Here is a 51,209-nt window from a genome sequence, read left to right on the forward strand (position 1 = left end):
GGGTGGGGGGCCACCCGACGACGTCCGGCGGACCGTGGTGTCGCCGAAGTCCGAGATGGCCGCGCGACGGACGCCGCGCAGGTAGCGGGCCGCGTCCGCGGCAGGAGCGATCCCGACGAACAAAGGCGCCTGGCCGCCGAGCGGCGCCACCGTGATCCGGATGGTGCCGAGGATCGAGCGGGGGTACACCCAGTGCACCCCGCGGCCGCCGAAGTTCACGCCCTCGACGGTCAGCGCGAAGGTCGCCGTCTCGTACCGGTGCGGGTCGGTGGTGAGGTATCCGGCAGCGTCGCGCTGGGTGCGATCGGCCCACAGGGCGATGCCCCCGGCGCCGAGCAGCCCGACCGCGAAGAGGACGAGCACCGCGCCCCCGATCACCGCCGCGACCCGGCCGGCCCCCCGGGCGCGGCGGGCTCGAGGTGGAGGCTCCTGGAGGCCCGCGGGAGGGGTCGGGGCAAGCTGCGGAGGGGGCTGCTGGCCGGACGGCGGAGGAGGTGGTGGCGGTGCGGGTGGAGGAGGAGGAGGCGGCTCGCTCATCGGCGCGGCGGAGTATACGCCCGGACCCCAGCCCGACCGAATGGTCCGGTGCCGAACGACCTCTCCTGGTGGCGTGACCGAATCCACAGGAACCTCCAAGGTTCGGCCGCTAGCATCTGTTCGCTTGCCGGGCCGAGCGCTCACAGTGAGAGGGGCCGAGATGGAGGAAGAAACCGCCACCACCGAACGCGATCCCACCGAGGCCCCCACCCGGGTCCTGGTGGTGGACGACGAGCCCAGCATCACCGAGCTCGTGGCCACGGTCCTGCGCTACGAGGGGTTCCAGGTCGGCGTCGCCGCGAACGGCTGGGAGGCGCTCCGCCTGGCCTCGGAGTTCCGGCCCGAGCTGATCGTGCTCGACGTGATGCTTCCCGACCACGACGGGTTCGAGGTCCACCGGCGGCTCCGCGAGCGTGGCGAGGAGATCCCCGTCATCTTCCTGACCGCGCGGGACGCCACGGAGGACAAGGTCCGCGGGCTGACCGTGGGCGGCGACGACTACGTCACCAAGCCGTTCAGCCTGGAGGAGCTGGTCGCGCGGATCCGGGCGGTGCTCCGGCGGGCCGGCGCCGGGCAGGCGGGCTCGGACGCCGCCCGCCTCCGCTTCGCCGACCTGGAGATGGACGAGGACTCCCACGAGGTGTGGCGCGGCTCCGAGCCCATCGAGCTCCGCCCCACCGAGTTCAAGCTGCTGCGGTACCTGATGCTGAACCCTCGCCGGGTGCTGTCGAAGCAGCAGATCCTCGACCACGTGTGGCACTACGACTTCGGGGGCGACTCCAACGTGGTGGAGACCTACATCAGCTATCTCCGCAAGAAGGTCGACGCCGCGGAGCCGCACCTCATCCACACGGTTCGGGGTGCCGGCTACGTGCTGCGGCTGCCGCGCCAGTGAGGCGATGAGGCCATGAGGTTCTCGCTCCGCACCCGAGTCCTGGCCGCCACCCTGGTGCTGGTGGTCCTCGGCCTGGGCGTGGCCGGCGTGGCCACGTACGGGTTCCTGCGCTCGTTCCTGGTCCACCGGCTGGACCAGCAGCTCATAGCGGTCGAAGACCCCGTCGAGCACACGCTGGGGCAAGGGTTCGGCGGCCCGGGTCCGGGCGGTCCCGGAAACGGGATCCTTTCGAAGACATACGCCGCCTTCCTGGACAGCTCGGGGAAGGTGGTGATCTCGAAGACGTATTGCTTTCCCTACGGCTGCACGGGAAACCAGCCGAGCCCCGCCCTCCCAACCGGACTCCCGGGTTCCAGCAACGCGGGCTCAAGCCCGGCCAGCCGCACGTTCACGGCATCGGCAGCAGGGACGTCCGGCCCCGATTTCCGCGTGCTGGCCTATGCGGCTGCCATCGTTGGATCGGATGTCCGTGGAACGCTGGTGATCGCTTTCCCTCTGACCGAGATCAACGGCACGCTACATCGGCTGGTGCTCGTGGAGCTCGCCGTCGCCGCGGGGGTGCTGGTGGCGGTGGGCGGCCTCGGCTGGTGGGCCGTCCGCGTGGGCCTCCGACCCCTCGACCGCATGGCCGAGACCGCCGGCGCCATCGCCGCGGGCGACCTGTCGCAACGAGTGGAGCCGGACGACAGCCAGACCGAGGTGGGCCGCCTGGGATCGGCTCTGAACACCATGCTGGGGCGCATCGAGGAGTCCTTCGACCGGCAGCGGGCCTCGGAGGAGCGGCTCCGGCAGTTCGTCGCGGACGCCTCGCACGAGCTCCGCACTCCCATCACCTCGATCCGCGGGTACGCGGAGCTGTTCCGCCGCGGCGCGGCGCAGCGCCCGGACGACCTGGAGCGAGCCATGCGGCGAATCGAGGACGAGGGTGCCCGCATGGGCGTGCTGGTGGAGGACCTCCTGTTGCTGGCGCGTCTCGACCAGGGCCGTCCCCTCGAGCGCAAGCCGGTCGATCTGTCCGCGCTGGCCGCAGACGCCGTGGCGGACTTCCGCGTGGCGGACCCCGGACGGCCGGTGGAGCTGGTGACCTCGGGCCCGGCGGTGGTGGCCGGAGACGACGTGCGCCTGTGCCAAGTGATCGCGAACATCCTCGACAACGCGCGCCAGCACACGCCCGCGGACACGCCGGTGACGGTTCGGGTGGGCGAGGCCGACGGCACGGCAACCATCGAGGTGGCCGACCAGGGGCCCGGGCTCCCACCGGAGGAGGAGGCCCGGGTCTTCGAGCGCTTCTACCGGGGCGACCCGTCGCGCTCCAGGGGCAGCGGCGGGACCGGACTGGGGCTCTCCATCGCCGCAGCCATCGTCGAGGCGCACGGCGGCCGCATCGCCGTGTCCACGCAGCCCGGCCACGGCGCCACGTTCACCGTCTCGCTCCCGGTCATCTCCCCGACCGTGGAAGCACCGACGGCCGCCGAGGCCCCAGCCATCCCGGCTCCGCCGCCCGAGGACGAGAGCCGTCATCCGGCCGCCGACGTCGGCAGCTGAACGGGCCACCGCCGGCTACCCGACGATCGGCTCGAGGAGGCGGATCAGCTCGGAGAGCCTGGCCGCCGCGTCACCGGCCAGCCGCGGAGTCTTCGCGGTCCCGGGCCACAGCTCGTACAGGTGCGTCCAGCCGGGGCCGAACGGCTCCAGGCGCATCTCGCCGCCCAGTGCGCGCTGCAACCGCGAGAGCCTGGACTCCAGCAGCTCCACGACGGGCCGATCCTCGTCGGGTGGTCCCTCCAAGTGGTAGGCGACCTCCAGCCCGCCGCCTCGGAACCACAGCTCGTAGTGCCGCCGAGGGCGCCCGAAGTGCACCTTGAACACCCGTCCCATCCGGGCCGTCCGGTACTCGCGGAGCTCGTCCGGGAGCAGGGCCGGCAGCTCTTCCGCGACAGCCTGGAAGAACTCGCGAAACGTCCGGAACGCCGCTTCCGCCACGGGCATACGATCGCATGGTCGAACCCCCAGACGACGAGGAGGTCTTCGAGCCATGGCGGTCAAGGAGCTCGGCCACATCGTCCTGTACGTGCGGAACGCGGACCGGTCCGTGCACTTCTACCGCGACGTGCTGGGCTGGAATCAGGTCATGCCGGCCCCGGGCGATCCGATCGAGGGCTTCGTCATGTTCTCCAGCGGACGAACCCACCACGAGCTGCTGCTCATCGAGGTCGACGAGGACGCCGCGCCCATCCCGGCCGGGCGGCGGGTGGGCATGTACCACTTCGGGCTGAAGGTCGGCGACACCGACGACGAGCTGCGCGAGGTGCTGGCGACCCTCCAGGAGAATGGGGTCCGGCTGATGGGCGCCGGCGACCACGGGTTCACCCACAGCCTGTACCTGGCCGACCCGGACGGGAACGAGATCGAGCTGTACATCGACGTCCCCGGCGTCAGCTGGACCGACCCGGAGATCCTGGCCCGCCCGACCCAGCCCCTTCGCATCTGAGCGCTCTCACCCGCGGTGCGAGCACGGGCCTGCGGGCTTGGCTCGCTTCCGGCCTGGGTATGGAGGAACCCGACCGAAAGGAGATGCCCGTGAGCACGGAGAGCGACGCCATCGACCCCAACGCCATCTCGGCCGAGCAGTTCGCCCAGATGGTGGCCGGTGCCGGCGACGAGGACATCGAGCGGGTGATCCATCAGGTGGGCACCACGCCCACCCTGGACCGGATCTTCAAGGGCTTCGAGGAGCGATTCGTGCCGGACCGGGCGGGCGGCGTGGACGCGGACATCCAGTGGGTGGTCCGGGACGCCGGCGAGGAGCACCCTTACGTCGTCGGCGTCCACGACGGGACGTGCACCGCCCGGAGCGGGAAGGCCGACGCGCCCAAGGTCACGTTCACCCTCGACCTGGTGCCGTTCGTCCGGTTGGTGACCGGGCAGGCCGACGGGATGAAGCTGTTCATGACCGGGAAGCTGAAGCTGATTGGCGACATGATGTTCGCGACGCGGGTGAACGGCTTCTTCGAGCCGCCGAAGGCCTAACCGTTCGGCCCCCGCTACTCGACCGGCTCGACGGCGTCGCCGACCCGGACCCAGCCGGGGACCTCGACGTCGCCGTACACCCCGAGCATCAGGCCGCCCTCCCGCTTGCGGTGCTGGGCCAGCACCTCCAGGGTCCGGAAGTCGCGCCGGCCGCTGTCCGGATCGAGCGTGGTGACCACGCATCGCGGGATGGACTCCCCCACCCGGACCACCGCCTCACCCAGGCTGACCCGCCGGCCCGACCAGCGGTCCTCCTCGTAGGGTCCACAGCCTTCCACTTCCACGAGCATGCGGAACCGCCGAGGGTCGAGCGCCTCGCGGCCGCCTCGGCGGGCCACGTCCTCCACCGACGCCTCCGAGACGATCGACACGCGGTGGGACCCTCCGGCGCACTCCGGCGGCTCGACCCGGGCCAGCCGGAGCTCGCGGCCGGCGTGGGCGGAAGCCGCCGCCGCGAACGGCCCCAGCACCGGCCTGGCCGTCACCCTCCGATCGAACAGCTCGATCTCCATGCGAGCGCCCAGCTCGCACGCATCGCCCTCGCACTCCGTGCCATCCCGGATACCGCAGGGCGAGCCGCTCGGCCGCCTCGTCGTAGCGGGCCCGGATGCCGAGCAGGGGCGCCTTGGCCGCGTCCATGATCCGCCGCGCGTCCGGGTCCACGAACAGGAACCGACGGTCCGCCTGGACCCCGCGCTCGCCCACGAACACGGCGTCGGGGTGATGCAGGCCGGTCGACTTGACCGGCGTGACGTTGAACCGGGCGACGGACGGCATGGCGGCATGGTACCGGGCGGCCACGCGGGCGACCCGCTCTGAGCGAATGGGTTCCACCGTCACAGGTTTCTCTCAGGTTCCGGGGGCAGTATTTCGGCAGAACCTGGGAAAGTGAGGAGTCGGAGATGCCGAACATCGAGGATGACGCCATGAATCCCCCTGACCGCGAGGACCGGCCGGCCAACCCGGAGTTTCCCCCGTTCGGGCACAGCGGCGGGTTCGAGGCCATGCCCCCGCCGCCTCCGCCCATTCCGGTCCCCCGGGCCCGACGCCGAGGCACGACGGTGGTTGCGGCGGTCGTCGCGGCGCTGGTGTTCCTGGGCGCCGGGGTCGGCCTGGGGTGGGGACTGTTCCGGCCCACCACGGCCACGGCCCCGACCACCACCAGCGGAGCCGCCGGGCCGCCGCTTCAGCTCAGCCCATCCACCGGATCGTCGAGCGGGACCCTCAACCTGAAGGGGATCGTCGCCCAGGTGGAGCCGGGCATCGTCGACATCAACACCTACCTCGACACCAGCACGCTGGGGAGCGGCTCGTTCGGCGCACCCGGCCCCAGCGCGCAGCCTCTGGGGGCGGGCACCGGCATGGTGCTCACCTCCTCCGGTGAGATCCTCACCAACAACCACGTGGTCGAGGGCGCCACCAACATCGAGGTGACCATTCCCGGCCAGTCGGGCCACTACTACGCGAAGGTGGTTGGCGTCGACCCGACGGACGACGTGGCCCTGCTCCAGCTCCAGGGGGCCTCGAACCTGTCCACCGTGACGCTCGCCAACTCCTCGAACCTGGACGTCGGGGACCGGGTCGTGGCCATCGGCAACGCCCTCGGACAGGGCGGTACGCCCACCGTGACGCAGGGCTCCGTCACCGCGCTCGGACGCACCATCACGGTCGGCGGCGGTCCGGCCGGGCCGGAGCACCTCCAGGGGCTCATCCAGACCAACGCACCCATCAGCCCGGGCGACTCGGGCGGCGCGCTGGCGGACTCGGCCGGCCAGGTGGTCGGCATCATCACGGCGGCACAGCGATCGGCTGCTGGGAACCAGCCGACCGCACACGTCGGCTACGCCATCGCGATGAACTCGGCGGCGAGCATCGTGGACCAGATCCGCTCCGGCCACGCCAGCGAGACGATCATCATCGGCCAGCCCGGTTTCATGGGCGTCGAGGTCCGGAACCTCGACGCGGCGACCGCCTCCCGGCTCGGCCTGGGGGTGACCAAGGGCGCGCTGGTCATCAGCGTGTTCCCGGGAACCCCGGCCGCCCGCGCGGGCCTCTCAGCGGGATCGGTGATCACGGCCGTCGACGGGAAGACCGTGACGTCGGCCGACGGGCTGGGGCCCATCATCCACACGTACAGCCCGGGCGACCAGATCAAGGTGACGTGGGTCGACTCGTCCGGGACGCACACGGGCACGCTCCAGCTCATCAGCGGCCCCGCGGTCTGACCTCCCCGAAACCGTCAGGAGGCCGGGTCGGCTGCGGCCACCTTGCGGACGAGGTCACGGAGCTGGCGCCGCTCGGCCTCGGTCAGCGCGGCGAACGACGGGGGCGGCTCCTGGAGGAGCTGCTGGGCGCGGTCCCTGGCCTCCACGCCCTTGTCCGTGAGCACCAGCATCTTGATCCGGCGGTCGGTGGGATGGGGCCGGCGTTCCACCAGGCCCCGCTCCTCCAGCGCGTCGGCCAAAGAGGTGACGTAGGAGGCGTCGTAGCCCCACTGGTCCGCCAGCTCCCGCATGGGGATGCCCTCACCCGGCTCCAGCTTGAACAGCGTCTTGAGCGCTCCCGGCGACAGCCCCACGGCACCGCACGCCTTCTGCATGCAGCCGTGGACCTGTCCCGAGAACAGCAGGTCCAGCATGGACCGCCATGCTTCCTGACCTGCCCGTTCGCTCATGTCCTGAGGGTACCTCATCCCTGGATCACCGTCCATCTTTTACTTGTCTGAACTAAGCGGTTGACACTACTCAAAGGTTGAGTATAGCCTACCGCTCATGAGTTTCCGGGACATGACCCAAACCCCACGGGAGGTCCACCCCGTCGTGGCTCTCATGGTCATCGCCGGTGCCCAGCTGATGGTGGTGCTGGACGTCACCATCGTGAACGTCGCGCTTCCCCACATCCAGGCCGGCCTCGGGTTCTCGCGCACGGGGCTGGCCTGGGTGATCGACGCCTACACCCTGGCCTTCGGGGGCCTGCTCCTCCTGGGCGGGCGGGCCGGGGACATCCTGGGACGGCGCCGGATGTTCGTGATCGGCGTGCTGCTGTTCGCCGGCGCCAGCCTCCTGGGCGGGTTCGCCACCAGCAGCGCGTGGCTGATCGCGTCCCGGGCCGCGCAGGGCGTGGGCGCGGCCATCGCCTCCCCCACCGCGCTCGCCCTCGTCGCCACCACCTTCCGGGAGGGCCCCGAGCGGAACCGGGCCTTCGGCATCTACGCGGCCGTGGCCGGCGCGGGCGGGGGCATCGGGCTGATCCTGGGCGGGGTGCTCACCGACCTGCTGTCGTGGCGGTGGGTGCTGTTCGTGAACGTGCCGATCGGCGCGTTCCTCGCGCTGGCCGCGCCGCTGGTCCTCCCGAAGGGCGAGCGCAACCCCGGGCGGTTCGACCTCCCCGGCGCCGTCACGGTCACGGGTGGGGTCGGGAGCCTCGTGTACGGCTTCATCCACGCGGCGTCCAGCGGGTGGGGCGACACCGGGACCCTGGTCTCGTTCGCGATCGCCGCGGCGCTGCTGACGGCCTTCCTGACCATTGAGTCGCGGAGCCGGCAGCCCCTCATGCCGCTGCACCTGTTCGCGGACCGGGCCCGCTGGGGGAGCTACGCGGTGATGCTGACGGCCGGCGCCGCGATGTTCGGCGTGCTGTTCTACCTGACGCAGTTCCTCCAGGGGCCGCTCGGGTACAGCCCGCTCCGGACCGGCCTCGCGTTCCTGCCCCTGAACTTGATCATCATCACGTCGGCCCAGATCTCGAGCCGCCTGGTGCCGAGGACTGGCCCGCGGCCGCTGATCCTAGTGGGGACGTCCCTGATGGTGCTGGGCCTGCTGTGGCTGTCCCGGCTGGGAGCGGGATCGAGCTACCTGACGCTCGTCCTGCCCGCCATGGCAACGATCGGCGTCGGTGTGGGCCAGATCTTCGTGCCGGTGACGCTGACCGCGGTGTCGGGAGTGGCCCGCCGTGACTCCGGCGTCGCCTCGGCCATGCTGAACGTGTCGCAGCAGGTCGGAGGGACCCTCGGCCTCTCCGCGCTGGTCACGGTGTCGGCCACGGCCACGGCGAGCCAGCTGGCGCGCATCGTCTCCACCGGAGCGGTGCCGACCGCTGCCGCGCGGACCCAGGCGCTCGTGCACGGTTGGGCGACGGGGTTCGGGCTGGCCGTCGCATTCGCCGTCGCGGCCCTGGTCGCGGCGGTGGTGGTCCTCAGGCCACGGCCACGGGAACGACCGGAACGACCCACCTCGATCGAGGACGTCGAGGTCATGCCCGCGGAAGAGGCGGTCCTCTCGTCATAACCCGCCGTTCGACGGCAGGAGAGGAGGAATGCGTGGAGGCCTACGTGCTCATCCAGGCCAACGCCAACGGGGAGCCCCTCGCCCAGAAGCTCGAGGCGCTTCCGGACGTCCTGTCGGCGCAGGAGGTCAGCGGCGCCTATGACGCCATCGCCCTGACGCGCTCGAGCTCGGAGCAGGACCTCCTGGACCGAGTCCTCCGGGAGATCCGGAGCGTCCCGGGAGTGACCCGGGCCCTTCCCGCGCCGCTGCGCAACGGCTCGAGTCCCCATTCCGCACCGAGCGACGGGCGCAGCGAGCCGGCTGACGCGGCAGCGTAGGGGGGCTAGCCCTGGTTGCCGGGCCGGAGGCAACTCCGGGGGAGGCCGCTCGCGCCTTCCGTCGTGCCCCGCACGCGACCGATCCGCTCGGGGCGGCGGACGGGTGGGGCACCAAGAGCACCAGCTACGCAGCACCATTGGTGACGCCAGAGGCCGGCCAAAGATCACCTGATGGCCCGATGAATACGAGCGTCAGCCGTTCCGATACCCATAGGGATGCTCGGAACACGCCCTCTCCCCGGATCCCCGACGCAGGCCCGACGCAACGGGCCGGCGAGAAGGGTCGCCCGGCTGGCCTCGGTCGTCGCGGTGATCGCGACGTTCCTGCTTCCTCTCGCCGCGGCGCCGGGCGCCCACGCGGCGTTCCTGGGCAAGCGGGGGGTGGTGTTCGTCTCGGGAACCACCACCCGCTCGGGTGAGACCGACATCCTGGCGTTCACCTTCAAGAAGGGCCGGGCCATCCTGGTCCAGGACTACACGCCCCACAACCACAAAGTGAACCTGTCCCCCACCGTGACCGCGGAGGGCGGGCCCCACATCCTGTTCGTGGAGAAGTCCGGCGCGCAGGGACCGGGGGACATCTACGTCATGGACCGGTACCCACCGGGCGGTGGGCTCCCCCATCCGGTCCAGCTGACCCGGGACAGCGACGACGAGGAGCAGCCGGCGGGATCGCCGTCCGGGGGCAAGATCGCGTACGTCCGGTACCTCGGCAAGACCCCGCAGATCTGGATGATGAGCCTGTCGGGACGCAACCAGGAGGTGCTGACCTGCTGCAACGTGAAGGGGAGCCACGGCCGGGGTTTCCCGGTCGAGGGGACCCAGCCGGCATGGTCGCCGAACAGCGAGTGGATCGCCTACGTGAACACGGCGTCGCCGCCCCAGATCGCCGTGGCGTCGGTGACGGGGAAGGCCCCGCTCGACTCGACGGCGGCCACCTTCCAGGTGACGACGGCCGGCGGGACCTCGCCGAACTGGGCGCCGCTTGGGGACCAGTTTGCCTACATCACCCCCAGCGGCCAGCTCGCGGTGAGGGCGTTCGACCCGTCCGGCGCGCCGCAGCCGCCCAGGATCGTGGACACCCCGCCGAAGGGCCAGGTGGACGCCAACCCGGCCTGGTCCCCCGACTCGATCACGTCCACCGGGAAGAGCACGGGGCTGATCCTGTTCAATCGGGGGTCCACGCTGTGGTCGATCGTCCCCAACGACTCGTCGCCCCGCGCGCAGAAGCTCGCCCTCAAGGGCTTCGCCGGAGGTTCGAACCCCGACTGGCGCCCGGTGTGCTCGAACCCCAAGCCCAAGGACGGCAAGGGCGTGGTCATCGAGGGGACCAACGGTCCCGACCTGCTGTGCGGCGGGAAGGGCGACGACACGATCCACGGCAACGGGGGCGACGACCGGATCTTCGCCGGCGAGGGCTCCGACACCGTCTACGGGGGCGACGGCAACGACTTCATCCTGGGCGGGCAGGGCGGCGGCAGCAACTACATCGACGGCGGGCCCGGGAACGACCACATCGAGGGCGGGCTGGGCCACGACACGCTCGTGGACGAGGGCGCCGACAGCGGCAACGACGTGATCGAGGCCCAGGACGGGAACGACACCGTCCAGGCCAGCGACGGCGTCATCGGCAACGACCGGATCGACGGCGGGTACGGCGACAACACCTGCTACGTCGACAACGTCGCCGGCGGCGGCCCTCCCGCCTACGACTTCGTGTGGAACTGCGAGACCGTCGTGGTCGTGCACCAGGCGGAGGTGCCGGGCCGGTAGGCGCGGCGGCGCCGATCGGTCCCTAGCGCACGTTGCGGCGGCAGGTCCGGATCAACACCACCCACGCTCCCGCGAGGAACACCACCGTGAACACCGCCAGGTACACCCAATACGTCCCGGTGGCGTGGGTCCCCGCTCCCCCGTAGCTGTGGAGCAGGGGCGGCCCCAGCGCGGAGTGGCCGTGCGCCAGGATGTTCCGCACGCCCAGGTCGTGGCCGATGGCCTCCCACGCCCATCGCACCGGTATGACCGCGCTGATGGCCGCGCCGACCCCCGCCATCAGATGCACGGGGAGGATCGCGCCGGAGAACAGGACCGCCGGGAAGCACAGCAGGGGGAGCGCCAGCGTGGCCTGCGAGGGATTGCCCACGGCCGCGGAGGTGAGGAGCCCGAGGGTGAGCGCGGCGGCGGCGTCGAGCGCCAGCGTCACGCCGAGCGACAGGTATGTCCCGAGCGACGCTGCGGGCAGACGGTCCAGGGCCCGAAGCACGGCCAGCATGAGGACGTCCACCACCAGCAGGAACGGGAGCAGCACGGCCACCTTCGACAACAGGTACGCGCCGAGGCGCAGGCCGACCAGGTGCTCCCGTCGCAGGATGGGCCGCTCCACGCAGATCTGGAGCAGCCCGTAGGTCAGCCCGAAGAAGAACGCGCCGAACGCGATCCAGAACAGGATCATGGCGACGGCGCTGGGGCTGGGGTGGGCGAAGTCGAACGCGCCCGGCCGGAACAGGATCGCGAACATGGCGACCACCATGGCCGGCGACCCCAGCAGGATCGCGAGCGTCAGCCGGTTCCGCACCAGGGTCTCGAACGTCCGTCGCGTCAGCACCGTCCATTGCCGCAGGCCCCCGACCGGCGCAGCGGCGGCCGGGGCGGGGCTGCCGTGGCCCGGCTCTGGCGTTGGGGGCAGGGGCGGTTGCTCGCGCCCGCGGAAGCGCTCGGCCCATTCGTCCGGGGTCGCCGACGTGGCCAGCCGCTCGTAGATCTCCTCGACTTCGGTGACCCCGAAGTGCCCGAGGGCCTCGGGCAGCGAGCCGATGAAGGCCAGGCGGCCCCCGGCGGCCAGGAACACGATCCGGTCGCACCCGTGGAGGTCCTGGACGGCGTGCGTGGTAAATACCACGGTGGCCCCGTCACCGGCCAGTCCCCGGAGCACCCGCACCAGCTCGGCGTCGGTGGCCGGGTCCAGCCCGGAGGTCGGCTCGTCCAGGAAGAACACGCGGGGCCGGGTCAGCAGCTCCACGGCGATGCTGGCCCGCTTGCGCTGCCCGCCGCTGAGCGCGCCCACCCGCACGCCGGCCCTATCGGACAGGTTGAGTGCCCGAAGGGCCTCCGCCACCCGCTGCTCGACCTCGGACGGTGACGCGGTGGCGGGGAGCCGGAGCATCGCCGCGTACCGGAGCGTCCGCTCCAGGGGAAGCTCGGCGTGGATGATGTCGTCCTGCGGGACGTAGCCGAGGACTGTCCGGAACAGATCCAGGTTCCGGTACACGTCGACGCCGTCGAACAGCACCCGCCCAGCGTCCGCCGGCCGCACCGCCGCCAGGGCCTCCAGCAGGGTGGTCTTCCCGGCGCCGCTCCCTCCCACGATCGCGACCAGCTCGCCGGGGAGGATGGTCAGGGAGACGTCCTGGAGCACCGATACGCCGCCCCGGACCGTCTTCCCCAGCCCGGCGGCATCGATGCGGACCCCGCGGGCGCGCGTCGCCGGAACCCGGGGCTGCGCAGGCCCGACGGTGGTCGTTTCCGGGCCTGTCCGGCCCTGGAGACCTGGGTCGATCGTGCGGTCCATTCGCCGCGACACGTTACGAGTTTCCCGCCGCCCTGCCCAGGTCGTGTCCTCAGGAGACCCATTCCACTTCGGCCCTGCCCGGTGTAGAACCTGCCGGATGGCCCAGGACGCACGCATCGGCACCACACTGGCCGGCTACCGCATCGATTCGCTCATCGGCCGGGGCGGGATGGGGACGGTGTACCTGGCCGAGCACCTGGGACTGGGACGCAAGGTCGCCCTGAAGGTCCTGTCGCCGGACCTGGCCGACGATCCCAGGTTCCGGGACCGGTTCGTCCGGGAGTCCCGCCTGGCCGCCTCCATCGAGGACCCGAACATCGTCCCCATCTACGAGGCCGGGGAGTCGAACGGCGTCCTGTTCATCGCCATGCGGTACGTCTCGGGCACCGACCTGAAGGCGCTGATCGCGACCCACGGCGCCCTTCCCGTGGAGAGAACGGCGTCCATCGTGTCGCAGGTGGCCTCGGCGCTCGACGCCGCGCACGAGCAGGGCCTCGTCCATCGCGACGTCAAGCCCGCCAACGTCCTGATCGTGGCGGGCGGCGAGAGCCGCCCGGACAAGGTGTACCTGTCGGATTTCGGCCTGACCAAGCGAGCCTCGTCGGACTCCGGGCTCACCGCGACCGGACAGTTCGTGGGGACCCTGGACTACGCCGCACCCGAGCAGTTCGAGGGAGGCGCCCTCACCCCGCAGACCGACGTGTACTCCCTGGGCTGCGTGGTCTACGAGTGCCTGACGGGTGAAGTCCCCTTCCCCCGGGATCGGGAAGCGGCGGTCCTGCACGCCCACCTCATGGAGGCACCTCCCCGGATCACCGAGAAACGACCTGAGCTACCCGAAGGGATCGACGCGGTGGTGGCCACGGCCATGGCCAAGCGTCCAGGTGACCGGTACGCCACGGCAGGTGATCTCGCCGCGGCCGTGGGAGCCGCGCTCCGCCGGCGCGCCGCAGCGTCGCCGGAGACCCGGCGCGGGCTCGACCGGCGGGTCCTCGTCGCAGCCGCGGCCGCGGTCCTCGTCGCCGTGGCGGTCATCGTCGCGCTGCTCCTCCGAGGAGGCGGCGCGCCGGCGCGTGGGACCGCCGGCGGTGGGCCCACCCCGGCGACCACCCTTCCCTCGACGCCGCCGACCCTGACGTCGAGCCCCATCTCCGCCGACCCGAACTCGGTGCTCAGGCTCGACCCCGACAACGGCGCCCCCGTCGCCGACATCCCGGTCGGCGCGGACCCGCACGGCGTGGCGTTCTCGGGGCGCTACCTGTGGGTGGTCAACCGCTCGGACCACACCATCTCCCGCATCGATCCCGACACCAACCAGGTCGTATCGACGGGAGGAGGGATGACGGGCCCGTGCAACATCGCCCCCGATCCCGGTGGAGGGGTGTGGGTCACGAACTGCCTGGCCAGCCCGTACGAGGTGGACCGCATCAGCCCGGAGAGCGGGCAGGTCGACGAGCGCGTCAAGGTCCCCGACGTCCCCGCGGGTGTGGCCTTCGGTGCCGGTGACGTCTGGGCGGCACTGCTGCCGCCCTCCCACAGCCCCGGAACGGTGGTCCGAATCGATCCGGCCACGGGGAAGATCGTTCACACCTTCCAGGTGGGCGCCGGGGCCGAATACGTGGACTTCGGTGAGAGCGCCCTGTGGGTCGGAAACGCCGAGGATGGAACGGTCTCCAAGATCGATGCCGTGAGCGGTCAGGTCGCGACCATCCCCGTGGGCACCGACCCGTTCCAGGTGGAGGTGGGGAACGGGTTCGTGTGGGTGAACATCCGGTCCGACCACGCCATCTACAAGATCGATCCGCTCCGGGACAGGGTGGTGGACATCATCGACGGGGTGCGGGGGATCATGACCACTGAAGGGGGAAACCTGTGGGTGGCCGACCCCGAGGCGCCAACGCTGTGGCGGATCGACACCGACACCGATCAGGTGACCGCGCAGTTCGATCTCCCCTATTCGGGGTTCCTGGCCACCGCAGACGGCTCCATCTGGCTCTCGGCGCCCATCACCTTCGACGACCAGTGCTGCCCCTGAGCGGCGGGAGGCTCCGGGCCGCGGCTCCTCGCTGGTCCGGTGGTCAGAGGGCCGGCCGGGGGCTCGCTTAGGATGGCAGCGTACGGCGGCAACGACGGTGCGGGGAGGAGACGGTGACCGAGGGCGAGGGGATGGAGGGCGGCAGGGTCCGCCTGGGCCTGCCCGACGACGCGAACGGGGTCCTGCCCAGCCAGATGCTGGAGCGGGCCGTCGAGCTCGGCTTCATCGACGCCGGCGACTACCGCATCCCGAGCTCGAGCATCCAGCCCGCCAGCATCGACCTGCGGCTGGGGGAGATCGCCTACCGGATCCGGTGCAGCTTCCTGCCGGACCGCCGGCCGGTCGAGGTCAAGCTCAAGGAGTTCGTGGTGGACGAGCTGGATCTCCGCCGGGACGGAGCGGTCCTGGAGACCAACCGCCCCTACCTGATCCCGCTGATCGAGGAGCTCGCGCTCCCCGAGGACATCCGGGGCAAGGCGAACCCGAAGAGCTCCACCGGCCGGCTCGACGTCTTCACCCGCATCATCACCGACCAGAGCTTCCGGTTCGACGAGATCCGGCCGGGCTATCGCGGGAAGCTGTACCTCGAGGTCGTGCCCCTGTCGTTCACGGTGCGCGTGCGGCAGGGACTGGCGCTGAACCAGCTGCGCCTGTCCGCCGGCCGGGCCCGGTTGACGGACGACGAGATCCTCGCGGCCCACCGGGAACAGCCCCTCCTGTACCGGGACGGACGCGGCGTCCCCGAGGAGGACCTGGCCACGGCGGACGGGCTGTTCCTGGGCCTCGACCTGCGGGGGGACGCCTCGGGCCGGGTGGGGTACCGGGCCAAAGACTTCGCCCCAGCTCTGGAGATGTCACGGATCGGCGCGTACGACTGGGAGGACTACTGGGACCCGGTCCGCCGCGAGGAGGGCGACCGGATCGTGCTGGCCCCCGAGCACTTCTACCTGCTGCTCTCCGAGGAGGCCGTGCAGATCCCGCCGGGGTACGCGGCGGAGATGGCCGCATACGACCCCACCAGTGGGGAGCTCCGGACGCACTACGCCGGGTTCTTCGACCCGGGGTTCGGGTTCGACGCGGCCGGCCGGTTCCACGGGTCGCGGGCGGCGCTCGAGGTCCGGGCCCACGACGTCCCGTTCATGATCGAGCACGGCCAGCGGGTCTGTAAGTTGACGTTCGAGCGGATGGTGGAGCCGCCGAAGGTCCTGTACGGGGAGTCCATCGGGTCCGCCTACCAGGGACAGACGGACACGCTCGGCAAGCACTTCCGGCGGCCCTCGAAGCAGGTGGAGGATTCACCGCGCAAGCGGCCGGATTCGACCGAACGGTTGCCGTTCGACGACCCGCTCGTGCCCGGCGGATAGGACCGGCTATCTAGCCGCCCTGGGCGGCCGACCGAAGGTCGACCCGCCAGTGATTGCACCGGAGGGTCCGGTCGCGGAGCTGGAAATCGGCCTCCTCGATCCAGGAGAACCCGAACTTCCGGCACATCGCGTTGGAGCGGGGATTGCTGACCGGGGGGAAGGCGTGGACGACGTCCCACCGACCCTCCGACCGGGCCCGGTCGAGGATGGAGCGCACCGCTTCTGTGCCCAGGCCCCTTCCCTGGAACCGAGGGAGCACCATCCACCCGATCTCGGTGATGGGCCGGCCGTTCCAGTCGTGCTCCCACATGACCACCGTTCCCGCCGGGGCTCGGGCATCGTGGTCCGGGATGATCACGAAGATCCACGTCTCGCCCGCTTCGGTCGAGGCCACGTCCCTCCGCAGCTTCTCGGCCAGGCCCTCTCTGGGAAGCGGACCGCCCAGGTGCTCCATCATCGCCGGGTCGCAATGGATGGCCTCGTAGAGCGGCAGGTCGCTCAGCTCGATGTTTCGAAGCTCCACGCAACTCCCTTCTGCCTCGCCCACGCTCCCGGGCCGGTCGGTCAGGCGAGGGTGACCACGACCTTGCCGCGGGTGTGCCCGGTGCCCACGGCCACCAAGGCGTCCGCCGCATCCTCCAGCGCGAACGGGTGGATTTCGGGCATGGCGATCTCGCCCGCTTCCAGCAGTCCGGCCAGGGCTTGGAGCGAGGCGGTCGTCACGTGGCCCGCCACGTTCGTCGCCTCGATCCCGCGACGTGCCAGCGCCTCCGGGTCGGCCGCTCCCACCACGGACGCCACGCGGCCTCCGTCCCGCACCAGCTCGGCGAGCCTGGCAACGACCTCCCGGTCGCCGTGCATGTCGGCCAGCCCGTCGACGCCGCCAGGGAACATGGATCGAATCGCGTCGACCACGTCGCCGGCCGTGTAGTCGATGACGTCGGCGGCGCCGAGGCGGCGGGCGTAGTCGGCGTTCTCGCCGCGGCACACCGCCACCACTCGACCCCCCCGTCGTGCCGCCAACTGGACGAAGAAGCTCCCCACCCCGCCGGTCGCGCCGACGGCGACGACCGTCTGCCCGGTCCCGATGGCCAGGGCGTCGGCCGTGTTCAGGGCGGTGACGCCGGCGACGGGAACCGCGGCAGCGGCGGCGTGGTCCAGCGACGGCGGCTTGCGGGCCACGGTGGCCGCGGACATCGTGGCGAACTCCGCCAGGGTGCCCTCTCCGAGATACATCTTGCCGACGGAGCCGAAGACATCGTCTCCCACCGTCCACGCCTCCACGCCCTGGCCGACGGCATCCACGGTCCCCGAAGCGTCCGCGCCGGGCACCAGCGGGAATCGATGTTCCATCCGGTCCTTCAGGTAGCCGTTGATCACCGCCACGTCGAAGGGGTTCAAGCCGGCCGCGGCGACCCGGACCCGGACCTGTCCTTCACCGGGCTCGGGAACGGCGATGTCGCGTACCGATCCGGGCTTCCCGAATTCCTCGATGGCGAACGCCTTCATCTTCACACCTCCTGGTGTGCTGGCACCCGAGAAACGAGCGACTCGGTTTTCCGGAGTTCCCCGTAAGACTAGCGTGGACCGGGGTGATCATCGCCGCGTTGCCGGCGATAAGCGAGTACGGGATGGGCGCTTATGAGTGCAGGGTGCCGCAACGCAAGAGACCGCCGCGCTCCCGCGCGACGGTCCCTCGTCGACTAGCGGTGGGCCGCCCTTAGGCGATGGCCCGAACGTTGCTGGCCTGAGGACCCTTCGGTCCCTGGGTCACGTCGAACTCCACCCGCTGGTTCTCCTCCAGGTTCTTGTAGCCCTCGCCTGCGATCGCGCTGAAGTGCACGAACACGTCGGGGCCGTTCTCCTGGGTGATGAAGCCGAAGCCCTTCTCGGGGCTGAACCACTTCACGGTTCCAGTTGCCACTGCAATTCCCTCCCTTCCATGGCCCGCACGGACCTGCATGCTGTCCGTCGGCCTCCGGCTGGATCGCCGGGTGAGAGAACTGCTCGTAGCGAACTGCGTGCGGAACCCTCACTAGGAGTGTAGCGGAACGGGAAGCCCGCCGACCTGTCCAGCGATGGCGGGGCCCCCTGCACCCGAGCGCCGTCAGGCCCTCTGGGCCTCGAGCTCCCGGAAGGTCTTCCAGGCCAGGCTCCAGCCGGCGGCCGTCACGGGGAACTCGACGGGGGGCTGCGGTGACTGGAACCTCCAGATCCGGTACGCCTCGTTGCTCCCACCCAGCACGAACCGCTGGGTGCTGTGAGAGACCATGTCGCCGAACTTGTCGAGCGCCGGCACGGGCGGCGCGGCCTCGTATCCAGGCTTGGAGAGCTCCGCCGAGGTCATCACCGTGACACCGGAGGACGAGACATAGGAGGAAGCCAGCTCGAGCGCCTCGGGCTCACGAAGCGGTTGGAGCTCGATGCCGCCGGGTGCCGATGGCACCGTCCGGATGGTCGGGTCTTCGAGTCCGAGCATCTCGGCCCCTTTCTGCAAGGGACGCTCTGGCGAACTCGAGGCCGGGAGAAAACAGACTCGGCAGATCTATCAGGTCGAGACCGGGGACCCGGAAGGGCATCCGTGGCTGATACATAGAGAGTATCAGCTTCGGTGGCGGGGTAGCCGGGGTCGGTCAGCCCTCCGCGCCCCCCTTGAGGACCTCGAGGTACTCGTCGAGGCGGTCATAGGTCTCGGCCCCGCCCTCTTCCATGCCCGACTGGAGCATCCCGTCACGGTCCTCGACCGTGTCGAAGACCGCGGTGGCCGTGAGCGTGGTCTTGCCGTCCTGTTCCTCGAAGGTCGCGGTCTGGACGGAGACGTGGCCGGGCACGCCCTCCCACTCGAACGTCCAGGTGATGCGCTCGGGGCGGACGATCTCGCGGAACTCGCCACGGAATCCGGGGATCTCGCCGTCGGCCCCGCGGTGCACGATCCGCCACTTCCCGCCCTCTCGGAAGTCCATCTCGCAGCTGGCGATCTCGTAGCGCCTCGGGCCCCACCAGTGCGACATGTGCTCGCATGAGCTGTGCGCCTCGAACACCAGGTCGCGCGGCGCGTCGAAGACCCGGGTCGTGACGATCTCCCGGTCCGACGGCGTCGTCACCGTGAGCTTGTTGCTACCGCTTGCGCCCATCGTCCTTCTCCTTTCCTCGACCCTGGAGCTCGTCCAGGTACTCGTCCAGCCGGTCGTAGCTCTCCTCCCAGAAATGGCGGTACTGCTCGGTCCACTCGGCGACCTCCTTGAGCGGCCCGGCCTCGAGCCGGGCGGGCCGCCACTGCCGCTCCCGGCCCCGTGCGATCAGCCCCGCCCGCTCGAGCACCTTCAGATGCTTCGAGACCGCCGGCATGCTCATCTCGAAGGGCTCCGCCAGCTCGGTGACGGAAGCCTCCCCCGACGCCAGCCTTGCCAGGATGGCCCGCCGCGTGGGATCCGCGAGGGCCCCGAAGGTCCGGTCCAGCTGCTCGGTCGTCGTGCTCATTCAACCTCTCCGTTAAGTAACCGATTGGTAATCTACTGCCCTCGACGGGTGCGTGTCAAGTGAGTTCCCGGACGTTCGGTCGGCGGCTCGTCGCGGAGCCCCGCTTTGAACCTTCTCAGGGGGGACCGCTCGCCCGTACACTGCTGCCGTGGCCGCGTGTGCGCAGTGCGGCGAGGACAATCCTGAACGGGCCCGCTTCTGCCTGAACTGCGGGGCGCCGCTCGGCGAGGCCCCGCAGGCCGCTCGGCAGGAGCGCAAGCTCGTCTCCGTCCTGTTCGTCGACCTGGTGGGGTTCACGTCGCGTTCGGATCAGACCGATCCCGAGGACGTGCGGGACACGCTCGAGCGCTACCACACGCGTGCCAAGGAGGACATCGAACAGTACGGCGGGGTGGTCGAGAAGTTCATCGGCGACGCCGTCATGGCCGTCTTCGGTGCTCCCCTGGCCCACGGCGACGATGCGGAACGAGCGGTCCGCGCGGGCTTCCGCGTCCTCGATAGCATCGAGGACCTGAACCGGGACGATCCGCAGCTCGAGCTCCAGGCCCGGGCCGCGGTCAACACCGGCGACGCCGTCGTCGCGGTCGGCACCGACAGCCGCTCGGGCGAGGCGCTCGCGATGGGGGACGTCGTGAACACAGCCTCGCGCCTTCAGGGAGCCGCTCCACCCGGACGCCTCATCGTGGGTGAGGCGACCTACCGGGCCACCCGGGCCACGATCCGCTACGAGGAGTTCCCGGCCGTGGACGCGAAGGGGAAGCGCGACCCGGTTCCGGCGTGGCTGGCCGTGGAGCCCCTCGTCGCTCCGGCCGAGCGGCCGGTGGGGAAGGCCCCGATGGTGGGACGGGACCGGGAGATGTCCCTGCTCGCGTCGCTGTGGGAACGGGCGGTCGGTGAGCGCCGGCCCCACCTGGTCACCATGATCGGGCCGCCGGGCATCGGCAAGTCGCGCCTGCACGGCGAGTTCGCCTCATCGGTGGCGGCCAACGGTGGCCGGGTGCTCCGGGGCCGCTGCCTCCCCTACGAGGAGCGAGCCGCGTACGGCGCGTTCGGCCAGCAGGTGCGCCAGGTCGCCGGGATGCTGGAAAGCGACCCGCCGGACGTCGCGCAAGAGAAGCTCGTCGGCGCACTGGGCCGTTTCCTGCCGGAGGCCGAATCGGGCGACGTCCCCCGGTACCTCTCCCTGCTGCTGGGCCTGGGAGCCGAGGGGTCGACGGACGAGCGGGTGCTGCTCTTCTACGCCGCGAGGCGGTTCGTGGAGAGCCTCGGCCTGGACCAGCCGACGCTGGTCCTGTTCGAGGACATCCATTGGGCCGGGCCGAGCCTGCTGGACCTCGTGGACTACCTCGCCTCCCACGTGCGCGATACGCCGGTGCTGTTCGTCGCGGTGGCGCGCCCGGAGCTGCTGGATCATCGTCCGACCTGGGGCAGCGGCCTGGGCGCGCAGACCACGATCACCCTCGAGCCGCTCTCGGCGTCGGACGCGGCGACCATCGCCTCCCACCTGCTGGCCGAGGCCACTGGCATGGAGGCCGCCATCGAGCGGCTGGTGGGTGTGGCCGAGGGCAACCCCTTGTTCGTCGAGGAGCTGACGTCATCGCTGATCGAGGGGCCGTTCGCCAAGGACGAGCTCCCCACCACCGTCCGCGCGGCCATCGCCGCCCGCATCGACGCGCTCCCACCGGATCCACGCGCCGCGCTCCTCGACGCCTCGGTGATCGGCAAGACGTTCTGGCGTGGAGCGCTCGAGACGCTCGGGTCGTTGACGGCCGTCGACGCCGCGCTCGACGCCCTGGAGTCGCGCGACTTCGTCCGCCGGGAACCCACCAGCCAGGTCGCGGGCGACGCCGAGTTCACGTTCAAGCACATCCTCATCCGGGACGTCGCGTACGGCACCCTTCCGCGCGCCACGCGCCGCAAGCGTCACGCCGCGATCGCCCGGTACATCGAGGGGTCGGCCAAGGAGCACGTCCCCGACCTCGCGTGGCTGCTCGCCCACCACTGGAGCGAGGCGGGCGAGCCCCGCCGGGCCATCGAGTATCTCCTGGTCGCAGCCGACCGGGCCCGGCAGGCATGGGCGCTGGACGAGGTCGTCGAGCTCTACGAGCGGGCGCTCGAGCTGGCCGGGGACGAGGACACCCGGACGCGTATCCACTTCCTTCGGGGCCTCGCCCGCGTCCGGCTCGAGGACTTCCAGGCAGCCGACGCCGAGCTTGCGGACCTCATCCCGAAGCTCGAGGGGCGCGAGCAGCTCGAGGCCATCCTGGCCCGCAGCACTGCGTGCTCCTGGACCGAGCAGGCCGACGAGACGATGGCGCTCGCTCGCCAGGCCGTCGACCTGGCCGAACGGCTGGAGGCCCACGACCTGGTCGCTCCCGCCCTGGCCCGGCTCAGTGATGCCCACGGCATGCGGGGCGAGGAAGGAAGCCTGGAGCGCGCCATCGAGTTCGGCCACCGTGCGCTCGAGCTCTGGCCGCCCGACACGCGTCCGACGGACCTCGCCGAGCACGCGAACCTCCTGGGGGACGTCCACTACTGGCTGGGCCAGTACGAACAGGCCGCCCGGATGTGCCGGATGGCCCGCGGGATGAGCGAGGACCCGCGAGGTGCCGAGCACCTGCTGCGCGGCGCCGGTTTCGAGGCCATGTCCCTCGCCGCGATGGGCCGCTACGAGGAGGCGTTCGCCCTGTTCGACGAGACGGTCGCGCGCGGGAGGGAGATGGGCCGCCCGGTGCGGGTGATCCTCAACTACTCGACGATGGCCCTCCGCGACCTGTTCGACCTCGAGGAGGCGCGGCGGCGGACCGAGGAGTCGCTCGAGCAGTCGGGATGGAAGGGGTTCAGCATGCCCCGCGTCAACGCCCTCGCCGACGCCATTCAAACGGACATCCTGCTGGGCGATTTCGGACGGGCCCTCGAGGCGTGGCCGGGTGCGTTCGAGGAGGCCATGAACGCGAAGGCGTGGTCGCGGTGGCTTGTCTCGGGACGCCTGCTGGCCGCTCGGGCCGAGCTTGCCCTCCGAGCCGAGGGGCCGGACGCCGCGGCGGAGTGGGCGACGAAGGCGATCGAAGCGGCCCGGCCGGTCAAGCGGCTGAAGTACGAGGGGTTCGGGCGGATTGTGTTGGGCCGCGCCCTGCTCCAGAACGGACGGCCGGACGACGCGTTCGAGCAGCTTCGGCTCGCCGTCGACGTGGCCGACCGCCTGGGCGGCCCACCCGGCCGGTGGCAATCGCGGGCGGCGCTGTCCGAGGCCCTCTATGCGACGGGGGACGACGACCGGGCCGAGGAAGCGTTCCGCGACGCATCGGCCATCGTTCGCGAGGTGGCCGCGGGCCTCTCACCGGAACGTGCCCAACGGTTCCTGGCCGCGGAACCGGTCAGCCAGCTCCTGGCGCGAGCCGGGAGCTGAACCGCACGGTGGCGAGCAGACGATGGGATCGACAGGGAGGTTGACGATGATCGGCGCAACGATGGTCGTGCCAACGGTACCGGTCACGGACCTCGAGCGGGCCAAAGCCTTCTATGGCGGGACGCTTGGCTTGACCTTCCTCTGGGAGAACCCCGCCTCGGTCCGCTTCCGCTGCGGAGACCGCAGCGAACTCTCGACCTTCAAGCGCCCCCCGATCGTCACGGAACACACACTTGCCCATTTCGAGGTGACGGACATCGAGGCCACGGTCAGCGACCTCGAGGCCAAGGGCGTCGAGTTCATCGACTACGCTGAAGGGCCGCTCATGACGACGGGCCACATCGCCCAACTCGGCCCTGCGCGTAGCGCGTGGTTCCGCGACCCGGACGGGAACACCCTCGGACTCCGGCAGGGTTAGACCTGCGTCACCAGTTCGAAGGTTCCGAGCATCGATCGCAGGAGCATGAGGTCGTCGATCGCGTAGTAGCCAACCTTCAAGATGATCCCAATGTCGCCCATAGGACCGTGAACCCATGCGACGTCCAACGAACTATTCGACTGGCTCGCATACCCGACGTCTGTGTCTGTGACGCCGACCACAGAACCCGACATGACCGGCCGCTGATTCGCTGCTGCGCGCGCAAAACGCGCCGGGCAAGGATCAGCTACTGGCCTGGAACTCCAGGCCAGTTATCACGATCACTTTCTGGGTCGCGGGCACTCGCACGTCCACCGCGACAGTGTCATCAAGGTAGTCGCGGATGAGCGCGGGGCGCTCCCCGAGATAGGCATCCTGGGGCAGCATCCCCGCAGGGGGAAGTCCCAGGGCCTCGACGGTCGCGACATCGCCGACCAGAGCCGGGATGCGCCCTATGCCTCACCGCAGCAGCCCGAAGGCCCGATGGTATCCATCGACCAGGATGAACCGACCCTGGAAGTTGGCCACGCGGACGAACGACGGGAGGAGCGCGACATGAAATCCGAGGCCCGTCTGGCCGTTCACCTGCCCGGACCACGCCCCCGTGATCCGGAGGTTGGGGTTGGCGGACGTCAACACCCACGCCTTCTGCGTTGGATCAAAGCCCCCCGGCAGGTCCGTCGGCGTCGCAATCGGAACAGTGATGGCGGCGATCGAGGCGGGATCGGACGCGGAGGCCGGAGCAGTGCGTTCCTCGGCGTGGTCGACGTGAACGATGGGCTGGGCGGCGCGGACGCGGGAGATATCAACGAGGGCCAGCCGCCACCCCTGATTGAACAGTTCGGCAGCAGGTGGGTAGTTCCGCAGCTGCTCCAGGTGATCGCCGAGCTCGGGCGAGGCGTCCTCGACAACCCCTGCCTGATCCACACCCGGCGAGCGTCCGCCGACGGCAGCCCGAGCAGCATCGACCTGTGCTTCCTGCTCCGGGGTGGCGGCTACGTCGGCGCGGCGCGAGTTCATGAACAGCAGCGCCTCCGCCCGGTCCAGCCATCCGATGAGAGCACGCGCTGGGCGCTCCACGCGAGCCTGCGCAGCCTGGTTGTCCGCCATGGTCTTCATGCTAACCGGGCCCTCTGACATCCTCCGCCCAAAGGGGCACGCCTCCGGGTTAGTAGTCGCTCGCGAACATCACGGTCCAGCCGTCCAGCTCGTTGCGGACCAACCAGATCTCGTCGGCCTGTCCGCCACCCGGGAGGTGATAGATCACCTCGCGCGCCTCACCCGGGGAAGCGGTGCCACGTGCGCGGACGAGCTTGGTCCACAGCAAGTGGCGCAGCTCCTCGTCGCGTGATCCGAACTTGCCCTGTCCGTGGCACACGTAACAGCCTCGGTAGGTCTCGGTGAGTTGCGCGCATGCAAAGCAAGGGATCGGCTGTATGGTGGCGGGCATCAGAGCGTCGTACAGCCGACGGGTCATGCGCTGGACCCAACGCAGATGAAACCTGATCTGCAACGGGCTGATGTCGACGAGGACGCCGGGGGGACGGCCTGGTCGTCACGGTAGACGGAGATCACGTCGTCCAGAGAGAAACAATCGGACATAGCTGGGCCCCTGTGGACACGGTGTGGAAGAGCGTTCGCGGGGGCCGGTCGGGCTCAATGGCCGCGCCCCTGACCAGGGAGTTCTCCAGTGGAGGTGAGCGGATTCGAACCGCCGACCTCTGCCGTGCGAAGGCAGCGCTCTACCGGTCTGAGCTACACCCCCTGGTCGGGCTAGCGTAGCAGAGGGTCCCGGGGCTCCTTCGCCGCGCGTAGCATGAGGCAATGGACGCCTTGCGACCTCCGTCTGGGACGGCCTAGCCGTGCCCACGGACGTCGACAAAGCCGAGGTCGTCCGGGCCATCGGGGCGGAGCGGGATCGAACGCTCGCGCTGCTGCGTTCCCTGGAGCTCGCCCAGTGGGACCTGGACACGGACCTTCCGGGATGGCGGGTCCGGGAGGTCGTCGCACACCTGATCACCACGGACAGGGCCGCCGTCAACGGCACCCTCGCGCTCCAGGTCATGCGATCCACCGACAAGCTGGAGCGGTGGAACGACCGGCAGGTGGTGAAATGGGCAGACCGTCCGCCGACCGAGCTCCTGCTGGCCCTGGAGCGATGGGGACGCCGGTTCCGCCGGCTGGCCCGCACGGTCCCCGGCGCCGTGTACCGCATGCCCATGCGAACCATGTACGGGCGGGGGCGGGCCGGGCTGCTGCTGTGGGCCCGGCCGTTCGACGAGTGGGTGCACCGGCAGGACATCCGGCGGGCCCTGGCCATGCCGGAGGAGGAAGCGGACCTCGCCCCCATCGCCGGGTTCGTGCTTGCGACGATCCCGTCGGCGACGCTTCCGGAGGTCGATTGCCGAGGGACCGTGGCGGTGGAGCTGGAAGGGGTCCCGCTTCGACCATGGGTGTTCGACCTCGGCGCCCGGAGCGTGCTGGACGAGCCGGCCGAGCAGGCGGGAAGCCGCGTCAGCGTGAACGGAACCCGGTTCGTGGTGACGGCCGCCGGGCGGGGGACGTTCGCCGACCTCGAGGCCGAAGGGGCGCTCCGCGTCGAGGGCGACCGGGCGGCGGCGGACGCGCTGCTGGCAAAGCTCCGGATCGTGTAGCGGGTCCCCGGGCCGGCGGGATCAGGCCCGCGCGCCGGGGTCCCCGCCGCCGAACTGGCGGGCGTGGCGTTCCAGGGCGTCGCGGAGGTCCCGCTGCACGATGGACATGGACAGGTCGCCCCGGGTCTTCTCCATGATGCTGCGGGCCACGTCCGTGCTCCGGCGGAGGTTGCCGGTGATGGCGTCCGGATAGTCCATCGAAACGAGCACCGAGTAGATGTCCTCCATCGACCGGAGCATGGCCTCGCTCCTGGCCACCTCGCCCTTGCGGAGCAGGTCCAAGATGTGGCGGCGGGCCTCACCGACCGCCTCGGCCATCCCGTTCAGGTAGGGGGCGAGTTGGACCCCGAGCTCGTCCGGGGTGGGGAACTCGCCGTCGTCGATGACGGCCTCCGTGATGCGGGCCTCCACGTACTCCTTCTGGGCGTCCTGGAGGAACCCGGCGAAGGCCACGTCGGGATGGTCCCGGACTGCCCCCACCCCGTCCTCGATGGCGGCCCGGGCCTCGTCCATCAGCCGGTGGGCGGTCTCGCGGTCCAGGCGATGGATGGCGCGGATGGCGTTCGCCGAGGACCGGATGGCCCGGCGGGCCGCCACCAGGGCCCGCTCCCTGGCCGCCGACTTGGCGTCGAAGCGTTCCTGGAACTGCCGGGCCAGCGGGTCGAGGTTCACTGCGGCGGATTGTTCCAGCTTGGGAGCGCGAGGGCTACGGCGCTACGCGTCGGCGGTCTGGAGCTCGCCGGAGCGGTACACCACCACGTGCACCAGGTCGTCCTCAGCCAGCTTGCCGTAGTCGCCGTGGGGAACCGGCCCCGTCCAGCTGCGCTCTCGCGTCCTCGCCGGGACGGGTTCGAGCACGGGCTCCCGACCGGACGATTCCGCCCCGGCCGATTCGCCCGCAGACGCTTCCCTGGCCACCGGACCGCGCGCTTCCTCCTGCTTGGCCTGCACCAGGACCCACACGTACGCCGCCAGCAGCGCCGCGATGAGCGCCGTGGCGATCCACATCCCCCGCAGGGGCGGGAACAGCCCCATCAGGAAGGTCAGGCCGAGGGCTTCCAGGAGCACGATGAAGAAGCGGCGGCGGCGGGCGATGGTCCGGCACCGGGCTCGCTCCTCGCCCCCCATGAAATGGACGTCCTTGCGGGGGGCGACGATCCACCGCCCGCCTGATCGCTCCGTGTCTGCCAGCCGGCCCATGTCCCTGTTGAACTCCTCGATCGCGAACGTCGACGTACGGCCTCGCTTCTGGGGGAAAAGGAATGCGGCCCAGACTATGCCCAACCCGATGAGCAAAAGCCAACCCATCTGACCAGCCCCCTCCCGACCGTTCCCGGTTCGGCCACAAGATGTGGGCTGGAATGGCACGCTAACACAACATGTGGGGATTGGAAATATCATCCGTGTAATTTTTTCGGGGAAGGCGCCAAATGGCCCGCTCGGTCGTTGCACCCGCTCCGAACGGCCTACGGAGATCTCAGGTGGCCCGGTACTCGCCGCTCTTCCCGCCCCGCTTCGACAGCAGCCGGAGGCCCGAGATGACGGCCCCCCGGTCGTACGCCTTGGCCGTGTCGTACAGCGAGAGCGCGGCGATGGCGCTTGCGGTGAGGGCCTCCATCTCCACCCCGGTGCGGTCTCGCGCCCGGACCGTGGCCTGGACCCGGATCCGCCCGTCCTGGAGCGCCGGCTCCACCACCACCTCCGCTCCCGTGACCGCGATGGGGTGGCAGAACGGCAGGAGGTCGGGGGTCCGCTTCACGGCCATGATCCCGGCGATGCGGGCCGCCTCCAGGGGATCGCCCTTCGGGGTCCCGGCCACCAGCTGCGCCACCGCCTCCCGGGTCATGGTGATCGTGCACTCGGCCACGGCCTCGCGCTCAGTGACCTCCTTGGCTCCCACCTCGACGATGCGGGCCACGTCCTCCGACGGGGACGACGCCGTCGCCACGCTCACTCCTCCAGCGAGCGGAACAGCATGACCCGGTACCGCTCGCCCGCGTGCGCCGTCTCCACGCCCGGGGGGATCATGGCCAGCCCGTTCGCCCTGGCCACGGTGGAGATCAGGTTGGAGTGGGCCGATCCGGTGGGCTCGGCGACCCATCCGTCCGGGCCCCGACGGACCCGGACCCGGGCGAACTGGAGCTTCTCCTTGGGCCCGGAGACCTCCCCCGCCAGCGTGGCCGTGACCTCCGGCCGGAACAGGTCCTGGCGGCCCATCATCTTGAGGATGGCCGGGCGGATCAACACCTCGAAGGACACGAACACCGAGACGGGGTTCCCGGGAAGCCCGAAGTAGGGCTTGCCCTCGATGACCCCGAAGGCCTGGGGCATCCCCGGCTGCATGGCGGTCCGGAAGAAGTCGACCTCGCCGCGGCGGAAGAACGCCCGCTTCACCACGTCGCGCTCCCCCACCGACACGCCCCCCGAGGAGATGAACGCGTCGGCCCGGACCACGTAGCCGAGCATGGTCTCCTTGAGCTGGTCGACGTCGTCGCGGACGATCCCGGCGAGGTACGGGACCGCGCCGGCCTCTTTCAGCGCGCCCAGGATGGTGAACGAGTTGGCGTCGCGGACCTGGCCGAACCCGGCGGGCTGCCACGGCTCGACCAGCTCGTCGCCGGTGGAGATGACCACGATGCGCGGGCGGGGGTGGGCCGGTGCGTGGGCGTGCCCGGAGGCGGCCAGCAGCCCAAGCTCGGCCGCCGACAGCCGCCGTCCCTTGGGAACGAGGAGCTGCCCCGCCCGGACGTCCTCGCCGGCCGGCCGGATGTGCCTCCCTTCCGCGGACTCCCGGAGGACCCGGACCACGTCGCCCGCAGCCAGGGTGTCCTCGATCGGCACCACGCAGTCCGCGCCGGCGGGGATGGGGGCGCCGGTGTCGATCCGGATGGCTTCGCCCCTTCCGACGGTGCCCTCCGGGCGATGCCCGATCCGGGCCCGGCCGGCCACCCGGAGCTCGACCGGTGCGTCCGGCAAGGCCCCGGCCACGTCGGCCGAGCGCACGGCGAAGCCGTCCATGGCCGAGGAGGAGAACTCGGGGAGGTTGACGTCCGCCACCACGTCCTCGGCCAGCACGCAGCCAAACGCCTCCTGGAGCGGAAGCTCGATGGGGGCGAGTGGCTGGATGCGCGACAGGATGCGTTCGCGGGCCTCCTCCACCGAGACGAGGCCGTCATGGGACGTGTGGGCGTGCACCTGTTGCTGCGGCATTGCCGGCCAGTCTACCCAGTCCGCTTCAGGCGGCCCGCGGCCGGCTCCGAGCGAGCGGTTCGGCGCCCACGGGTGGGCGCCGGCGCCGCCTCAGCAGGAATGCTTGCTGCCCGAGCCCTTGCCCTGGATGCAGGTGTCGTCGCCCGGCCCCCCGAACATGGTGTCGTTGCCGGGGCCGCCCTTCAGGAAGTCGTTGCCGTTGCCGCCCTTCAGCGTGTCGAAGCCCCGCTTCCCGAGCAGCGTGTCGTTGCCGTTCCCTCCCAGGATGGTGTCGTTGCCGCCCCTCCCGTTGATGAAGTCGTTGCCCCCGAGACCGCAGATGAGGTCGTTCCCCGGAGTCCCGACCAGGTGGTCGTTCCCGGAGGTGCCGGTGATCGGGCAGGCCTTCACGGAGGTCAGTGTCGACGCCTGGTTGTTGCCCGTGTTGGTCTCGGTCGTGGACGAGGCCACCGAGACCGTGTTGCGCACCACCGCGCCGTTCTTGGTGGAGGAGGTCACGTTCACCACCAGGAAGAACGAGTCGACCTCGGAGGGGGCCAAGAAGTTCTTCGAGCAGGTCACGGTGCCCCTCGTCCCCACGGACGGCCGGTTGCACGACCACCCGGAGGGAGCCGAGAGCGAACGGAAGGTGGTGTGGACGGGAAGGACGTCGGTCAGGGTCACGTTGGCCGCGCTGCTGGGCCCGAAGTCGGTGACCTTGATCTCATAGGTCAGCTGGGAGCCTCGGACGACCGGATCGGGGAACGCGTCCTTGGTCACCGAGACGTCGGTGGTGGCGACGACCAGAGTCGTCTGAGTGGCGCTGTTGTTGGTGGTGACCGGATCCGGCGACGGAGCCGCCGGAGTTCCCGCCGTCACCTTGACCGTGTTGCTGATGGTGCTCCCGGCGAGGACGGAGGGGTCCACCTTCACCACCAGCGTGAAGACGACCGACACCCCGCTGGCCAGGCTGGGGTTGGTCGCGGTCACGGTGCCGGCCGCGCCCACCGGCGGGGCAGAGCAGGTCCAGGTGGCGGGACAGGTCACCGAGACGAACTTCGTGCCCGTGGGAAGGGTGTCCGTCACCGAGACGGCGGTGGCCGTCTTCGGGCCGTTGTTCTTCACCGTGATGGTGTAGGTGAGGACGTTCCCGGCAGTCACCGGATCGGGCGCGTCGGTCTTCGTGATGGAGAGGTCCGCGCAGGCGGTGATGTCCGTCGTCGTCGCGTTGAGGTCGTTGGCGGAGTTCGGGTCGATGTTGGTCGTGGTCACCTTGGCCGTGTTGGTGATGGTGCACTTGGTGGGCGTCAGGCTCACCTTGACCACCAGCGTGAACGTCGCCGAGGCGCCATTGGGCACGCTGGGGTTGGTCGCGGTGACCGTGCCGGTCCCGCCCACGGCCGGCGTGGCGCAGGTCCATCCGGCGGGACAGGTCAGGGACACAAAGGTCGTGTCGGGCGGGAGCGTGTCGGTCAGCGAGACCCCGGTCGCCGCGTTGGGCCCGTTGTTCTTGACCGTGATCGTGTAGGTCAGGTTCGCCCCGGCCGTGACCGGGTCCGGCGTGTCCGTCTTCGTCACGGAAACGTCGGCGCAGCTCCCCAGGGTGGGGGTCGCGCTGTCCGAGTTGTTGGTGTTGTCCGGATCAGACGTGGTCGAGTCGACCGAAGCGGTGTTCTTGAGGGAACAGGTGGTGGGGGTGGAGATCACGTGGACGACCAGCGTGATGGTGTCGGTGTCCCCGTTGGCCATGTCGGCGTTGCGGGTGCAGCTGACCGTTCCCGTCCCTCCCACACCGGGGTGGGTACAGGTCCACCCGGCGGCCGTCACCGACACGAAGGTCGTGCTGGGGGGAAGTGGGTCCGTGAGGGTGGGTGCGGTGGCCGTGTCCGGACCGAGGTTCTTCACCGTGATGGTGTAGGAGATGTCGGTGCCGGCGGTGGCCGTGGCCGGGCCACTCTTGGTCACCTTGAGGTCGGCCGACGGGGGCGCGGCCAGCGATACGCCGCCCTGCAACAGGATCGCGGCCATGCCCACGAGGACCACGACGAACCGCTGGACCGGGCGCTGGAGCTTCATGTGCCATCCCCCCCGTATGCCGAAGCCGATATGGGGGCGTGGGAGGCTGGGGAGCACCGGGGTCGGTCAGGCGGATCCCGTTCGCTTCCTCCTACGACCGTGTCGGCATCATCCGTTAGATACCCGACATAAGTCAAGAAAGAACGCAGGTGGCGGGCCGGTTCCGGTTGGGACCGACCCGCCACGCGCTTCCTTCCTACCGCGGCCGGCTCAGCACGAGTGCAGGCTGCCGGAGCCACTCCCCTGGAGGCACGTGTCGTCCCCGGGGCCGCCGAACAACGTGTCGTTGCCCGGGCCACCCTTCAGGAGGTCGTTCCCGCCGCCGCCTCGAAGGACGTCGTCGTTGATTCCGCCGATCAAGGTGTCGTTGTCTGCCAGGCCCAGCAGCGTGTCGTTGCCCGGCCCGCCCTTCAGGAAGTCCTGGCCGCGCCCTCCGACGATCCTGTCGTCGCCGCCCTTGCCGCGAAGGGTGTCGTCCCCACCGGTTCCCCGCAGGATGTTCGCCACGGCGTTCCCGGTCAGGACGTCGTTCGCGTTCCCTCCGGTGACGTTCTCGACGTCGGGCTCGACGTTGTCGCCCTCGCCCGACTCGCCGTCGTTCGCGAGCCCGTCGAGGGTCACGCTCACTGCGTTCACACGGCTGGCGTACGTCGCGGTGTCGATCCCGTCCCCGCCGTGCAGGACGTCGGCCCCGAGCCCTCCGTCCAACGTGTCGTTGCCAAGGCCCCCCGTGAGCACGTTCGGGCCGTTGTCGCCGGTGAGGATGTCCCCGAACGCCGAGCCGATCAGGTTCTCCACGGTGACCAGTGTGTCCACGCCGGAGCCAACGGTGTTCTGGGGCGTGGTGATGGCCAGGTTGACCTTCACGCCCGGGCTTGGAGCGGCCGAGTAGTCCACCGTGTCGTTCCCGGGACCGCCGGTGAGCGCGTTGCCGTTGACGTTGCCGGCAAGCGTGTCGTTCCCCGACCCCGCGATCACGTTCTCGACCGTGTTGCCGGTTCCCCCGACGTTGTCGCCCTCCGTCCCCTCGCCATCGTTGGGCTGGCCGTCCAGCGTGATGGTCAGGTTCGCCGTCCGGTTGGAGTAGTTGGCGGTGTCCGTGCCCGCGTCACCGTTCAGCACGTCCTTCCCGTTGGCTGCGGTTCCCTCCAGGAAGGTGTCGTCACCGTCCCCGCCGCTCTCGGTGTCGTCACCCAGTCCACCTGTGATCACATTCGGGCCCGTATCGCCGGTCAGGATGTCGTTGAACGCCGATCCGATCAGATTCTCCATGCCAGCCAGCGTGTCGCCCGCGGCGTCACCGCCTGCGTTGCCGGTGGTCGCGTTCACCGTGACCGTGACCGCAGCAGGCGAGGCGGAGTAGTCGGCGGTGTCGGTCCCGTTACCGCCGGTGAGAGCGTCTGCCCCTGCTAGCCCGGCCAGCACGTCGTTGCCGTCGCCGCCAGTGAGGGCATTCGGGCCGCTGTCGCCCGTGAGGATGTCGGCGAAGGCCGACCCAGTGAGGTTCTCGATCCCCGCCAAGGAGTCACCCGCAGCGTCTCCACCAGTGTTGCCCGAGGCAGCATTCACCGTGACCGTCACTCCGGCAGGCGAGCCAGAGTAATCCGCGGTGTCTGTACCGCCGCCTCCGGTGAGGGTGTCACCCCCGGCGCCGCCGATCAGCGTGTCGTTCCCAGGACCGCCCGCGATGATGTCAATCCCGGAGCCGCCGGTCAGTGTGTCGTCGAGGTCGCTGCCCGTGATGGTGTCAGCGCCGGCTGCGCCGTCGACGGTGATATGGCCGTTGAGGCCGGCATTCGTGAAGGCGGCGGCCGTTACCCCGCTCAGATCGAGCGTCTGGTCACCTCCGTCACCCGTGACGTGAATCGCCGTAACGGCGGTACAGTCGGGATCCCCCGGCGCGTTGAGTCCGTTGACCTGGACCTTGCCCCCACCCGAGCAAGTGACGGCAACGTTTTCGCCTGCCGATGTCGTCACAGTGAGCACCCCACCGGAAAAGGTCACCGTGACTGACGCGCTTGCTGGGCCGGCCAGCAAGACGACGAACATGGCCGTTGCCAACAGCAGCGCCGAGGCAAGCACCGTCGGGCGATTGCGGAAGGTACGGAGTGTAACTGTCGAATCCATATCGACCCCCAATCCAAGCGGGCTTTCCGGATATGGCGAACTTTCCCCGAGCATTGCACAGGCAATCAGACCTGTCGAACGCGCTCCGCGTTCCCGGCCACGCCCGGTTGCCGCGAGACGGCCACGCACGAACGCCGAATGGATCGCTTGCAGGCGGTGCCGCGGGGGCGGTGGGGGGACCGCGGAGGAACGCGGTGCGGAGCCTCAGGGACCGCCCAGCGTCCCCCGCTCGCGTTCCGGGAGCGGTGGGCCCCGGGCCCTCGCGGCAGCCGCCGACACCGCCGGGACGTGATGGTTTGGCAGTTGCTTGTCGAGCGGAGGCGGAGTCGAGGCGAGCGAGCGTTAGCGAGGGAGACCGAGCGCAGCCGGAGCGAGTTCGCGAGCGAAGCGAGCTAAACGGCTACTTGACCGTCCAGGTGTCCCCGGAGTGCAACAGCCGGGTCAGGTCGCCGGCCCCGAGCTTGGCCGTGGCCTGCTCGATCTGGGCGTCCATGGCCTCGCCGTACACCGGCCGGGCGGTGTCCCGGAACACCCCGATGCAGGTGGGCTGGGTGGGCCGGCGTGACAGGTGGGCCAGCTGGAAGGCCAGGGTGGGGTCCTCGCGGTGGGCGTCGTGGACGACGATGCGCTCGGACGGGGTCGACTCGGCCTCCCCGATCTCCAGGCGGCCGTTCTCCCCGATCGCCACGCAGCGGCGGCCGTCGTCGAACACCACCGGCTGGCCGTCCTCCAGGCGGATCTGGTTGTGCTGGGCGCCGTGCTGCTTGTCCCGCACGGCGTCGAACGCCCCGTCGTTGAACACGTTGCAGTTCTGGTAGATCTCGACGAACGCGGCTCCCTGGTGCTGCGAGGCCGCCCGCAGCACCGAGGTGAGGTGCTGCCGGTCGTTGTCGATGGTCCGGGCCACGAAGGTGGCCTCCGCCCCCAGGGCCAGCGCCACCGGGTTGAACGGGTGGTCCAGCGACCCGAAGGGCGTGGACTTGGTGACCTTCCCCTCCTCGCTGGTCGGCGAGTACTGCCCCTTGGTCAGCCCGTAGATCTGGTTGTTGAACAGCAGGATCTTGAGGTTCACGTTCCGCCGGAGGGCGTGGATCAGGTGGTTGCCCCCGATGGACAGGCCGTCGCCGTCGCCGGTGATGACCCAGATCGACAGGTCCGGCCGGGAGGTGGCCAGGCCCGTGGCGATGGCGGGGGCCCGGCCGTGGATCCCGTGGACCCCGTACGTGTCCATGTAGTACACGAACCGCCCGGAGCATCCGATCCCGGACACGAACACCGTCCTGTGCGGCGGGACCCCCAGCTCCGGCATGAACGACTGCACCGCGGCGAGGATGGCGTAGTCCCCGCACCCGGGACACCACCGGACCTCCTGGTCGCTGGTGAAGTCCCTCTTCGAGAACGCCAGCGGACCCGTGACGGCCTGGCCGTTGCCGTGACCGTTCGCCTGGCCGTTGCCGCCGTCGCTCACTGGATCCTCCGCAGGATCTCGTTCTCCAGCTCTTCGGGCACGATGGGGAGTCCTTGGACCTTGTTGAACCCATCCGCCGGGACCATGAACTCCGCCCGCACGATCCGCACCAGCTGGCCCGTGTTCATCTCCGGCACCAGGACCTTCCCGTACGAACGGAGCACGTCCCCGGTGTTCCTGGGAAGGGGGTTGAGGTGGCGCAGGTGCGCCGAGGCCACCTTTTGGCCCCGCGCCCGGACCCGCCGCACGGCCGCCCGGATGGCCCCGTATGTGGAGCCCCATCCCAGCACCAGCAGCTCGGCTCCCTCCTCGTGGTCCACCTCCAGCGGCGGGATGTCGCCGGCGATCCCGGCGATCTTGGCCGCCCGCACCTCCGTCATCCGCTCGTGGTTGAGGGGGTCGTAGGAGATGTTGCCGGTGACGTCCTCCTTCTCCAGGCCGCCGATGCGGTGCTCCAGGCCCGGCGTCCCCGGGACCGCCCACGGGCGGGCCAGCTTCTCGTCCCGCAGGTACGGCATGAACTCGCCGTCCTGGTTCGGCTCGGTGGTGAAGTTGGGGTCGATCTCCGGGATGGCGTCGATGTCGGGGAGCAGCCACGGCTCGGAGGAGTTCCCCAGGAAGGTGTCCGACAGCACGATCACCGGCGTGCGGTAGGTGATGGCCAGGCGGGCCGCCTCGATCGCGGTGTCGAAGCAGTCCGAGGGAGTGGCCGCGGCCACGATCGGCAGCGGCGACTCGCCGTGGCGCCCGTACATCGCCGCCAGCAGGTCCGACGCCTCGGTCTTGGTGGGCATCCCGGTGGAGGGCCCGGCCCGCTGGACGTCCACCACGATCATGGGCAGCTCCAGGGTCACCGCCAGCCCCATCATCTCCGACTTCAGGTCCAGGCCGGGGCCGCTGGTCCCGGTGACGCCGAGCGCTCCCCCGAACGCGGCGCCCACCGCGGCCCCCGCCGCGGCGATCTCGTCCTCCGCCTGGAGGGTGCGCACGCCGAAGTTCTTGCGCCGGGACAGCTCGTGCAGGAGCTCCGAGGCCGGCGTGATCGGGTAGCTCGCGTAGAACAGGGGCAGCCCGCTCTTCACGCTGGCCGCGATGAGCCCCCACGCCAGCGCGCTCGCCCCGGAGACGTTGCGGTACACGCCCGGCCTGGCCGGGAACGGCTTGACCTCGTAGCTGTGGGCGAAGACCTCGGTGGTCTCGCCGAAGTTGTAGCCGGCCTTGAACGCGGCCATGTTGGCGTCGCGGATCTCCTGCTTGGAGGCGAACTTCTCCTCGATCCACTTGATCGTCACGTCGGTGGGACGGCCGAACATCCACGAGATCAGCCCGAGGGCGAAGAAGTTCTTGGACCGCTCGGCGTCCTTCTTGGTGATCTCGAGGCCCTCGGTGGCGCGCACGGTGATGGAGGTCATGGGGACGCGGAACAGCTGGTAGCTGTCCAGGGTGCCGTCCTCCAGGGGATTGGCCGCGTACCCGGCCTTCTCCAGGTTCCGCTCCACGAAGGCGTCCTCGTTGACGATCAGCGTGCCGCCCTTCTCCAGGCTCCCCGCGTTCACCTTGAGGGCGGCGGGGTTCATGGCCACCAGCACGTTCGGGCGGTCGCCCGGCGTGAGGATGTCGGTGGACGAGAAGTGGATCTGGAAGGCGGACACGCCGGCCAGCGTGCCGGCGGGAGCCCGGATCTCGGCCGGGAAGTCGGGCAGGGTGGCCAGGTCGTTGCCCACCATGGCGGTGGCGGTGGTGAAGCGGTCGCCGGTGAGCTGCATCCCGTCGCCGGAGTCACCGGCGAAGCGGACGACGACGCGCTCGCGTTCCTCGACTGCCTTGGGCGCCATGGCTCCTTCTCGTTCAGCGGGCCAAGCCCCCCGGTCGGCGGGCAGAGCCCCCATCTGCAACGATGGTATCGCTTCCGGAGGCCGGCCCACGCCGCCGCCTCCGGATCCGGCGAACGCGCACCGTGAGCGACACGGGAGGAGCTCCATGAAGATGCACAGGCTCGGCTCGCAGGGACCGGAGATCTCGGTGATCGGCTTCGGGGCCTGGGAGGCCGGCGGCGACATGTGGGGGCCGAATCCGCCGGAGGACGAGGTCATCGCCGCCATCCGCACCGGCCTCGACGCCGGCATGAGCTGGATCGACACGGCCGAGGTGTACGGGCGGGGCAAGTCCGAGGAGCTGGTCGGCCGGGCCCTGGTGGGACGGCGCGACGACGTCTTCGTAGCCACCAAGGTCGGCCCCGAGCCGAGCGGGAGCGGATTCCGGGCCGAGGAGGTCCGGGAGGGCTGCCTGGCCAGCCTGAAGCGCCTGGGGACCGATTGGATCGACCTGTACCAGCTGCACTGGCCGGACGGCACCGGCGTCCCGCTGGAGGAGACCTGGGCCGGGATGGCCGCCCTGGTGGAGGAGGGCCTGGTCAAGTTCATCGGGGTGTCGAACTACGGCCGCGAGGACATCGAGCGGTTCATGTCCGTCCGCCACGTGGACTCGCTCCAGCCGCACTTCTCCCTGCTGCACCTGGACAACCGGGAGCTCATCCGGTGGTGCGGCGATCGCGGGATCGGCGTGGTCGCATACGGGCCGCTCGCCTTCGGCCTGCTGACCGGCGCCATCACCACGGAGACCACGTTCGATCCCCGGGACTGGCGGAGCGGCAACGGGTCCAGCGACCTGTACGACCGCCTGTTCGCGCCGGGCAGGATCGAGCGGAGCCTGGCCGTGGTGGACGGCCTCCGGCCCATCGCGGAGCGGCTCGGCGCGACCGTGGCGCAGGTCGCGCTGGCTTGGGTGTGGCACCAGCCTGGGGTCACGGCCGCCATCGCGGGGAGCCGGGACCGGCGCCACGCGCAGGACAACGCGAAGGCGGGAGACCTCGAACTGGACAGCGCCACGTTCGCGGAGATCGAGGCCCTCATCTCCCTCGGGCCGGACTTCGCATAGCGCCGTGGAGCCGCCGGCAGCCCCCGTGGACGCCGCCGGCCTGGAGCGGGCCCTGGCGCCCTTCGGCCACAGCCGAATGCTCCCGGCCGAGGCGTACACGTCCGCCGAGGTCCTCCGGTGGGAGGAGCGGGCGTTCTTCGAGGGCTCGTGGTTCTGCGCCGGCCGGGCCTCCGACGTGGCCGAGCCGGGCGCGCAGCGCGCGGTCCGGGTGGGCTCGGAGGGCGTCCTGCTGGTCCGGGACGGCGGCGGGACGCTCCGGGGGTTCTTCAACGTCTGCCGCCACCGCGGGCACGAGCTCCTGGAGGTGGGCGACGCTCGCCAGCACACCGTCATCCGGTGCCCCTACCACGCGTGGGTGTACGACCTGGACGGGACGCTCCGGGGGGCGGCCGGGTTCGAGGAGACGCCGGCCGAGGCCCTCGCACCGGTGGCCGTGGCCGAGTGGCTCGGCTGGGTGTTCGTGAACGCGTCGGCCGAAGTGACGCCGTTCGCCGAACACGCCGGGGGGCTCGACGCACTTCTGGCCCCATGGGAGCCAGAGCGGTTGATGGTGGCGGCCCGGGAGGAATACGAGGTCCGGGCCAACTGGAAGATCGTCGGGGAGAACTACCACGAGTGCTACCACTGCTCGAGCATCCACCCCGAGCTGTGCCGGGTCTCGCCGCCGGACAGCGGGGAGAACCTGGAGCCGGACGGGGCCTGGGTGGGCGGCTTCATGGAGCTCCTCGACCGCGCCGAGACCATGTCGATCTCTGGACGGAGCGACGGCGTCGTGCTGCCCGGCCTGGACGAGCGGCTGCGTCGCCAGGTCCTGTACGTGCACGTGTTCCCGAACCTGCTGGTCAGCCTGCACCCCGACTACGTCCTGACCCACCGGCTCCAGCCCACCGCCCCGGACCGGACCACCGTGCAGTGCGAGTGGCTGTTCCCGCCGGAGGCCGTGGGCAGGGACGGCTTCGACCCCGCCTACGCCGTGGAGTTCTGGGACGTCACCAACCGCGAGGACTGGCGGGCCTGCGAGTCGGTCCAGCGCGGCGTGTCCTCCCGGGCCTTTCGCCCCGGCCCGCTGTCGCCCCGCGAGGACGCCGTGTACCGCTTCATCACGCTGGTCGCCAAGGGTTACCGGGACGGGAAGGTGACGACGCCGTCACCGGTGGCCGCCCCGGCCGCTCCGGCCCTCGGGTCCTGAGCCTCTACAGCTCCGCGCGGACCTTCCGCGTCGCCTCGACGACCACCCGCAGCTTGGCCTTGGCCTCCTCGACCGTCCGGGTCTTCAGCCCGCAGTCCGGGTCCACGAACATCCGCTCGGGCGGGATGACCTCCAGGGACCGCCGGATGCCGGCCACCACCTCGTCCACCGACTCGATGCGGTGGGAGTGCGAGTCCACCACGCCCAGCCCGATCGACTTCGTGAACGGGTACTCCCGGAACGCCTCCAGCAGGTCGTAGTTCGAGTTCGCCAACTCCAGGTCCAGCTGGTCCACGGGGAGGTCCAGCATCTTCGGGTACGCGTTGTGGAAGTCGCCGTAGCAGATGTGCGTGATGGTGTGGACCTCGAGCCCCTCCGTGGCCACGCCCAGCGCCTTGATGGCCAGGTCCAGCTCGTCCATGCGCGTCGACACGGCCGGCTCGTCGATCTGGATGTACTTCGCCCCCGCGGCCTGGAGGTCCAGGGCCTCCTGGTGGATGACCTCGGCCAGCGCCATCACCAGGTCCTCGCGGGTGTCGTAGAACTCGTTGAACGACCAGTCGCAGATCGTGTACGGCCCGGTCAGCATGCCCTTCACCGGCCGGTCGGTCAGCGACTGGGCGAACCGCCACCAGTCCAGCGTGATGGGATGCTCGCGGACGATCTCGCCGGTGGCGACCGGCTTGCGGTAGTAGCGGTTCCCGTAGGAGCGAACCAGACCGCCCTGGGTGAACCCGGGCAGCTCCTCGGCGAAGAACGCCACCATGTCGCCCCGGTACTGCTCCCCGTCGACGATGACGTCCATGCCGATCTCGTCCTGGAACCTGATCCAGTCGGCGGTGGCCTCCCGCTCCAGGGCGGTCAGCTCCTCCCGGGAGATCCGCCCCCGGGCGAAGTCCGTACGCGCCGCCAGGATGTGGTCGGGCTTCGGGAGGCTCCCCACCTGCGTCGTCCAGAGCCCGTCGGTCATCTCAGCGTCTCCTTCACCTCGGCCAGTCTTCGAACCTTCCGAACCGCCGCGTCTCGGGGCAGGTACTCGAGCCCGCACGACGGCGCGATCCACAGCCGGTCAGGATCGACCGCCTCCGCCAGCCGGGCGATCTCCGCGGCCAGCCGCTCGGCCGGCTCCAGCTTCGTGTTCCTCGCGTCGACGACCCCGGCCTCCAGGACCCGGTCCCCGGGGAATTCGTGCACCGCCTCGGCGTTCGCCGGCCCCGACACGAAGTCCAGATGGAATCCGCCGAACGGCAGCTCGAAGAAGGCCGGTCCGTGCGCCGTGACGTCCCCGAAGTAGGTGGCCAGCACGGTGGTCGCCTCCACTCCTTCGACCAGCCGCTCCGCCACGTCTGCCAGCGCGGCCAGGTCGCCCGGAGGCTGTCCCGGCACCGCCGCCAGCGCCGGCTCGTCGAACTGCACCACGGTCGCGCCGGCCCCAGCCAGGTCCCTGGCCTCGGCGTTCAGCGCCGCCGCCAGGTCGCGCACCAGGGCCTGACGGTCGCCGTAGTGCTCGTCGTGCGACAGCGCGGCCAGCGTGTAGGGCCCGCACAGGACCGCCTTCACCGGCACCGGGCTGTGCTCCGCGGCGAAGCGGAACTCGTCCACCAGGATCGGCGCGGAGCGGCCGACGGGCCCCTTCACCACCGGCTGGCGGAAATACGTGTTGTTGTCGAAGTACCGCAGCAGGCCGGACACGGAGAAGCCCTCCAGCCCGTCGGCCAGCCGGGTCAGGGGGTCGTCCCACCGGACCTGCCCGTCCGTGGCCAGCTCGACCCCGGCGTCCGCCTGCTCCGCCAGGATCTCCGCCACCAGGGCGTCCTTGGCTGCGTCGACGTCCTCCGGGGAGGCCTCGCCCCGGTCGAGTGCCTGGAGCGTCTTTCGCAGCCGGAACTCCCCGCCCTCCCTGGGCGGGCGGGGGTAGGACCCCACCACCGTCACCGTGTATGCCATCCCTCTCCTTCCTCACAACGCAAAGAAGGGCCCGCTCACCGGGAGAGCGGACCCTCGGTCCAGCCGGACATTTCGTTGCCCGGGCCGACCCTCAGGCCGACGGGGCCACATCCCCGCTGATGCGGGAGGCACCTTGGGTGTCCGTCCCAGGTTGCCGTTCCCGGCGTCATGCCGGGACTCTCCCGATGCGAACCGAACGCTAGCAGCGCCCCGCGGGCGTCGTCAATGAGACGAAGGTCTCGGCTCGAACGTGGGGGCAACTAGTGGAACGAATGCCCGCAGGCGCAGGTTCCCTGGGCCATGGGGTTGTCGATGGTGAACCCGGCCGCCTCCAGGGTGTCCACGAAGTCGATCGTGGCCTTCGAGATGTAGGGGGCGCTCATGCGGTCCACCACCAGCCGGACCCCGAACTGCTCGTCGGTGACGTCCTGGTCCCCGAGCTGGTCGTCGATGTACATCGCATAGCGGAGGCCGGAGCACCCACCGGGCTGCACCGCGACGCGAAGCGCGATGTCGGAACGGCCCTCCTCCGCCAGGAGCTCCTTGACCTTGCCGGCGGCGGACTCGGTGAGCTGGATGAAGGCGGTCCTGGTCTGCGTGGAAACCGTCTGCTCGTTCACGGCGCATAGTATACCCGGAGGTGGCGATGTGATCCCCGTGGGGGATTCATTCCTCCCGGAAGTCGGCCGGGACGCCTCCAGAGGCCTCCAGGAGGGCCGTGGGCGTGATCGCGAACACGGCGTCGGGCGTCCCCGCCGCAGCCCACACCTCCCGGTAGCCGAGCAGGTCGCGGTCCACCAGCACCTGGAGCGGACGCGGATGGCCGAACGGGGGCGTGCCCCCGATGGCGAACCCGGTGGCCTCCCGTGCCTCCTCGGCCGAGGCTCGCCGGACCACCGCGGCGCCGGTGAGGGCGGCCAGCCTGTGGACGTCCGCCCGGTTCGCCCCCGAGGTCAGGGCCAGGACGGGCCGGTCGTCCGCCACGAACACCAGCGACTTCACGATCTGCCCGACCTCGCACCCCACGGCCCGCGCGGCGTCCGGAGCGGTCTTGGTTCCCTCGGGAAACCGGCGGACCTCGATGAGCAGGCCGCGAGCCGCGGCGGCCTCCTCCACGCGGCGGATGGACCGGCTCGTGGGCACGCCGTCCGCGGTCACCGGGCGCATCGCCTCACGGCGCATCGCCTCACGGCGCATCGCCTCACGGCGCCTCCCCTCACGACGCCTCCCCTCACGACGCCTCCCCGATCGGCCCCTCGGCCGAGCGGGCCATACTCTCGGCCACCTCCCGAAGCGCGCTCCGGGTGTCGCCGAAGGCTCGGGCCGCGCCCACGGCCTCCACCAGCGAGACCACCGGCACACCCTCGAGGCGGATCTCGGCCTGGCCGCACACCACCGCCACCGGCTTGCCGGCGCGGCGGGCCGCGGACAGCACCCCGGCCGGGACCTTTCCGCGCAGCGACTGCCGGTCCAGCTTCCCCTCGCCCGTGATCACCAGGTCCGCCCTCGCCAGCCGATCGGCGAACCCGACCGCCTCCATGACCACGTCGACGCCCGGGCGCATCTCGGCGCCCAGGAACGCCATGAGCCCGGCCCCGAGCCCTCCCGCCGCCCCGGCTCCCGGGCGATCCCGGACGTCGACCCCCAGATCCCGCCGGATGACCTCGGCGAAGTGCGCCAGCGCGGCGTCCAGCGCCGCGACGTCCTCGGGGGTCGCCCCCTTCTGGGGCCCGTACACGGCGGAGGCTCCCTCCGGGCCCACCAGCGGGTTGTCCACGTCGCTGGCCACCACGAACCGAACGCCCCGGACGGCGCCGGCGAGGCCGTGGGCGTCGATACGGTCGAGCGCGGCCAGGGCCGCCCCGCCAGGGCCGAGGTCCCGGCCGTCCGCGTCCAGCAGCCGGACCCCCAGGGCCTGGGCCATGCCGGCCCCGCCGTCGTTCGTGGCGCTCCCCCCGATGCACACGATCAGCGAAGCCGGCGGCGGGGTCTGCGCGCACGCCGCCAGGATGAGCTGGCCCGTTCCGAAGGTCGTGGTGACCTTCGGATCGCGACGGCCCGGCGGCACCAGCTGGAGCCCGGACGCCCGGGCCATCTCCACCACGGCGGTCCGGCCCAGGGCGGCGTCGACCAGGCCGAACTCGGCCCGAACGGGGTCCCCCACCGGCCCGGTGACCGTCGCCGCGATCCGCCGGCCATCGAGCGCGTCCACCAGCGCGTCCAGGGTTCCCTCGCCTCCGTCCGCCAGGGGCACCTGGTCCACCTCATCTCCCGACCGGGCCCGGCGCCATCCTTCGGCGATCGCCCCGGCCACCTCCGACGCCGTGGCGGTGCCTCGGAACTTGTCGGGGGCCACCAAGAGGCGCACGAGGGGGAGGGTACAATCCGCCGCGATGCCCGGCTTCCTCATTCGATCACCGGCATGGGTCGGCGCATGACCATCGACCGCGAGCAGATGCTGGGCGTGGCCCGGCACGAGCGGGAGGGCCTCGGCCGGACCATCCAGTCGACGGATCCGGCCGCGTGGGATCGCCCCTCGGGGTCGGGCGATTGGCGCTGCCGCGACGTGGTGGCCCACCTGGCCAGCACGGAGGTCGCCGCGGCCGCGGTCCTGGCCGGGGAGGCCCCCACCGAGCTGGAGGAGTACCTGAAGTCCGAGGAAGGGGCCAATCCCACCCTGGACGGGTTCAACCGGTTCGCCGTGGAGCGTCGGGCCCAGGTTCCCTTTCGCCAGGTGATCCTGGAATGGGGCCGGGCCGCCGACCTGTTCCTGGGCAGGGCGTCGCTGGTCACACAGGGCGACTGGGACGGTCGGCGGGTCCCCTGGGTGGCCGGCGAGATCCCGCTTCGGTACCTGGTCCAGTCCCGGATCGCCGAGTGGTGGAGCCACGGCGAGGACATCCGGGCCGGCGCCGACCTGGAGCCCCGCCGGGAGCACTGGCCGATGTACGCCGTGAACGACCTGGCCATCCGGGCCCTCCCGTGGGCCCTCGGGCTGGCCGGGCTGTCATACCCCGGCAAGAGCGTGCTCTTCGAGCTGGAGAGCGGGGGCGGCGGGACCTGGCACCGGGGGCTCGGGCCCCGGGAGGTGCCGTCGGAAGGCAAGCGCCCGGACGCCACGGTGGCCGGGCGGGGCTACCCGTTCGCCCTGGTAGCCAGCCGGCGGGTGCCGGCGGAGGAGTTCCTGGCCGACGGCACGCTGGTGGTGGCGGGCGACGAGGAGCTCGCCCGCGCGGTCCTCCAGCACATCCGCTTCTTCGGGTAACGCGCCCGTGGGAGACTCCGACACCTCCCGCCTGGAGACGTTCTCCGACGGTGTGATCGCGATCGCGATCACGCTCCTGGTCCTGGACGTCCACGTCCCGCACGCCCGGCACGGCGCGTCGTTCGCCCGGGAGCTGGGTCGACAGTGGCCCAGCTATGCGGGCTACGTCGTGAGCTTCCTGACCGTCGGCATCATGTGGATCAACCACCACCGCATGTTCAAGCTGATCGGCCGCGTGAACCACACCTTCCTGATGCTGAACGTCGTGTTCCTGATGACCATCGCGGCGGTGCCGTTCACGACGGCCCTGGTGGCGGAGCACATCCGGGACTCGGATACCAGGACGCTCGCCGCGGTGCTCTACGGAGGCCTGATGGTGGCCGTCGCGATCATGTTCAACCTGGTGTGGCGCTACGCGGCCCGAGGACGGCGCCTGCTCGATCCGGCCGCGGACGCGACCGCCATCGAGCAGATCAACCGGAGCTACGTCCTGGGACCCATCGCCTACGGGACGGCCACGCTGCTCGCGCTGGTCAACCCCTGGATCAGCCTGGCGCTGTACGCCTCCCTGGCCGTCTTCTACATGCTGCCCGGGACCAGCCCGCGGTCGGAAGAGCTCCTGGCCGAGACGGCCCCGCCCGCAGGAGCGGACGCGGCCGGCCAGCCGGTGCAGCCGGGACCGCCTGCAAGCCAACCACCCGGCTCGCCCGTAGTACCGGACGAAACCAATTGAAACGGACACGCGCGCAGCCCGATCCGCAGGACCGGAGCCTGATGCGGGCGTACGCGGCCGGCGACCGCTCCGCCGCGGAGCGGCTGTACGACCGCTACGCCTCGCGGGTGTACGGGCTGGGCCTGGTCATGCTGGGAGACGAGGCTGCCGCGGAGGACTTGGTGCAGGACACGTTCGTGAAGATCCTGAGGAGCGCCGAACGGTACGACCCCACGCGGGGGTCCCTCGACACCTGGGTGCTGCTGGTGGGCCGGAGCCTGGCCCTGGACTCGCTGCGGCGCCGGGTGCTGCACTCCCGGATGCTGGAGGCCACCCGGCCGGCCGGAGAGGCGGACGAGAGCCCGGGGCCGGATTCGGTGGCGGAGACCCGGGACATGGTGGACCGGGCCCGGCACGCCATGGGGAGCCTCTCGGATGGCCAGCGGGCCGCCCTGGAGCTCGCATACTTCGGGGGGAAGACCAGCACGGAGGTCGCGGAGCTCGAGGGCATCCCCATCGGCACCGCGAAGACCCGCATCCGCACGGCGCTGATCCGGCTCCGCCAGGCCCTGGAGGTGGAACGTGAACTGTGACCTCGTGCGCGACCAGCTGGCCGAGCACCTGCTCGGCACGGTGTCGCCGGAGGAGGACCTGGCGGTCCGCGGGCACGTCCGGGGGTGCGGCCAGTGCCGCCGGGAGCTCGGCATGCTGGAGGAGGGCCTGTCCACGTTCGCCCAGGCCGCTCACCAGGCCACCCCTCCCGAACAGCTCCGCGAACGGGTCCTCACGGTGCTGGAGGAGGAACGGGCCGACCGGCCGGCGCCGGTTCGCCGCTTCACGCCCGTGCTGGTGCTCCAGGCCGCGGTGGTGGTCCTGCTGGCCGGAGCGCTGGCGTGGGGATCCCTCGCCACGATCCACGCGGGCCATCTCTCCAGCCAGGCCGGGCGGTACAAGAGCTTCCTGACCGCGCTGGGCGGCCGGGACGTCCGCGTGGGGACCCTCCAGCCCGGCGGGACCCGCGCCGTCGAGGGCAGCGCCATCCTGTACGACTCCGACGTCGGCCAGTCGTGGGCCCTGGTCCTGGTCCGGGCGCCCGGCCTCTCCGGCCAGGCCCGGGTCATCCTGACCTCATCGTCGTCCGACCGGAATATCGAGCTCCATCCGCTGGTGTTCTCCACCGACGGCGAAGCCTCCTCGTGGCTGGTCACCCCCGCCGACATCAGCCGGTTCGACCGGCTGAAGGTGATCACCTCGGATGGGCGGGTGCTGGCCAGGGGCCACATCGCCGCCGGATGACGGCTCCGGGCTGACGGGCGCTCCCTGCCCCTGCCCGCTACCTGCCCAGGACCAGCCGCTTCACCGGACGCGGGCGCGCCCCGAAGCGGTACTTGTAGGCCAGGTCGCCCTTCAGCAGGTCGAACCGCCGGCACCCGTCCGCGATGGCCCGGTCGATCAGGTCGGCCACCAGCACCATCCCGGGCGCCAGGCCGCGGTGCCCCCGGTCGAAGGCGGAGTTGTACAGGTACGTGGTTTCCCGAAAGGTGAACGCGATGGCCCCGGCCATCCGCTCCCCTCCGGCCTCCAGGAAGGCCAGCCGGAAGATCCCTTCGGGAAGGAACGTCTCCCCCAGTCGCCGGAAGAAGATCTCCATGCCCGGCACCATGAACTTCCCCTTGGGGCCCTCGCTGGAGCGGTGCAGGGCCACGAACCTGCCCAGGTCGTCCTCCAGGGTCTCGGTGGTGGCCAGGACCAGCGCGTGCCTGCCGACCTCGCCGTCCAGCCGCCGGGCCTTTCGCCGGATCTCGTGCCGGAGCTTGCTCGGCAGGCCCGCCAGGTACTCCTCGTAGGTCGGCGGGAGGTGCAGACAGGGCGCCACGCTGTCCTCGGCCACCTGCGAGGAGAGCCCCTCCCCCGCCGCGGCGTCCTGGAGGCGGGACAACCATGGGGAGTCCTCCGGCAGGCCCCGGAGGTCGGCGTCGGTCCACCAGTCCAGCCCCGCCACCGCGTCGATGAGCTCCTTGGCCACCCGGTCCTCGGTCCCCGGAACGGCCACGGGGCCCATGTAGTCGGTGACCTCCGTGCCGCCCAGGAACCGGAGGGTCCGGCCCAGGCGCTCGAAGGCCACCGCGCCGACGGTGCGGCCGTCCTCCTCGGCGAAGGCCAGCAGCAGCTCGACGTCCTGCCCGAGCTCCTCCCAGTACAGCTTCAGGTAGCGAGGGGCGTGGAAGAACGTCGCCCCCGGGTCGGCGTCCACCACCTCGGACCAGTCCCGGCGCAGGAAGTCCCGCGGGTCGTCGGAGAACGAGATCCGCATCGGTACCCCGGCCTCAGCGATCCAGCACGAAGACGCTGTGGGGATAGGTCATCAGGGTGGGCCACCTGGGCCGGTACGTCTCCGTGCGCACGATCGACAGGTCGCGGGCCTTGAACAGCTCCACCCACTCCTCCGTTCGCCGGAAGGTGAAAGGGGTGGGCACGCGATGGCGCTGGTTGAGCACCCAGTCCCAGGCCTTGTTGAACGCCAGGTCCAGCCGGCTCCCCGGTGTGTCCTCCAGCACGACGATCCGGGACCGGGCGATCCGTACCGCCTCGTCCAGCAGGCGTTCCTGGTCCGCCAGGCGGTCCACGTGATGGAACACGAACAGCAGCATCACCACGTCGAACGAGCCGTCGGCCACCGGCACCTGGAACGGGTCGTCCAGCCCCAGGAACTCCAGGCTTCCCTCCCGGTTCCGGTACGAGACGACGTCGGTGAGGGTGGGGCGCACCCCCACGTGATCCCGCAGCCACCGGCTGATGAACCCCGTCCCGGCGCCCAGATCGAGCACCGTCTGGCCGGGCTCCAGCCACGGCGCGACCTTGCTCCCGATCTCGTTCTCCCGCAGGAACATCCAAACCATGATAGGGGCACCGGCAGCTCCGGCTTCGGGAAGTCCTGACTTCGGGCGGGTCGGCTAGAGCCGAAGCTGCATCCGGATCGACCCGGCGGCGGGGAGCAGCCGGCGCTCGCGTTCCGACATGAGGCGCCGCTCGACCTCCACGAACCCGGCGCGCTCGTAGAACCGCCTGGCCCCCTCGTTCTCGATCCCCACATCCAGGGTGACCGATCCGAACTTCCGCCACCGGGCCACCTCCACCGCCGCCGCCATCAGCTCCCCGCCCACACCGCGGCCTCGGTGGCCGGACCCCACCGCCAGCGAGGAGACGTACAGCGAATCCCGGGGCACCGCGGGCTGGATCCGGTCCAGGACCCTTCCCCGCCGGAGGAGCCGCCACCCCCGGTGCGGCGCCGCCCGCAGCATGACCAGCCCCGTGGTCACGCGCAGCCTGGGCCACAGCTCCCCCGGCACGGCCAGCAGCAGCCCGATCACGCTTCCCGGGTCGCCGGCCACCAGGCCGAAGCGGTGGCTGAGGATGGTCCGCGGGGAACGAAACGCGGCGGCCGCCGCCCCGAGCGCCGCGTCGCGGCTTCCGTAGATGAGCTCGAGGCTCGGGGAGGGTTCCAGGATCAGCGCGGCGGCGGCCTCGGCGTCGCCCGGCACCGCCCGCCGAACGGCCATTTCCCGCCTCACAAGCTTCGGACGAAGAAGAACGAGATGGCCATGATCGCGTACGCCGCCACCAGCTGGGCGCCTTCCAGCCAGTTGCTCCGGCCGTCCAGCGAGATGACCGCCACGATCAGCGTGGACAGCCCCACCGCCACCACCTCGAACGTGTCGAACACGAAATCCATGGGATGCCCCAACGCCAGGCTGATGAACACCAGGACCGGCGCCACGAACAGGGCGATCTGCGTGGAAGATCCGGTGGCGATCTCCAGGGTCACGTCGACCTTGTTCCGCAGGGCCATCGAGACGGCCGAGCTGTGCTCCGCGGCGTTGCCGATCACCGGGACCACCACCAGCCCGACGAAGAACCTCGACAGGCCCAGGTCCGCCAGGGCCGGCTCCAGCGCCCCCACCAGGATCTCGGACTCCACCGCCACCAGCGCGGTGGCGCCGATCAGCACGAGCAGTGCGGCGCGAGCGCTCCACTCCGGGCACTCCCCGCTGGCGGTCGTTCGGAACAGGTGCTCGTGCGTGACCAGCGTGAACACCAGCGCGGCCACGTACAGCGCGATGAGGATGGCGGCCACGGTGACGCTCACCACCTGCCGCTGCACCGAGCTCTGCCGCCCCGCCGACAGCACGAACAGGGCCGGCATGACCAGCCCGATCACGGCCAGGAGCATCGAGGACGAGTGCACGGCCGCGGACCGCGCGTTGAACTCCTGCTCTTTGTGCTTGAGGCCCCCCAGCAGGAACGACAGCCCCAGCACCAGCAGGAGGTTCCCGATGATCGAGCCGATCAGCGACGCCTTCACGATGTCCAGCTCGCCCTTGGAGATCAGGAAGATCGAGATGATCAGCTCGGTGACGTTGCCGAACGTGGCGTTCAGCAGGCCGCCCACGCGGGGCCCGGCGTGCAGCGCCAGCTGGTCCGTGCCGCGCCCGATCAGGCCCGCCAGAGGGATGATCGCGCCGGCCGCGGTGAGGAACGTGGCCAGCTCCTGGTTCGTGGCCAGGTCCACTGCCAGCGACACCGGAACCAGGATCAGGAGCCAGGACAGGTTCGGCTTCCGCACGAGCGGGAGCGTAGCCGGTGCGGGAGTTGGTTTCCGGCCGGCGGTGCCCCGCTAGCCGCGGGGCGCTTCGGCGCCGGCCTTTCCCGAGCCGGCCAGCGCCTCCTGGAGCACGTCCCACGCCAGCACGGCGCACTTGATCCGGATGGGGTACTTGACCACGCCCTTCAGCGCGACCAGGTCGCCGAACTCCTCCTCCGTCGGCTCGACCTCCCCCGCCATCATGCCCCGGAAGTCCGCGGCCAGCGCCTTCGCATCCTCCACCGAGCGACCCTTCACGGCCTCGGTCAGCATGGAGGCCGAGGACTGCGAGATGGAGCATCCCTGTCCCTGAAACGCGATGTCCGCGACCGTGCCGTCTTCCACGCGCGCGAACACGGTGATCTCGTCCCCGCACAGGGGGTTGTTCTTGGAGCACGACAGCTCCGCCTCCGGCATGGGCCGCTTGTTCCGGGGGTTCTTGTAATGGTCGAGGATAACTTCCTTGTACAGGTCGTCCAGGCTCATGTCCCAAGTCTACAGGCGCGCTCCGGGCCCCCGGGATGGATGGTCAGAACCCGGCCTGGGCGGTGGGCTGGATTGACACCCACACTGTTGCCCGTTCGACGGCGATGGACTCCGGGAACCCGCCCACGGGGATGGTGGCCACGATGTCCAGGGTGGCGGGGTCGATCTCGAGCACCTGCCCGTCAGGCCCGTCGCCCACGTTGCCCGCCACCCACACAGCGCCGCTCCCCACGGCTAGCGTCCTGGGGTGCTGTAGGACGAGGGGTACCGAAGTCCGGACCACGTTCCGATCAGGATCCACCACTAGCAGGATCCCATTGTCAAGAAGCACCCAGACGGAGCCCTCCCCCGCCGCAACGGCCAGGGGCTGCGCCCCCTGGATGGGAACGGTGCCTACGACTCGGCTGGACCGGGTATCGATCCGGTACATCAGTCCATCGAACGAGTCCAGCGCCCACAACGCGCCTTCCCCGAAGGCGATCCCGTCCCGCGACGCCACGGGGTTCTTCAGCGGGATCGATCCCCGGTCCTCACCGGTCAGCACGTCGAACCGGTACAGGCGGTCCTCCTGATCGTCCAGCGCCCATACCGAGCCGTTCGCGATGGTCACGGATGCGGTGCATCCGAACGCGTTCGGCGAACGGGGCAGGGCGATGGATCGGACTATCGTGTCGGTGGACGGGTCGATGGCCACGAGGTTCGCGCCGTTGCCGCAGGAGGCCCACACCCACGTGTGTCGAGCGACCGCCAGGTCGTAGGGAGACACGCCGGTGATCCTGGCTTCGATTTGCAGTGAATCCGGATCGACGTGGAGGAGCGGGGAGTGCGCGAACAGATCGCTCGTTCCCTGGCCCATCCACACACCCCCCTGCCCGGCCACCACCGGCCCAGCGAAGTCCCCGCCGATGACGGCCGAACTGACGCTGCGGGCCGTCCGGGCATCGATCGCCGTGAGCGTGACGGCCGTGATCTTCGGGACCGGGCTGGACGTCGCGGACGGAGAGCCGCCGGGCCCCGGACCCGTCGAGGAGGTGGACAGCGGACTCGGCGCCGAGGAGCCGTTCCGAAGGAGCAGGGCGACCACAACCGCAGCCAACACAGCCGCCGCCCCCAGGCCCGAGGCCACCGCCGCCCGGGTTCGCCGCGGACGCGGCGGCGGGGTCGGCGGGGCACTGCGG

52 protein-coding genes, 1 tRNA gene and 1 riboswitch are annotated in these 51,209 nt (G+C 70.7%); of the genes, 20 read left to right on the forward strand and 33 right to left on the reverse strand.

Features of this window, described 5'->3' with window-relative positions; genetic code table 11:
- On the reverse strand, window positions 1–378 hold a 378-nt coding region (locus M3Q23_16320; protein ID MDP9343620.1), incomplete at its 3' end, for a DUF4389 domain-containing protein.
- Window positions 379–697: 319 nt separating this feature from the next.
- On the opposite strand from M3Q23_16320, the gene M3Q23_16325 reads away from it, so the two are divergent.
- A complete protein-coding gene (locus M3Q23_16325; GenBank protein ID MDP9343621.1) occupies window positions 698–1,432 on the forward strand; it encodes a response regulator transcription factor in 735 nt (244 codons plus the stop codon).
- A 12-nt stretch (window positions 1,433–1,444) separates the two neighbouring features.
- Window positions 1,445–2,977, forward strand: coding sequence for a HAMP domain-containing histidine kinase (locus M3Q23_16330; GenBank protein MDP9343622.1), 1,533 nt, complete (start codon window positions 1,445–1,447; stop codon window positions 2,975–2,977).
- Window positions 2,978–2,992: 15 nt separating this feature from the next.
- On the opposite strand, the gene M3Q23_16335 is transcribed toward M3Q23_16330, so the two are convergent.
- Complete coding sequence (locus tag M3Q23_16335) at window positions 2,993–3,421, reverse strand: hypothetical protein (protein MDP9343623.1); 429 nt, start codon at window positions 3,419–3,421, stop codon at window positions 2,993–2,995.
- A gap of 46 nt (window positions 3,422–3,467) precedes the next feature.
- Between M3Q23_16335 and M3Q23_16340 the strand changes: the two genes are divergently transcribed.
- Together M3Q23_16340 and M3Q23_16345 are read left to right on the forward strand one after the other, a co-directional pair.
- The gene (locus M3Q23_16340; protein MDP9343624.1) at window positions 3,468–3,923 is read left to right on the forward strand and encodes a VOC family protein; all 456 of its coding nucleotides are present in this window, start codon (window positions 3,468–3,470) and stop codon (window positions 3,921–3,923) included.
- Between the two features lie 89 nt (window positions 3,924–4,012).
- On the forward strand, window positions 4,013–4,462 hold the full coding sequence (locus tag M3Q23_16345; GenBank protein ID MDP9343625.1) for an SCP2 sterol-binding domain-containing protein: 450 nt from the start codon (window positions 4,013–4,015) through the stop codon (window positions 4,460–4,462).
- A gap of 14 nt (window positions 4,463–4,476) precedes the next feature.
- Here the strand turns inward: M3Q23_16345 and M3Q23_16350 are convergent, their stop codons facing one another.
- The gene (locus tag M3Q23_16350; GenBank protein ID MDP9343626.1) at window positions 4,477–4,974 is read right to left on the reverse strand and encodes an MOSC domain-containing protein; all 498 of its coding nucleotides are present in this window, start codon (window positions 4,972–4,974) and stop codon (window positions 4,477–4,479) included.
- Between the two features lie 390 nt (window positions 4,975–5,364).
- Between M3Q23_16350 and M3Q23_16355 the strand changes: the two genes are divergently transcribed.
- Window positions 5,365–6,687: a S1C family serine protease gene (locus M3Q23_16355; protein ID MDP9343627.1), complete on the forward strand. Its 1,323-nt coding sequence runs from the start codon at window positions 5,365–5,367 to the stop codon at window positions 6,685–6,687.
- A 14-nt stretch (window positions 6,688–6,701) separates the two neighbouring features.
- Here M3Q23_16355 and M3Q23_16360 read toward each other — a convergent pair whose 3' ends face one another.
- Window positions 6,702–7,136: a MarR family transcriptional regulator gene (locus tag M3Q23_16360; GenBank protein MDP9343628.1), complete on the reverse strand. Its 435-nt coding sequence runs from the start codon at window positions 7,134–7,136 to the stop codon at window positions 6,702–6,704.
- 112 nt (window positions 7,137–7,248) lie between these two features.
- Between M3Q23_16360 and M3Q23_16365 the strand changes: the two genes are divergently transcribed.
- The 3 genes from M3Q23_16365 to M3Q23_16375 all read left to right on the forward strand — a co-directional run bounded on the left by M3Q23_16365 (window position 7,249) and on the right by M3Q23_16375 (window position 10,838).
- Window positions 7,249–8,748 carry an MFS transporter gene (locus M3Q23_16365; GenBank protein ID MDP9343629.1) on the forward strand — a complete coding sequence of 500 codons (1,500 nt, stop codon included), beginning with the start codon at window positions 7,249–7,251 and terminating at the stop codon, window positions 8,746–8,748.
- Between the two features lie 32 nt (window positions 8,749–8,780).
- Window positions 8,781–9,065: an Lrp/AsnC ligand binding domain-containing protein gene (locus tag M3Q23_16370; GenBank protein MDP9343630.1), complete on the forward strand. Its 285-nt coding sequence runs from the start codon at window positions 8,781–8,783 to the stop codon at window positions 9,063–9,065.
- Window positions 9,066–9,374: 309 nt separating this feature from the next.
- Complete coding sequence (locus tag M3Q23_16375) at window positions 9,375–10,838, forward strand: hypothetical protein (GenBank protein ID MDP9343631.1); 1,464 nt, start codon at window positions 9,375–9,377, stop codon at window positions 10,836–10,838.
- A 22-nt stretch (window positions 10,839–10,860) separates the two neighbouring features.
- On the opposite strand, the gene M3Q23_16380 is transcribed toward M3Q23_16375, so the two are convergent.
- On the reverse strand, window positions 10,861–12,633 hold the full coding sequence (locus M3Q23_16380) for an ATP-binding cassette domain-containing protein (GenBank protein ID MDP9343632.1): 1,773 nt from the start codon (window positions 12,631–12,633) through the stop codon (window positions 10,861–10,863).
- 97 nt (window positions 12,634–12,730) lie between these two features.
- Between M3Q23_16380 and M3Q23_16385 the strand changes: the two genes are divergently transcribed.
- The gene (locus M3Q23_16385) at window positions 12,731–14,668 is read left to right on the forward strand and encodes a serine/threonine-protein kinase (protein MDP9343633.1); all 1,938 of its coding nucleotides are present in this window, start codon (window positions 12,731–12,733) and stop codon (window positions 14,666–14,668) included.
- A gap of 113 nt (window positions 14,669–14,781) precedes the next feature.
- Complete coding sequence (locus M3Q23_16390; protein ID MDP9343634.1) at window positions 14,782–16,032, forward strand: 2'-deoxycytidine 5'-triphosphate deaminase; 1,251 nt, start codon at window positions 14,782–14,784, stop codon at window positions 16,030–16,032.
- 10 nt (window positions 16,033–16,042) lie between these two features.
- Here the strand turns inward: M3Q23_16390 and M3Q23_16395 are convergent, their stop codons facing one another.
- The 6 genes from M3Q23_16395 to M3Q23_16420 all read right to left on the reverse strand — a co-directional run bounded on the left by M3Q23_16395 (window position 16,043) and on the right by M3Q23_16420 (window position 19,512).
- Complete coding sequence (locus tag M3Q23_16395; GenBank protein ID MDP9343635.1) at window positions 16,043–16,555, reverse strand: GNAT family N-acetyltransferase; 513 nt, start codon at window positions 16,553–16,555, stop codon at window positions 16,043–16,045.
- Window positions 16,556–16,596: 41 nt separating this feature from the next.
- Window positions 16,597–17,541 (reverse strand): NADP-dependent oxidoreductase, encoded by a 945-nt coding sequence (locus tag M3Q23_16400; protein MDP9343636.1) that lies wholly within the window; start codon window positions 17,539–17,541, stop codon window positions 16,597–16,599.
- Window positions 17,542–17,752: 211 nt separating this feature from the next.
- Window positions 17,753–17,956: a cold-shock protein gene (locus M3Q23_16405; protein ID MDP9343637.1), complete on the reverse strand. Its 204-nt coding sequence runs from the start codon at window positions 17,954–17,956 to the stop codon at window positions 17,753–17,755.
- Window positions 17,957–18,139: 183 nt separating this feature from the next.
- Window positions 18,140–18,478 carry a hypothetical protein gene (locus M3Q23_16410; GenBank protein MDP9343638.1) on the reverse strand — a complete coding sequence of 113 codons (339 nt, stop codon included), beginning with the start codon at window positions 18,476–18,478 and terminating at the stop codon, window positions 18,140–18,142.
- A 187-nt stretch (window positions 18,479–18,665) separates the two neighbouring features.
- Window positions 18,666–19,166 (reverse strand): SRPBCC family protein, encoded by a 501-nt coding sequence (locus M3Q23_16415; protein ID MDP9343639.1) that lies wholly within the window; start codon window positions 19,164–19,166, stop codon window positions 18,666–18,668.
- A complete protein-coding gene (locus M3Q23_16420; GenBank protein MDP9343640.1) occupies window positions 19,150–19,512 on the reverse strand; it encodes a metalloregulator ArsR/SmtB family transcription factor in 363 nt (120 codons plus the stop codon). The genes M3Q23_16415 and M3Q23_16420 overlap by 17 nt, the downstream gene beginning before the upstream one ends.
- A gap of 148 nt (window positions 19,513–19,660) precedes the next feature.
- On the opposite strand from M3Q23_16420, the gene M3Q23_16425 reads away from it, so the two are divergent.
- The gene (locus M3Q23_16425; protein ID MDP9343641.1) at window positions 19,661–22,921 is read left to right on the forward strand and encodes an AAA family ATPase; all 3,261 of its coding nucleotides are present in this window, start codon (window positions 19,661–19,663) and stop codon (window positions 22,919–22,921) included.
- 46 nt (window positions 22,922–22,967) lie between these two features.
- On the forward strand, window positions 22,968–23,339 hold the full coding sequence (locus tag M3Q23_16430) for a VOC family protein (protein MDP9343642.1): 372 nt from the start codon (window positions 22,968–22,970) through the stop codon (window positions 23,337–23,339).
- 459 nt (window positions 23,340–23,798) lie between these two features.
- Here the strand turns inward: M3Q23_16430 and M3Q23_16435 are convergent, their stop codons facing one another.
- The 3 genes from M3Q23_16435 to M3Q23_16445 all read right to left on the reverse strand — a co-directional run bounded on the left by M3Q23_16435 (window position 23,799) and on the right by M3Q23_16445 (window position 25,104).
- Window positions 23,799–24,449 (reverse strand): hypothetical protein, encoded by a 651-nt coding sequence (locus tag M3Q23_16435; protein MDP9343643.1) that lies wholly within the window; start codon window positions 24,447–24,449, stop codon window positions 23,799–23,801.
- 58 nt (window positions 24,450–24,507) lie between these two features.
- The gene (locus M3Q23_16440; GenBank protein MDP9343644.1) at window positions 24,508–24,789 is read right to left on the reverse strand and encodes a hypothetical protein; all 282 of its coding nucleotides are present in this window, start codon (window positions 24,787–24,789) and stop codon (window positions 24,508–24,510) included.
- A 241-nt stretch (window positions 24,790–25,030) separates the two neighbouring features.
- Window positions 25,031–25,104 (reverse strand) — tRNA-Ala (locus M3Q23_16445).
- A gap of 97 nt (window positions 25,105–25,201) precedes the next feature.
- On the opposite strand from M3Q23_16445, the gene M3Q23_16450 reads away from it, so the two are divergent.
- Window positions 25,202–25,993 (forward strand): maleylpyruvate isomerase family mycothiol-dependent enzyme, encoded by a 792-nt coding sequence (locus M3Q23_16450; GenBank protein ID MDP9343645.1) that lies wholly within the window; start codon window positions 25,202–25,204, stop codon window positions 25,991–25,993.
- A gap of 21 nt (window positions 25,994–26,014) precedes the next feature.
- Here M3Q23_16450 and M3Q23_16455 read toward each other — a convergent pair whose 3' ends face one another.
- From M3Q23_16455 to M3Q23_16490, 8 genes are all read right to left on the reverse strand, one after another.
- Window positions 26,015–26,665, reverse strand: coding sequence for a haloacid dehalogenase (locus M3Q23_16455; GenBank protein MDP9343646.1), 651 nt, complete (start codon window positions 26,663–26,665; stop codon window positions 26,015–26,017).
- 42 nt (window positions 26,666–26,707) lie between these two features.
- Window positions 26,708–27,193, reverse strand: a complete 486-nt coding sequence (locus M3Q23_16460; protein ID MDP9343647.1) for a hypothetical protein — start codon at window positions 27,191–27,193, stop codon at window positions 26,708–26,710.
- A 277-nt stretch (window positions 27,194–27,470) separates the two neighbouring features.
- A complete protein-coding gene (moaC, locus tag M3Q23_16465) occupies window positions 27,471–27,941 on the reverse strand; it encodes a cyclic pyranopterin monophosphate synthase MoaC (protein MDP9343648.1) in 471 nt (156 codons plus the stop codon).
- A gap of 2 nt (window positions 27,942–27,943) precedes the next feature.
- Window positions 27,944–29,203, reverse strand: coding sequence for a molybdopterin molybdotransferase MoeA (locus M3Q23_16470; protein ID MDP9343649.1), 1,260 nt, complete (start codon window positions 29,201–29,203; stop codon window positions 27,944–27,946).
- 90 nt (window positions 29,204–29,293) lie between these two features.
- Window positions 29,294–31,258 (reverse strand): hypothetical protein, encoded by a 1,965-nt coding sequence (locus M3Q23_16475; GenBank protein MDP9343650.1) that lies wholly within the window; start codon window positions 31,256–31,258, stop codon window positions 29,294–29,296.
- Between the two features lie 210 nt (window positions 31,259–31,468).
- Window positions 31,469–33,514 (reverse strand): hypothetical protein, encoded by a 2,046-nt coding sequence (locus M3Q23_16480; GenBank protein MDP9343651.1) that lies wholly within the window; start codon window positions 33,512–33,514, stop codon window positions 31,469–31,471.
- A gap of 271 nt (window positions 33,515–33,785) precedes the next feature.
- Window positions 33,786–34,790, reverse strand: coding sequence for a 2-oxoacid:ferredoxin oxidoreductase subunit beta (locus M3Q23_16485; GenBank protein ID MDP9343652.1), 1,005 nt, complete (start codon window positions 34,788–34,790; stop codon window positions 33,786–33,788).
- A gap of 59 nt (window positions 34,791–34,849) precedes the next feature.
- Window positions 34,850–36,688: a 2-oxoacid:acceptor oxidoreductase subunit alpha gene (locus tag M3Q23_16490; GenBank protein MDP9343653.1), complete on the reverse strand. Its 1,839-nt coding sequence runs from the start codon at window positions 36,686–36,688 to the stop codon at window positions 34,850–34,852.
- Between the two features lie 145 nt (window positions 36,689–36,833).
- On the opposite strand from M3Q23_16490, the gene M3Q23_16495 reads away from it, so the two are divergent.
- Both M3Q23_16495 and M3Q23_16500 read left to right on the forward strand, forming a co-directional pair.
- On the forward strand, window positions 36,834–37,790 hold the full coding sequence (locus tag M3Q23_16495; protein MDP9343654.1) for an aldo/keto reductase: 957 nt from the start codon (window positions 36,834–36,836) through the stop codon (window positions 37,788–37,790).
- A gap of 4 nt (window positions 37,791–37,794) precedes the next feature.
- Entirely contained in the window at window positions 37,795–38,979 is a 1,185-nt protein-coding gene (locus M3Q23_16500; GenBank protein MDP9343655.1) for an aromatic ring-hydroxylating dioxygenase subunit alpha, read from the forward strand.
- Between the two features lie 4 nt (window positions 38,980–38,983).
- Here the strand turns inward: M3Q23_16500 and M3Q23_16505 are convergent, their stop codons facing one another.
- The 5 genes from M3Q23_16505 to M3Q23_16525 form a co-directional block, all read right to left on the reverse strand.
- Complete coding sequence (locus M3Q23_16505; protein ID MDP9343656.1) at window positions 38,984–39,949, reverse strand: methionine synthase; 966 nt, start codon at window positions 39,947–39,949, stop codon at window positions 38,984–38,986.
- Window positions 39,946–40,926: a methylcobamide--CoM methyltransferase gene (locus M3Q23_16510; protein ID MDP9343657.1), complete on the reverse strand. Its 981-nt coding sequence runs from the start codon at window positions 40,924–40,926 to the stop codon at window positions 39,946–39,948. Before M3Q23_16510 ends, M3Q23_16505 begins: the two co-directional genes overlap by 4 nt.
- Window positions 40,927–40,987: 61 nt before the next feature.
- Window positions 40,988–41,120: riboswitch (SAM-I-IV-variant riboswitch) on the reverse strand.
- A gap of 66 nt (window positions 41,121–41,186) precedes the next feature.
- On the reverse strand, window positions 41,187–41,546 hold the full coding sequence (locus tag M3Q23_16515; protein MDP9343658.1) for an iron-sulfur cluster assembly accessory protein: 360 nt from the start codon (window positions 41,544–41,546) through the stop codon (window positions 41,187–41,189).
- A gap of 46 nt (window positions 41,547–41,592) precedes the next feature.
- Window positions 41,593–42,123 carry a YbaK/EbsC family protein gene (locus tag M3Q23_16520; protein ID MDP9343659.1) on the reverse strand — a complete coding sequence of 177 codons (531 nt, stop codon included), beginning with the start codon at window positions 42,121–42,123 and terminating at the stop codon, window positions 41,593–41,595.
- A 34-nt stretch (window positions 42,124–42,157) separates the two neighbouring features.
- Window positions 42,158–43,294, reverse strand: coding sequence for a glycerate kinase (locus tag M3Q23_16525; protein MDP9343660.1), 1,137 nt, complete (start codon window positions 43,292–43,294; stop codon window positions 42,158–42,160).
- A 54-nt stretch (window positions 43,295–43,348) separates the two neighbouring features.
- On the opposite strand from M3Q23_16525, the gene M3Q23_16530 reads away from it, so the two are divergent.
- The 4 genes from M3Q23_16530 to M3Q23_16545 are packed head-to-tail and all read left to right on the forward strand — an operon-like array spanning window position 43,349 to window position 46,199.
- Window positions 43,349–44,191: a maleylpyruvate isomerase family mycothiol-dependent enzyme gene (locus M3Q23_16530; GenBank protein ID MDP9343661.1), complete on the forward strand. Its 843-nt coding sequence runs from the start codon at window positions 43,349–43,351 to the stop codon at window positions 44,189–44,191.
- A gap of 7 nt (window positions 44,192–44,198) precedes the next feature.
- On the forward strand, window positions 44,199–44,924 hold the full coding sequence (locus tag M3Q23_16535) for a TMEM175 family protein (GenBank protein ID MDP9343662.1): 726 nt from the start codon (window positions 44,199–44,201) through the stop codon (window positions 44,922–44,924).
- On the forward strand, window positions 44,921–45,496 hold the full coding sequence (locus M3Q23_16540) for a sigma-70 family RNA polymerase sigma factor (GenBank protein ID MDP9343663.1): 576 nt from the start codon (window positions 44,921–44,923) through the stop codon (window positions 45,494–45,496). Before M3Q23_16535 ends, M3Q23_16540 begins: the two co-directional genes overlap by 4 nt.
- The gene (locus tag M3Q23_16545; protein ID MDP9343664.1) at window positions 45,486–46,199 is read left to right on the forward strand and encodes a zf-HC2 domain-containing protein; all 714 of its coding nucleotides are present in this window, start codon (window positions 45,486–45,488) and stop codon (window positions 46,197–46,199) included. Before M3Q23_16540 ends, M3Q23_16545 begins: the two co-directional genes overlap by 11 nt.
- A gap of 37 nt (window positions 46,200–46,236) precedes the next feature.
- Here the strand turns inward: M3Q23_16545 and M3Q23_16550 are convergent, their stop codons facing one another.
- From M3Q23_16550 to M3Q23_16575, 6 genes are all read right to left on the reverse strand, one after another.
- Window positions 46,237–47,217 carry a GNAT family N-acetyltransferase gene (locus M3Q23_16550; GenBank protein ID MDP9343665.1) on the reverse strand — a complete coding sequence of 327 codons (981 nt, stop codon included), beginning with the start codon at window positions 47,215–47,217 and terminating at the stop codon, window positions 46,237–46,239.
- 13 nt (window positions 47,218–47,230) lie between these two features.
- Complete coding sequence (locus M3Q23_16555; protein MDP9343666.1) at window positions 47,231–47,794, reverse strand: class I SAM-dependent methyltransferase; 564 nt, start codon at window positions 47,792–47,794, stop codon at window positions 47,231–47,233.
- A 63-nt stretch (window positions 47,795–47,857) separates the two neighbouring features.
- Window positions 47,858–48,463, reverse strand: coding sequence for a GNAT family N-acetyltransferase (locus M3Q23_16560; protein ID MDP9343667.1), 606 nt, complete (start codon window positions 48,461–48,463; stop codon window positions 47,858–47,860).
- 8 nt (window positions 48,464–48,471) lie between these two features.
- Window positions 48,472–49,527 (reverse strand): calcium/proton exchanger, encoded by a 1,056-nt coding sequence (gene cax / locus M3Q23_16565; GenBank protein ID MDP9343668.1) that lies wholly within the window; start codon window positions 49,525–49,527, stop codon window positions 48,472–48,474.
- A gap of 51 nt (window positions 49,528–49,578) precedes the next feature.
- Window positions 49,579–50,031, reverse strand: a complete 453-nt coding sequence (locus tag M3Q23_16570; protein ID MDP9343669.1) for an SUF system NifU family Fe-S cluster assembly protein — start codon at window positions 50,029–50,031, stop codon at window positions 49,579–49,581.
- A 43-nt stretch (window positions 50,032–50,074) separates the two neighbouring features.
- The gene (locus M3Q23_16575) at window positions 50,075–50,911 is read right to left on the reverse strand and encodes a hypothetical protein (protein MDP9343670.1); all 837 of its coding nucleotides are present in this window, start codon (window positions 50,909–50,911) and stop codon (window positions 50,075–50,077) included.
- Between the two features lie 25 nt (window positions 50,912–50,936).
- On the opposite strand from M3Q23_16575, the gene M3Q23_16580 reads away from it, so the two are divergent.
- Window positions 50,937–51,209, forward strand: a 273-nt coding sequence (locus M3Q23_16580) for a hypothetical protein (GenBank protein MDP9343671.1), incomplete at its 3' end; no start/stop codon positions are given.

This window comes from Actinomycetota bacterium (assembly GCA_030774015.1).
Lineage (GTDB): Bacteria > Actinomycetota > UBA4738 > UBA4738 > JACQTL01 > JALYLZ01.

Coding starts and splice junctions, on each gene's coding strand:
- M3Q23_16490 (MDP9343653.1), bottom strand. CDS start 36,688: ATGGCGCCCAAGGCAGTCGAGGAACGCGAGCGCGTCGTCGTCCGCTTC.
- M3Q23_16325 (MDP9343621.1), top strand. CDS start 698: ATGGAGGAAGAAACCGCCACCACCGAACGCGATCCCACCGAGGCCCCC.
- M3Q23_16360 (MDP9343628.1), bottom strand. CDS start 7,136: ATGAGCGAACGGGCAGGTCAGGAAGCATGGCGGTCCATGCTGGACCTG.
- M3Q23_16330 (MDP9343622.1), top strand. CDS start 1,445: ATGAGGTTCTCGCTCCGCACCCGAGTCCTGGCCGCCACCCTGGTGCTG.
- M3Q23_16380 (MDP9343632.1), bottom strand. CDS start 12,633: ATGGACCGCACGATCGACCCAGGTCTCCAGGGCCGGACAGGCCCGGAA.
- M3Q23_16350 (MDP9343626.1), bottom strand. CDS start 4,974: ATGGAGATCGAGCTGTTCGATCGGAGGGTGACGGCCAGGCCGGTGCTG.
- M3Q23_16365 (MDP9343629.1), top strand. CDS start 7,249: ATGACCCAAACCCCACGGGAGGTCCACCCCGTCGTGGCTCTCATGGTC.
- M3Q23_16560 (MDP9343667.1), bottom strand. CDS start 48,463: ATGGCCGTTCGGCGGGCGGTGCCGGGCGACGCCGAGGCCGCCGCCGCG.
- M3Q23_16520 (MDP9343659.1), bottom strand. CDS start 42,123: ATGCGCCGTGAGGCGATGCGCCGTGAGGCGATGCGCCCGGTGACCGCG.
- M3Q23_16510 (MDP9343657.1), bottom strand. CDS start 40,926: ATGGCATACACGGTGACGGTGGTGGGGTCCTACCCCCGCCCGCCCAGG.
- M3Q23_16340 (MDP9343624.1), top strand. CDS start 3,468: ATGGCGGTCAAGGAGCTCGGCCACATCGTCCTGTACGTGCGGAACGCG.
- M3Q23_16415 (MDP9343639.1), bottom strand. CDS start 19,166: ATGGGCGCAAGCGGTAGCAACAAGCTCACGGTGACGACGCCGTCGGAC.
- M3Q23_16355 (MDP9343627.1), top strand. CDS start 5,365: ATGCCGAACATCGAGGATGACGCCATGAATCCCCCTGACCGCGAGGAC.
- M3Q23_16495 (MDP9343654.1), top strand. CDS start 36,834: ATGAAGATGCACAGGCTCGGCTCGCAGGGACCGGAGATCTCGGTGATC.
- M3Q23_16570 (MDP9343669.1), bottom strand. CDS start 50,031: ATGAGCCTGGACGACCTGTACAAGGAAGTTATCCTCGACCATTACAAG.
- M3Q23_16460 (MDP9343647.1), bottom strand. CDS start 27,193: ATGGGCCGGCTGGCAGACACGGAGCGATCAGGCGGGCGGTGGATCGTC.
- M3Q23_16385 (MDP9343633.1), top strand. CDS start 12,731: ATGGCCCAGGACGCACGCATCGGCACCACACTGGCCGGCTACCGCATC.
- M3Q23_16420 (MDP9343640.1), bottom strand. CDS start 19,512: ATGAGCACGACGACCGAGCAGCTGGACCGGACCTTCGGGGCCCTCGCG.
- M3Q23_16440 (MDP9343644.1), bottom strand. CDS start 24,789: ATGCCCGCCACCATACAGCCGATCCCTTGCTTTGCATGCGCGCAACTC.
- M3Q23_16475 (MDP9343650.1), bottom strand. CDS start 31,258: ATGAAGCTCCAGCGCCCGGTCCAGCGGTTCGTCGTGGTCCTCGTGGGC.
- M3Q23_16435 (MDP9343643.1), bottom strand. CDS start 24,449: ATGGCGGACAACCAGGCTGCGCAGGCTCGCGTGGAGCGCCCAGCGCGT.
- M3Q23_16400 (MDP9343636.1), bottom strand. CDS start 17,541: ATGAAGGCGTTCGCCATCGAGGAATTCGGGAAGCCCGGATCGGTACGC.
- M3Q23_16550 (MDP9343665.1), bottom strand. CDS start 47,217: ATGCGGATCTCGTTCTCCGACGACCCGCGGGACTTCCTGCGCCGGGAC.
- M3Q23_16505 (MDP9343656.1), bottom strand. CDS start 39,949: ATGACCGACGGGCTCTGGACGACGCAGGTGGGGAGCCTCCCGAAGCCC.
- M3Q23_16430 (MDP9343642.1), top strand. CDS start 22,968: ATGATCGGCGCAACGATGGTCGTGCCAACGGTACCGGTCACGGACCTC.
- M3Q23_16335 (MDP9343623.1), bottom strand. CDS start 3,421: ATGCCCGTGGCGGAAGCGGCGTTCCGGACGTTTCGCGAGTTCTTCCAG.
- M3Q23_16470 (MDP9343649.1), bottom strand. CDS start 29,203: ATGCCGCAGCAACAGGTGCACGCCCACACGTCCCATGACGGCCTCGTC.
- M3Q23_16530 (MDP9343661.1), top strand. CDS start 43,349: ATGGGTCGGCGCATGACCATCGACCGCGAGCAGATGCTGGGCGTGGCC.
- M3Q23_16555 (MDP9343666.1), bottom strand. CDS start 47,794: ATGTTCCTGCGGGAGAACGAGATCGGGAGCAAGGTCGCGCCGTGGCTG.